The following is a 56,582-nucleotide window of genomic DNA, read 5'->3' as shown; positions in this document are numbered from 1 at the left end:
GCGCGATGGCATCTTCCATCGCAAGGCGCGTGCCGGAGCCGATGGAGAAATGCGCTGTGTGGACCGCATCGCCCAGCAGCACCCGGTTTCCGGAATACCAATTTTCGCACCAGAGCTTGGGGAACTGACGCCAGATCGACCGGTTCGCCACCAGCGGGGCACCGTCGAGCACATCGGCAAAGACCTCCTCGCAGCGGCTGGCGGTCGCGGCCTCGTCCATCTGGTCGAAGCCTTCAGCAAAGAAGGTGTCCTTGTCGCATTCGACGATAAAGGTGCTCATGTCCGGGGTGAACCGGTAATGATGCGCGTTCATCGCGCCCTTGTCGGTAGCGCGGAAGGTCTGGGTAAGCGTGTCAAAGGGACGGCGCGCACCAAACCATGCAAAGCGGTTTTCCATATAGGAGATCGACGTTCCGAATGCCTCTGGATCGGCGTTGCGGATGAGAGAGTTCAACCCGTCCGCCCCGATGACCAGATCGCCCGTTAGGTCATTCAGATCAGTCAGCGGATGATCGAAACGCAGCTCGGCACCAAGGGCTTCTGCCCGGGCCTGAAGGATCTGCAAGAGATGAAGGCGGCCAATGGCCGAGAACCCGATCCCGTCGAGCACCACGGTGCCCTGCAGGTGGTTTAGCGTCATGTTGCGCCAGCGCTCCATTTCCGGGGCGATCAGATCATGGGTTTCCGGGTCATCCGCGTTCAGGAAATCCAACGCCTGATCGGAAAAAACGACGCCGAACCCCCATGTCACATCGCGAGGGTTCGCCTCGGTCACGCGCACCGCGACATCCGGCAAAGCGCGCCGCAAAAGGATCGCCGTATAGAGACCGGCCGGTCCCCCACCAAGAATGTCGATTGTCGAAATTGTCGCCATGCCCCTCCCCCGGGAATCGCGTCCTGCTCCTTCCAATAACAGTAACTATACTTTCTATATTGTGCAATATTTTTCACATTGGGAAAAATAGTGCCAGCCACGTCACAGCGGCTGGCAAGCCGTTAGTATGGGTTCTGCGGCGCTCGGTTCTGCGACAGCGTCTGCTGGCTGCGTTCGACCAAAAGCTGGATCGCATCCGCAAGGTGCACTTCCTGAATATGGCTATCGCCGCGTTCGACCCGGATGCGGTGCGCCTCGATCATCACGTCGGCATGGCGGCAGCCTTCCGGCGGCTCGAACCGGTAGCAGGCAAGTTCTATCAAGAGCCCCATCGGATCCTTGAAATAGATCGAATCCATGAAGCCCCGGTCCTTGATCCCGGAATGCTTGATCCCGCGTTCATCCAACCGCTCGATGACCTGCGAATGCACCGCCTTGCTGACGTTGAAGGCAAGGTGATGAACACAGCCCGGTTCGGTCGGAGTGCGGCGCGGGTCGGGTCGGCGCGATTCATTGGTAAAGATCGTGATCAGCCGCCCATCGCCGGGATCGAAATAGAGATGGCCCTCTTTCGGATTGTCCAGATTGGGCTGATCGAAAACGAAAGGCATGCCCAGCAACCCCTCCCAGAAATCGATGGATGTCTGGCGATCCGCGCCGGTCAGCGTGATGTGATGCACGCCCTGAACCTGTATCTTTCTCATTATTTCCTCCGCTTACTTTTCGAACATGTCCAGCTTTAGCGCCGGTATGGATCCCATCCAGATCGCGTGGTCGCGGTGATCGACCAGTTCGTCCCCGGTTTCGAGATGGGTGAAAACCGTCAGTCCGCGCCGGTTCATCGCCAGCCACGTGACCACGTCGGCAAATGCCTCTGGCCCGAACGCAAGCTGGCAGCTCCACGCCGGGTGCGGCCCAACGGGTTTTTCATGCATTCGGCCCATTTCGACGGGCAGTTGGTCGCGGGCCGCCTCGCAAACCTCGCGGGCAATATCGATGGTGCCGGCGTCATAATAGACATGGGCGTGAAAGCCGTGGATGTTCTTGTTCATTTCCCCCTCCTAATGTCTGACCGGGCGCGGGATGACCCTTTGGTCGAATATGGCCTTGCCGTCGCGCCAGGAAAACGCGGCAGGTGGCACAAACCCTGTGCGCCTATACGCGATGATGCAGGACCCGCCCGATGGTGTTCAGCAGAATCTGAGCGGCGAGGATGCTGGTCCCGCCGGTCGGATCGTAATCGGGGGCCACTTCGACAAGATCGATCCCGACCACCGGATTGCGCCGCGCAATCGCATCGATCAGCTCAAGCACCTCGTAATAAAGAAACCCGCCATGGCTGGGCGTTCCGGTGCCCGGCGCGATAGAAGGGTCGAACGCGTCGATATCGAGTGTCAGGTAGATCCTTGCGTCGGCAGGGATACGATCAACCATCGCCGCCACGCCCATCTGGCGCAGGTGGCGAACGGACTGGATATCCGAGCCCATCGCGCGCGCCTCGACATAGCCCTCGCGTGCGGTCGAAGAGACGTTGCGGATGCCGATCTGGGTCAGCCCGGTCACATAGGATTTTTCAATCGCACGCCGCATCGGGTTGCCATGCCCGAACCGAACCCCGTGGCGTTCATCGACGAAATCGAGATGTGCGTCGATCTGGACGATATGGATCGAATCCTGATCGTCAAAAGCATTGATGCAGGGGATATTGATCGAATGATCCCCACCGATCACAACCGGGAGAGCACCGGCGGCAAGCATCTTGCGCACGCCGAATTCGATATTGGCATGGCTTTGTTCGGTATCCGTGTGGATGATATCGGCGTCTCCGATATCGACGATGCTTACCTTGGCCGGGTCGAGATAAGTGATGTCATCCTCGAAATCGTAAGCCCCCGCATGGCCAAAGGCGAAAAGGGTCGAGGCCTCGCGCACGCCGCGCGGCCCCATGCGCGCACCCGAGCGCCATTGCGTTCCGGCATCGAAGGGCGCGCCCATTACCGCCACATCTGCACTGATCGCATCCCAATCGGACACGTAAGGGTATTTCCCGAAGGTACAGATGCCGACGAAAGGCAAGTTCAGCCGCCCGCCCTGATAGCCATGCCCCGCCATTATGCTCTCCCTGTTGCCGCGACCTGATCGTTCCCGGCTTTTCCCCGGATTTCAAGCACCTGCCGCGGATGGGCATGCGGCAAAAAGAAAGGGCCGCCCGAAGGCAGCCCTTCCGATCAATTCAATCCGGTTCAGGACACCCAGCGCAGCTTGGACGGCTGGATCACGAAGGAGATATGGTGGTTCCCGCCTTCGAGATTGTCCTTGGTGTGGTTGTAGAGCGACCGCCAGTAGGGCTGGATGGTCACGCCATCGTCCTGCAGCATCTTTTCGCCCTTCGCCATCAGCTCGCGGCGGGCATCGACATCGGCCGTGGCCAGCGCCTTTTCCAGCACCGCGTCGAATTCGGGGTTGTTATAGCCGAATTCGTTCCATGCCTCGCCCGACTTGTAGGCCAGCGCCCAGATCTGCACGCCCAGCGGACGGGCGTTCCAGTTGGTGCAGCTGAACGGGTACTTGGTCCAGTCGTTCCAGAAGGTCGACCCGGGCAGAACCGTCCGCTTGACGTTGAAACCGGCGTCGCGCAGCTGCGCGGCAACCGCGTCGGTGGTGTCCTTGCGGTAACCGTCGTCGATGGAAACGATGTCCATTTCGAAATCGGCCATACCGGCCTCTTTCAGCAGTTCCAGCGCGGCTTCCGGATCATGCTCGAGCGGCGGAAGTTCGGCATACTCAGGGTGCATCGGACCGACATGGTGGTTTTCAGCCACCTGCCCGCGACCGCCGTAACCCAATTCAAGCAGGACGCTGTTGTCGGTTGCCAGCTGGATCGCCTTGCGCACCTTGAGGTCCGCGTAGGGCTTCATGCCATCGACTTCGGCCATCTGGTTCGGACGGACAACGACGGTGGCGGCGGTCACGATTTCATGCTGCGCCCAGCCGTCGAAGGAACCGATGATGTCGATGTAATCGCCATCCACCGAGTAGAGCATGTCGATCTCGTCTGATTCCGCCGCCGCAACCCATGCCGAGGGATCGGTGCCGTAGTCAATGAACTCGACCCGGTCCATCCACGCGCCGTTACCTTCGTTCCACCAGGTGTGGTCCTCGTTGCGCACCAGCACGCCTTTGACACCCACTTCGAGCGATTCCGGCAGGTAGGGCCCCGTACCGATGGGATTTTCGAGCATCGAGTCGGCGCTGAAGCTGGAGTGCACGATAGAGGCCGGATAGTCGGCCATGCCTGCGATCAGCGTGATATCGGGACGCGGCAGGTGCAGTTTCACTGTATGGTCGTCGACGACTTCAATTGCGTTTTCAAGCGCTTCACCGGTCTCGTCGTCGATCAGAACGGCGAAACGACCGGCCATGGAGTTGCCTTCCAGCCCCTTTTCGCACCAGCCGGCGATGTTGCGTGCAACGTCTTCCGCGGTAAAATCGTCGCCATTGTTCCATTTGACGCCCTGACGGACGTTCAGCGTGTATTCCGTTGCGTCGTCGTTGATTTCCCAGCTGTCCAGCAGAACCGGGGTAAAGGTGCCGTCGTTCTCCCAGGCGACAAGATATTCCAGCCAGCCGTTCGAGAAGTTGGCGATCTGGCTCCAGTCATAGGTGCGCGGATCCTTGAGGGCGCGCACTTCCTGCTGGATGCGGACGGTTCCGCCCATCTGGGCGTGGCTTTCGGCATAGGCTGGCGCGGCCATGCCAAGCATCGAGTAAGCCGTTGCAGTCGTGGCACCGAAGGCGCTGGCCAGAGCCAGGAATTCCCGGCGATTGACCGGATCATTGCCGACCTTGCCCGCCGATTCCGTGATCGACTTTGGCAGCGGTCTGCCGGTTCGCGTAAAAAATGTCATTTTCTTCCTCTCGGTTGGTTCGTTTCTTGTTTGGAGGGTCGTGCCCTCCTTGTTTATAATTCAAATAGTTGTCGGGACCATGTCATGGATGTCAAGCATAGGGTCCGGTCAGTTGGTTCGGTGGCAAAGCCCGGATGGCCAGTCGGGTCCGTGCAATTCCCTGAATTGTCATTCCCTGTTGTGGCTGGACATACAATCCGATCAGACCCTGCAGAGGGGAAAGGGCATGCACGTCAACGACATGTCATGTAACAGATCGGACTCCGACAGGAATTCCTACCCTTGGCTCAACACTTTCATGTCAGGTGTCGCCGATAGCAGCTATGCAGCATCACAACTTCGGGTGGATCATCCCGGTCGTTACCGTGATGCGGATTCGAGCGCCGGAGTGATTGGCACCCGGCGGTAATTTTGAAGTTCAGCGGTCGCTGCCGCCTTTCGGGCAGTCTCGCCTCCGAACCGGGCGTCGGGCTTTCCTACGTTCCAACCGATTTCTGTCACCCAGCCAGTCAGAGACCGGGCTGAAATGCAGGTAAGCCACCCTAACTAAAGCAGGGGCGGGGGCGCAGCCCCCGCCCCCCTGTCGGATCGCGCAGCGATCCGAAATCACTTAGTAAAGAGCAACCGGGTTGATGATCATCTGCACCGTTCCCCGGATCCTCGCCTGTCCGAGCACGAACATGAACTCGTTCACGCCCTCGCGCAGGAGCGGACCCGTATTCATCGTCTCGAGGATGTAGATGCCGTTCTCCTTGAGGAACACGACATGGCCGTAAAACGCCCCATCCCCTTCGGCTGGCGGGATAGGCTCCAGCCCCCATGTATCGGCTCCGACCGCCATTGGGTTCAACGACGCGACATAGCGCGCCCCTTCCACGTTGATCCCCGGCTCGCCCGAGACCCATGCCTCGGGCTCGCTTTCCAGCTTCCCCTCGGTCCAGCCGGTGTGGAACAGGACCACGTCGCCTTCGCGGATCTCCACCCCCTGTGCCTCTGCGGCGGCCTTGATCTCGGCCTCGCCGAAATGCTCACCCGCCTCCATCACGTCCTTGCCCGCATGGCTCGCCATGTCGATGATGACACCGCGCCCGACAAGGGGCGGAATGTCATGGACGCCAAGCTTGGTCAGACCCGTGATGACTGAAATCTCTTTTTCGTCCAGACAGTTGTAATAGTAACCCTTTTCGCCCAGATGCCCGAGCCCGTCGATCTGACTGCCGATCCCGACCCAGGTCTGCAGGATGTCGTCGTTGTAGTTTCCAGGGTAGCCGAATTGCGTCAGCTTTTGCCCGCCTTGCTGGTTGGGCTGCACCACCTGCAGATTAAGCGACCGGGGCGCGAATGCCGGTGTCTCTGCATCGATGACGATGCCAAGCGGCATGGATTTGCCCTGCTTGATCAGCTTTGCGGCTTCGAGTGTCCGCTCGGGGCTGACAAGGTTCGCAGACCCAGCGGTATCCTCCGCCCCCCATTTCGACTCTTCGCAGTCCTGCGCGCTGACCATCCCCGCAGTCAAGCCAACGACGCAAGCGACGCTTGCCAAATACCTTAGTTTCAATGTGTATCCTCCCAGATATGTCACTGGGTGCAGAATGAATTTCCACAACCAGAAAGCGATCCGAGTTTCACACACATTCGTGATCTGGCAAGCTTTTTGACGCGGCCCCCGGAAAGGATCGCAAGAGCCTGCCACTTGCGCTGCATCGCGGCGCGCGGTCAGGTCAGGCCGTGGGCTGCCATTTGTCCGGATGCGCCGCCGCAAAGGCCGGGTGCTCGGCACATGCCCTAGCGACTGCGCTTACCCGTGGCAGATCGTCGATCTCCGCGCCCCAACGGTTGGCGTTATAGACCTGGGGCATCAGGCAGATATCGGCCAGTCCCGGCTGGTTTCCGCAGCAATAGGGGTTTTGCTCAAACCCTTCGAGCAGCTTTTCGAATGCCACCATCCCGGGCCGGATGAACCGTTTCATCCAATCGGCGCGGGCCTCTTCACGGCCGGTGATTTCCACCGCATAGGCGGCGACCTGAAGATTGCAGACGGGGTGGATATCGACAGCAATGGCATGGGCCAGCGCCGTCGCTTTCGCACGTGCAGCAGGCTCCTGCGGCAGAAGACCAAGGCCGCGTGTCTGGTCCAGATAGTCGAGAATCGCCAGTGATTGCGTCATCCGCAGACCATCAATGTCGAGAACCGGCACGAATCCCTGCGGGTTCCGTTCCAGATGTTCGGGCGTCTTATGCTGCTTTGTCGGCAGGTCCACGGGGACCGATTTGTAAGTGATACCCGCGAGGTTCAACGCGATACGCAAACGATAGCTGGCCGACGAGCGCCAGAAGTCGAAGAGAACCACGTCACTCATCGTTGTATTCCCGCGCTTTTTCGAGAATGTCCTTCAGGGTTTCGATGTCACCGACACGGTTGGCTAGCATGAGCACCAGTCGGGCGTTCAGCGCGTGACTGGCCTCTTCGCTCAGTCCCGCGTGTGCATCCATCAGGGCATTGTAGAAATCGTCCTGATAGGGACCGAGATTGTCGCTCATGCCGCCTGCTCCATCATTTTGCCCTGCGCCCGGGCGCAGGCGCGTTCAACGTCATGCCGGTCGGGTTCGCTGAAGACCGCGCAGACGTGACCGTCCGGACGGATCAGGTAGACGCCCTGCTGCCCGTAACGTTTGGTGGCAAACCCATCGCGCGAGTTGAAACAGGCATATTCGCGGATCGTGTTAATGCCGATACGGGCCACGCCCGGCACATCGGGCAGATCGACCTCACCAAAGCCGATCAGGCAGAATTGCGGTGGCACCACGTCGAGCAGCCAGGTGGGACCATCCGCACCGTCGAGCGGCGCATCCAGCAGGGGCTGCCCCGGTTCCAGCGGTGCGACACCCGGGCTTTGCAACCGCATCCCCGCCAGCGAACAGGGCTGCGACAGGCGGCCCGAATTCACCAGCCGTCGTGCGAAGGGCTGGTCATGGGCAAGCTTCAGCACCTCGGCCCGGAACAGGGCCTCGACCGGGGTCTTGGGCGTCATGAAATTCGTCGCGCGGCTTGAGTTGAGGATGTTCTCGGCCGAGCCATGGCTGCGTTCCTCGTGATAGGTCTCGATCAACTCTGCGGGTGCCTCGCTTTTCAGCACCGCCGCCAGTTTCCAGCCGATATTGTCGACATCCTGAATGCCGCCATTGCCACCCCGCGCGCCGAAAGGGCTGACCACATGGGCGCTGTCTCCGACAAAGATCACCCGGTTATGCACGAACCGGTCGAGCTTGATACAGCGGAATTTGTAGACACTTACCCAGTCGAGCCGGAAGGGCTTGTCCCCGACGATGGCCTTGATCCGGGGCAGCACCTTTTCCGGCGCGGATTCCGCCTTGCCATCGGCATCAACATCCAGTTGCAGGTCGATCCGGTAGATATTGTCCGGCTGGGCATGCAGCAGGGCGGACTTGCCTTCGTGAAACGGCGGGTCGAACCAGAACCAGCGTTCCGGCACCGCGTTTTCGCCAAAGGGGCTGTCCTCCATTTCGATATCGGCGATCAGGAACTGTTCCTGAAAGGTCTGGCCGGTGAAATCCAAGCCCATGCGTTCGCGTGTCGCGGAATTGGCCCCGTCGCAGGCGATGTAATAGTCTGCGGCCATTTCATAGGTGCCGTCGGGCGTTTCAACGGTCAATGTCACGTGGTCGCCGTGATCCTCGTGGCCGGTCACCCTGTTCTTGAAACGAAGCTCGATCAACTCGGGGAAGTCGCGGGCGCGTTCGACGAGATACTGCTCGACATAGTATTGCTGGAGATTGATGAAGGCCGGGTACTTGTGGCCATCCTCGGGCAGCAGGTCGAAATTGTAGATCTCCTGATCGCCGTGGAAATTGCGCCCGATCTTCCAGGTCACGCCCTTTTCCAGCATCCGTTCACCGACCCCGAGCCGGTTGAAGATTTCCAACGTGCGCTTGGCCCAGCAGATGGCGCGGCTGCCGACGGACACCACATTGTTGTCGTCCAGAACCACGCTCTTGATGCCGCGCTGGGCAAGGTCGATGGCGAGAGCCAACCCGATGGGGCCTGCCCCGATGATCGCGACCGGATAGCGAGCCGGCGCCGCGCCGGAAAGCTCTGGCGGCTTTACGTAATCGAACGGCTCGTATTTGTATCCGGCCATCGGAACTCCTCCCCTTGATCCCATTGCGGCACACCAACTCCCCGTCGCCGCATGAATAAACGGCACGGCAATCGACCTGCCGGGCCGGGTTTCCGGTCAGCCCTGAAGGGCCTCCCACATTTCGACGTCGCGCTGGGCGGTCCAGATGCGCGGCGTGTCGATATCCAGCGCCTCGTCATAGGCGCGGGCAACGTTGAACGGCAGGCAGTGTTCGTAGATCGCGTAATCTTTGAACTTGGGATCGCATTCGGCGCGCACGGCGTCCCATGCCTCTTTCAGCGTGCCGCCCTTGAGCGCGACACGTGCCGCCGGGCGATAGGTGGAACGCACGAAATCCTCGGTGGAATCGAGCGCCGCATTGACCATCTCGCGACCGACAAGTGCATCGCCGCGCCCGGGCGCGATCGCGTCGAGATCGAAATTGCGGATGTTGTTCAGCGTCTTGGGCCAGTCATGAAAATGCCCGTCGCCGCAGTAGCAGGCCGAGTGGTATTCGACGATATCGCCGGTGAACATGGTGTTGGCATCCGGCACATAGGCGACGATATCGCCCGCGGTATGCGCCCGGCCAAGATGCATCAGATCGACCCGGCGTTTGCCGAGGTAGACGGTCATGCGGTCGTTGAAGGTGGTCGTCGGCCATGTCAGGCCGGGGATGCTTTCATGGCCTTCGAACAGGCGCGGGAAGCGCTGGAATTCGCTATCCCAGTCTTCCTGTCCGCGCTCGACAACCATCGCCCGGGCCTTTTCGCCCATGATCACGGTCTGCGCGTTGAAGGCGGAGCAGCCCAGCACCCGGACCGCGTGGTAATGGGTCATTACCACATGGGTGATCGGCTTGTCGGTGACTTCGCGTACCTTTTCGATCACCTTGTTGGCAAGGCGCGGGGTGGCCTGCGCCTCGACGATCATGACGCTGTCATCACCGATGATCACGCCGGAATTGGGGTCGCCCTCGGCGGTAAAGGCCCAAAGACCCTCGCCCACTTCGGTGAAGGAGATGTTCTTTTCGCTCATGTCGCCCTGAGAAGCGAATGCCTTGGCCATGGTGGTGCCTTTCTTTTCAGTGTCGCGCCCGGGGCAGGTTCGGGAGCCTCCGGCGGGGATATTTTAAGAACCCAAAGAAGGGGTCAGCGTTTATACGGATCGTCGAGCGCCGGAAGGAGTTTGCCGGTGCAGTCGCCGAAGCCGATCGTGTAGCCATCGCCACGGGCGGCGCCGCGCAGGGTCAGCGTGTCATTGTCTTCGAGGAAGCTGCGGGTCTCGCCGCTGTCGAGGGTGACGGGTTCCTTGCCGCCCCAGCTGAGTTCGATGAGCGAGCCGCGTTCAGTCTTGCCGGGGCCGGAGATGGTGCCCGAGCCGAGCAGGTCGCCGACATACATCGGGCTGCCCGCCGTGGTGTGATGCGCGAGCTGCTGGGCCGAGGAGTAGTACATTTCCTTGTAGTTCGTGCGCGCGATGGTGGTTTCGGATTTGCCTTCGGGTGCGAGGGTGACCTCGAGTTCGATGTCATACAGCATCGGACCGCAATCCTTGAGGTGGTCAAGCAGTTCCACTTCACGCTCAGGCGTATCCGTACGGAAGGGTTCGAGCGCCGGTTTGGTTACGATCCAAGGACTGATGGTGGTGGCCGTCGCCTTGGCCTGGAAGGGACCGAGCGGTTGATATTCCCAAGCCTGGATATCTCGAGCCGACCAGTCGTTCAGCAGCACGTAGCCGAAGATATTGTCATCGGCCTCCTGCACGGTAATCGGGCCGGCGCTGTCGGTACCGACAATGGCGCCCATTTCCAGTTCCAGATCGAAGCGGGCGCAGGGCGCGAACCGGGGCTTGTCGTCATCCGGGCCCTTGAGCTGGCCCCACGGGCGGCGGATCTCGGTGCCGCTTACATAGACCGAGGAGGCGCGCCCGTTATAGCCGATAGGAATGTGCAGCCAATTGGGGGGCAGAGCGTTTTCGGCGCCGCGAAACATGGTGCCGATATTGGTGGCATGATGCTTGCCTGCGTAGAAGTCGGTGTATTCCGATACCATGAACGGCATGTGCAGGGTAGCATCCGCCATCGGGACAAGCAGATCTTCGACCGCTTCTCGCTCCTCCGCGCCGTCGGCCAGCAGGTCGGTTAGCCGCGCGCGCAGGGCGGCCCAGACGGCGGGACCTTCGGCCATCAGGTCGTTCCAGAAAGGGACATCGAACAGCGGATAATCGGCCAACGCGATCAGACCGGTTTCCTCGGCCGCCGCCATGTCGAGGATCATGTCGCCAATGGCGACACCGCAGCGGGGTTCATTCTCGCCGATGGAGAAGACGCCGTAGGGCAGGTTGTTCAGAGGAAAGGGATGCGCCGGGTCATTGGCGCTGTCGATCCAGCTTTTCTTGAGGGGCATGGTGGTCCTTTTTGATTTGGGCCGGAGCGGCGGGCGCGATCAGTCCTTGTCGCGGTTGCGTTTCTGCAACCAGCGGATACCGAGAAAAAGCGCAGCGAAGATGACGATCCAGAAGATCAGGTCGAGCAGAGCATTATTCATTTCTTGCCGGGTGTCCCGTCGAATTTCTTTTCGATATCGCTCCAGCAGTCGATGTAATCGTCCTGAAGCGGCGCTTCCTCGGCGGCGAAGCGGGTCAGGTGCTGCGGGAACCGGGTTTCGAACATGAAGGACATGGTCTGATCCAGTTTGTCGGGGCCGAGATTGGCGTTGGACGCCTTTTCAAAAGCCTCCTTGTCGGGCCCGTGCGGCAGCATCATGTTGTGAAGGCTCATGCCGCCGGGGACGAAGCCCTGCGGTTTCGCATCGTACTGGCCATAGATATTGCCCATCAGTTCGGACATAACGTTCTTGTGGTACCAGGGCGGGCGGAAGGTATCCTCCATCACCATCCAGCGTTCGCGGAACAGCACGAAATCGATATTTGCGGTGCCTTCGACCCCACTGGGCGCCGTCAGAACGGTAAAGATCGACGGATCGGGGTGGTCGAAGAGGATCGACCCGATGGGGCAGTAATTGCGCAGGTCGTATTTCACCGGCGCGTAATTGCCGTGCCAAGCCACCACATCCAGCGGCGAATGATCGATCTTGGTCTCGTGGAACTGGCCGCACCATTTGATCGTCACGGTCGAGGGCGTTTCGCGGTCCTCAAACGCGGCGACGGGCGTTTTGAAATCGCGCCGATTCGCCATGCAGTTCGCGCCGATCGGGCCACGGCCGGGCAGGTCGAACTTCTGGCCGTAATTCTCGCAGACGAAACCGCGCGCCGGGCCTTCGAGCACTTCGACACGGTAGAGCAGCCCGCGCGGCAGGATGGCGATTTCCTTGGGCTCAAGGTCGATGATGCCAAGCTCGGTGGCAAAGCGAAGCCGGCCTTCCTGCGGGACCACCAGCAATTCACTGTCGGCGGAATAGAAATAGGCGTCCTCCATCGAGGTATTCACGAGGTAGATATGGCTTGCCATACCGACCTGCGTGTTCACATCGCCCGCCGTGGTCATGGTGCGCATCCCCGTCAGCCATGTCAGGCTTTCCCCGGCATGGGGCACCGCATCCCATCGGTATTGGCCCAGCGAGGTGACGTTTTCGACCACATGCGGCGCCGATTTCCAATAGGGCAAATCGATGCGTTCGTAGCGGTGCGAATGTTTGACCGAGGGGCGGATGCGATAGCACCAGGTACGTTCGTTCTGATGACTGGGCGCGGTGAATGCCGTGCCCGAGAGTTGTTCACCGTATAGACCGTAATTAACCTTTTGCGGGCTGTTCTGGCCCTGCGGCAGGGCGCCGGGCAGTGCTTCGGTTTCGAAATCGTTGCCGAAACCGGGCATGTAGCCTTCGGTCGTGCCAGCGGATTGAGCCGCCTGCACCATGTTATGCGGATTGCTGGGCCGATTCATGTGAACTCCTCCCCTTGTTCTGGGCATGAGGTAATAGTTGATTTTGTAACTAACAACCGGCAAGAAGACCTGATGAGTGAAAAAGATGACTTCGACCTGCAATATTTCCTGCCCTACATGCTGAACCAGGCGGCAGAGGAATCCAGCATCGCCTTTCAGCGCCATTACAAGAATCGCTATGGCATGCTGCGGACCGAATGGCGGGTTCTTTTCCACCTCGGCCGCTATGGCGAGATGACCGCCAAGGAGATCGGTGAACGCGCCCGTATTCACAAGACAAAGGTCAGCCGCGCCGTGCAAAAGCTGGCCGATCGCCGGTTCCTCACCCGAAAAAAGGACGAAAACGACCGCCGCTCGGAGCGGCTTGAGCTGACGCAGGCGGGGTTGGCCGCATATCGCGATCTGCGCAGCGTGGCGCAGGAATACGACGCAAAACTGGTGTCTGGTTTCGATCCTGAAGACGTTGCAACCCTGCGCCGGTTGCTGGCCCGGCTGGCGCGCTAGCGACCGGCAGCACCGAAATAGCATCCGCACCGGATGCAGGGCATATTAAATACAACCTCCGAAAGGAACCGAAAGCAGGGTAAATGGTTCATTATGGCTGGCCAGACTGGCCTTGGGGGCATGACACATGCAGATTTTCACCTGTCCGGAATGCGGACAAAACCTTTACTTCAGAAACACCCAGTGCGCCTGCGGCCAGCAGGTGTTTTTCGATCCTGACCGGCAGGTCATGCTTGCCGATGGTGAGGCCTGTGCCAATCGCGAAAAGATCTCGTGCAACTGGATTGCCGAGAGCAACGGCTATTGCCGGTCCTGCGCAATGACGGAAACCGTTCCGGATACCGACCACGCCGAAAACCTTCGGCTTTGGCTGGAAACTGAAACAGCCAAGCGGTGGATGCTGGCCAACCTTTCCCGCTGGGGCTGGTTCACGCCGTCGGACAAAGGCGCGCGCCCGGTTTTCAAGTTGCTGTCGGAAAACACAGCAAAAGGCGAAGCTGACGTCATCATGGGCCACGGAAACGGGGTCATCACCATCAACGTCTCCGAAGCGAGCGACGCGACCTTGAGCGAAAGACAGGAAAAGCTGGGCGAGCTTTACCGGACCATGCTCGGCCATATGCGGCACGAGATGGCGCATTTCCTGCATCTGCGGCTAAGCGAGGAAGACGGGTTTCCCGACCGTTTCCGCGCGGTGTTCGGTGATGAGCGCGAGGACTACGGCGAAGCGCTCAAACGGCACTACGATCAGCCGAAAGAAGCGGGAGAGCAGTACATCACCAGCTATGCAAGCGCACATCCGCATGAGGACTGGGCCGAGACAACCGCCCATCTTTTGCACCTTGTCGATCTGCTCGACAGCGTCGCGGCAACGCGGCTTTCCCTGCCCGAAGGCCCGCCCGACGGGTATGACGCTTATGCGGACGATGATTTCGAGCGTATTCTGACCTGGGCAATCGACACATCGCTAGCGGTCAACCATATCAACCGGGCGATGGATCTTGCCGATCTTTATCCGTTTGTCCTGAAACCGGCTGTCCGCGACAAGCTTGGCTTCGTTCACAAACACCTGCGGCGGGCGTGAATTGGCAACGGGCAGGCCGGAACCCAGCCTGCCCATTGCCTTATGTCAGAGCGCCTCGATGATCGTGACGTTGGCGATGCCGCCGCCTTCGCACATCGTCTGGAGACCATAGCGTTTACCACGCGCCCGCAGCGCATGAACCAGCGTGGTCATCAGCTTTGCGCCTGATCCGCCCAGCGGATGGCCAAGCGCAATGGCGCCGCCGTTCACGTTCAGCTTGTCGGGATCCGCGCCCGTGTGCTGAAGCCATGCCAGCGGCACCGGCGCAAAGGCTTCGTTGACCTCGTAAAGATCGATGTCTTCGATCTTCATTCCGGCCCGTTTCAACGCCTTGTCCGTGGCAAAGAGCGGTTCCTCCAGCATCACAACCGGATCGCCCGCCGTCACCGTCAGCTCATGTATCCGCGCGAGCGGTGTCAGACCGTGTTCCTTGAGCGCGCGTTCAGACACGACCATGACGGCCGCAGCGCCGTCGCAGATCTGGCTGGCGTTCCCGGCGGTGATCTTGCCGCCCTCGACCAGCGTGCGCAGGCCGCCGATGCTCTGCATCGTGGCATCGGGACGAATCCCCTCGTCCCGCGTGTGCATCTCGCTGCCATCTTCAGTGCGGATCTTGAGCGGCAGTATTTCGTCGTCAAACGCGCCGCTATCGGCCGCCGCCGCCGCGCGCTGGTGGCTTTTGAGCGCAAAAGCGTCCAAATCCTCGCGGCTGTGCTGCCATTTGTCCGCGATCATCTCGGCCCCGGTGAACTGCGAAAAGATGGTCTGCGGATAGTTCCGGTCGATACCCGGGCTCGACGGGCTGCCCGGCTGGGGATGTTTCGACCAGCGTCCGGTAGACCCCATGGCCACGCGGCTCATGGATTCCGCACCGGCAGCGATGACCACATCCTGCACCCCGGACATGACCGCCTGAGCGGCGAAATGGATGGATTGCTGCGACGACCCGCACTGCCGGTCGATGGTTACCGCCGGCACCGAACGCGGCAGGTTCGAGGCGAGAACCGCATTGCGGCCGAAATGCAGCCCCTGTTCGCCTGCCTGACTGACACATCCCATGATCACGTCATCCACCGCATCCGGCGCGACACCTGCGCGGGCAACGACCTCATCCAGCACCGCAGCGGCCAGATCGACCGGATGCCAGCCGCTGACCCGGCCGTCGCGCCGACCGCCCGCCGTGCGCGTGGCGGCGACGATAAATGCTTCTCCCATTGTTTTCTCCTCCCTGTTTATCGGCCCTGCCGGCTTACAGCTGCGCGCTGGGTCTCGACTTGATGTTCTCGTGCCATGCCTGCGTCGCGGTGAAATCTTCCGGAATGCTCAGCTTGATGACCCGCGCAAATTCCACGAAAACAAAGGCGGTGATATCCGCCAGCGTCAGGTGATCGGTCGCAAGAAAGGGGCTTTCGCGCAGCCGGTTCTCGAGCATGTTGAAAAACGACTTGGCCCGCTTCATGCCCCGCTCGGCCAGCTCGGGGATCTGCTCGACATTCTCCTGACCGGTCAGCGCCCTGCCTTTCATCCGGGGGTTGCCATTGCGCAGGGCTTCGGCGATGGGCTGGCCGCCCTGTATCTCGGCAACCGCGTTCCACATCAGCACCTGCCCCTTCTCTTCGGGGTTACGGCCCATCAAAGGCGGCTCGGGGTGCAGCGCTTCGAGATAGGCGGCGATCCCTAGGTTTTCCGTCAGCGCGCTGCCGTTCTCGGTAATGAGCACCGGCACCGTGGCGCGCGGATTGATCTTCAGAAACTCCGGCGAAAGCTGTTCGCCCGTGCCGATCGAAATTTCACGGGTTTCAATCGTCAAACCTTTCTCGGCAATGAACATGCGTGCCCGACGCGGGCTCGGGGCCGTACTACAGTCGTAAAATATCATGAAATCCTCTCCCACGGTCGAACCGGGCAATGCCCGTCTGGACCAGAACTCTCCCAAGCCCTGACCTTAACAGGCATATTGCGCGGCACAATCAGCCCCGGGCCAAGAAAATTTAATTTTCTTGTTAAATTTTCTTCGAAAATTTGGCAGCGGCGTCAGATATGATCCGCGACCGAGCGCGCGATCACCAGTTCCTCGTTGGTCGGAATGACAAGAATCTCGGCAGTCCCGTTACTGATCCTTGTTTCTCTCTGCCGGTTTGCCGTTTGATCGAAAGACAGTCCCAGAAACCCGAGCCCCTCGACAACCCGCTCGCGTATATCGGTTGCGTTTTCGCCGACGCCACCGCTGAACACCAGCGCATCGAGACCGCCCAGCGCGGCGGCCATCGACCCGATCTCGCGCCGCAGCCGCGCCACGTAATAGTCAAGCGCCAGCGAAGCCTCCGGCGCTTCACTCGCTAGAAGTTCGCGCATGTCATTGCCGATCCCGGACAATCCTTTCAGACCGCTGTTGTGATAGAGCAGCTGGGTCAGCTCCGCTGACGACATGCCCTGATCCATCAGGTAAAGCATCACACCGGGATCGAGCTGTCCGGGCCGCGTCCCCATCACCAGACCATCCAGCGCCGAAAACCCCATCGTCGTGGCGATACTTTGCCCGTCCAGCAGACCGCAAAGCGACGCCCCGTTGCCAAGATGAGCAACAACAACCCGGCCTTTGGCTATTTCCGGGTGCGCGCGGCGCAACTCTCCGGCGATGTAGTCATAAGACAGGCCATGAAATCCGTACCGCCGGACGCCCTGCTCGTAATAGTGCAGGGGCAGACCATACGCATCGTTCACGAAAAGCTTCCCGCGATGAAACGCCGTATCGAAACACCCAATCTGAACCGCATGCGGAAAGGCAACCTGCGCAGCCAGAACCGCCGAGAGATTATGCGGCTGATGCAACGGGGCCAGAGGCACCAGTCTTTCCAGCGCCTCCAGCGTAGCGGGATCGAGCCGTGCCGGTTCCCCAAGATCAGGTCCGCCATGCACGATCCGGTGCCCGACCCCGGCCACCCGCCGACCCTCAAGAAGCGGTTCGACCACGGTCAGGATGGCTTGCACCGCCGTTTCGTGATCCGTCGCATCAATTGAAACAGCCTTATTACCTTGCAGCTTCAGCTCTGCCGCGCCGCCGATGTTTTCCACCTGACCGACATGCAGCAATTCGGGATCGCCATCGCCGGTCAGGTAAACCGCGAACTTGATCGAGGAACTTCCCGCGTTCAGTGTCAGGATCGCGCTCATGCGACGCTTCCCCGCGCCGCGTGAAGGGCCGCCACCGCGCAGGAGGCAAGGCGCGATTTGTCGTCATCTGCCCGGCTGGTCAGGATGACCGGGCAGCGGGCCCCCATCACGATCCCGGCCGACTGGGCATGGGCGAGGTAGGTCAGTTCCTTGGCCAGCATGTTGCCGGCCTCCATGTTCGGCGCCATCAGGATCTCGGCCCTACCCGCCACGAGCGACTTGATGCCCTTGGTCATCGCGGCCCCGAGGTTGATCGCGTTGTCCATCGCCAGCGGCCCGTCCACCAGACCGCCGGTGATCTGGCCGCGATCCGCCATTTTCGACAGGATAGCCGCATCCAGCGTCGAAGGGATCGCCGGATTGACCTTTTCCACCGCCGACAACACGCCGACCTTCGGCTCTTCGATACCGATGGAATGGGCAAGATAGATCGCGTTCTGAATGATATCCGCCTTGGCCTGCAGGTCCGGAGAGATGTTTATCGCCGCATCCGTCACCATCAGCAGATGCTCAAGCCCCGGCACATCCATGACAAAGACATGGCTCAACCGGCGCGAGGTGCGCAAACCCGTCTCGCGCTTGACGATGGCGCCAAGGAAGACGTCCGTGTGCAGATGGCCCTTCATCAGGGCAGCCGCCTGCCCTTCGTGCACGAGTGCGACTGCCCGTTCCGCAGCAGCCTTGTGATCGGGCACATCGATGATCTGGTAGCCCGCAAGGCTCATGCCCGCTGCCTCGCCAGCCGCGACGATCTTTTCGGGATCACCGATCAGGATCGGGGTGATCAGCGTGTGCTCCGCCGCCAGCAATGCACCAGCGAGCGCATCGGGCTCTTCCGGCGCGACAACGGCGGTCGGGATCGGATCAAGCGGCGCGGCCAGTTCCAGCAGCCGGTCGAAATGCTTGTGGCTGCGCACCGTCAGCCCCGGCACATCAAGCGCCGTGAAATCCAGCGGTCTCTCGGGCGCGACCACCTGTGCCTCGCCCTCGACGATGGGGCGTCCGTCTTCGGTTTCGACCCAGGTGTCAAAGCTGACCAGCCTGCCTTCGCCCTTGGCAGTCAGACGCACCTTGATCCTGAGCGTATCCCCCGCATGGGCCTGATTGACGAAACGCAGGGTCTGGCTGTGATAGGTCGTGCCCGGCCCGGGGAGGTCGCAGCCAAGGACGGCCGAGATCAGCGATGCCATCCACATGGCCGGTGCGATGGCCTCGGGCTTGCCGTCTCCATCGCCGTCCACCCGGGGCAGGTTCATCGGGTTCATGTTGCCCGAGGAGTTGGCAAAGACGTAAAGATCCTCTGCCTTGAGCACGCGGGTCTGTTCCGCTTCCATGCCGACGCTCAGCGCATCATAGGGGGTGTTCTTCATGGCCCGTTTGGCTGGCTCGTTCATTACTCTGCGTTCCTATTGCGAATTCTGGGCGGTTCGGCGCGAGGGGCGAAAATGGCCATGCACAACCCGTACAGCATCCGTACACAACTTATATGCCGCTCGTATGTCACCCCGTGGGTAGGTCAGAAGCGGAATTAACGGCGGTAGACAAAGCAGCGGCCTTCGACCGCGCCGGTCGGCAGCGGCAATTCTGTCAGGTTCTCGAAATACATCCGGTCGCTCGATACCATAAGACCGCCCTCGGCCAGCAGCGGTTCGACAAGCGGTGAAATCTCGCGCGCGAAGATATCGTTCTTGGCGCGGTTATGCCCGCCGAGATCGGCGTGGATCAGGCTAGCGACCGGGCCGAACCGCTCAAGCGTGGCAGGCAGTGTGTCGTGCACGTCCCCGAGGATCGTGAGGGATTCCGGCGGGGTGGAATCCGGGTGCGAGGCGATTGCGCGTTCGAAGACATAGATGTCGCGGCCTTTGATCCGTTCACGCATGTGGTGATAGGTGCGACCGTTGCCGAGACCGAGTTCGTACACCGGTCCGGACATCAGCGCCGTTTCGGCAATCGCGTAGTCGAGACAGGCGCGCTGGGACACCATCCGGTCGATAAACAGGTCAAGGCGGCTCATTCGGTGGTCACTCCTGTTAGGACGGCCGAAATTCCCGGCCTGCCCGCAAGTCATGCCAAAAACATTAGCGGATGTGTAGGCTTGGCGACACATTCCTCTCATCTGAACATGCAATTGGTGTTTGACTAGCTGGTAAAGCGCAAGCGAAGGTGACCGAGCTTGGAAACTTTGGTTACCCCGCATCTGACAGGACGAACGGACGACAATGCCCCCTCTGCTGAGTATAGAGAATCTGAGTATCGGTTTCGGCCGGGGCGACAATGTGGTCGAAGGCGTGAGTTTCGACGTGCAGAAGGGGGAAACCCTTGCACTGGTTGGCGAATCCGGGTCCGGCAAGACGGTCACCTGCCGCGCCGTACTGCGCATTCTGCCCCGTATCGCCAAGATCCGGTCGGGCAGGATCACCTTTAACGGGCGCGAGGGACCCGTTGTGCTCAGTTCGATCCGGGAACGGCAGATGCGCGAAATCCGCGGCAACGAGATCGCGATGATCTTTCAGGAGCCGATGCGTTCGCTGTCGCCGCTGCACCGGATCGGCAATCAGGTCGGCGAGGTCCTGCGCCTGCACAGGGGTGCGGCGCGGGGCGATGCCAAGACGCAGGTTCTGGAAACCTTTGAGCGGGTCGGCTTTCCCGATCCCGAGCGAGCCTTTCGCGCCTACCCGTTCGAGATGTCAGGCGGTATGCGGCAACGAGCTATGATTGCGATGGCGATGGTGGCCAAGCCGGATCTGCTGATCGCGGACGAACCGACAACGGCGCTCGACGTGACGACGCAGGCGCAGGTGCTGGGCCTGATGAAGGACCTGCAGCGCGAAACCGGCATGGCGATGATACTGGTTACCCATGACCTTGGCGTCGTCGCGAACATGGCCGAGCAGGTCGTGGTGATGCACAAGGGCCGGGTGATGGAATCCGGTGCCGCCGCACCGCTGCTGAGCGACCCCGCGCATCCCTATACAAAGGCGCTCATTCGCGCCGCGCCGTCGCTGCCGGAGGAGTCCGCCGAAAAAGAGCATGTGTCGCGGCAGGATTTCATCCTCGAGATGAAAGAGGTTTCCAAGACGTATCTGGTTCGCGGCCATACTGCCTGGCAAGAGCAGGCACTGGTTCACGCCTGTCGCGGGGTCGATCTGGCGCTGCCGCGCGGGCGGACGCTGGCCATCGTCGGCGAAAGCGGGTCGGGCAAAACCACCGCGGCACGGATTGCCCTGGGCGCGGATGCGCCCGATCCGGGCAGCGAAGTGCTCTTTCGGCCCGAACCGCATGCCGAACCGATCACCGTGCATGACATGACCCGCGAAGAGCGTATCGCGTTTCAGAAACAGGCGCAGATGGTGTTTCAGGACCCGTATTCCTCGCTGTCGCCGAGGATGCGGATCTCGGACGCCCTGACCGAACCGCTGGACATTCACGCGATCGGGTCGAAATCGGAACGCCGCGACCGGGCCGAGGCCATGCTGAAGCAGGTCGGGCTGAACGGCGACATGCTGATGCGGTATCCGCATGCCTTTTCCGGCGGGCAGCGACAGCGGCTTTCCATCGCCCGCGCCCTGATGCTTGATCCGTCGCTGCTGGTCTGCGACGAACCGACCTCGGCGCTGGACGTATCGGTGCAGGAACAGATCCTGACCCTGCTGGAAGACATCCGCGACCGGATGAACCTGAGCTATCTGTTCATTTCACATGACCTGGCCGTCGTGGCACGGATAGCCGATGACGTCGCCGTGATGCGACAGGGTCTTGTGGTCGAACAGGCCCCGCCAGATGTATTATTCCACAATCCGCGCCATCCCTATACAAAGGCGCTGATCGCGGCCCAGCCGACCCCGGATATCAACCACCCGATCGACCTCGATCTGGTCGCAAAGGGTGCCGGGTCTCCGGAAAGCTGGCCCGAAGCCTTTCGTTTCTCATCTGCCGTGATACCGTCGCTGACGGTGATGGAACCCGGCCATAAGGTGCGCTGCCATGTTTAAGCCTCTGAAAATTCTCTTGCTGACGGGCGGGCTTTGCCTTGCCCTGCCTGTGCTGGCCGATCCGGTCCTGCAGGAAAGCCCGTTTCTGTCCGAGCAGGTCAGCGCGGGCAGCATGCCCGCCGTGACCGAACGCGCGCCCGAGACGCCGCTCTTCGTCGATCTCGAAGCGCGCGGCCGCAGTTTCGGTACGCAGGGCGGCACCCTGTCCACCTTCGTCTCGCGCGACAAGGACATCCGCATGATGGTGGTCTACGGCTATGGCCGCCTTGTCGGCTTTGATGCCGATTACAAGCTGGTCCCCGACATCCTCGAGAGTTTCGAGAATGAGGGTGACAAGGTCTTTACCCTGCATCTGCGCCCCGGTCACCGCTGGTCGGACGGCGCGCCCTTCACCTCGGAGGATTTCAGGTACTGGTGGGAAGACGTCGCGAATAACGAAGCGCTCAGCCCGTCCGGGCCGCCGGATTTCCTGCTGGTCGAAGGCAACGCGCCCGAGGTGACATATCCGGACGAGACCACGGTGGTCTTTACCTGGGCGGAGGCGAACCCGAGCTTTCTGCAGTCGCTTGCGCAGGCACGCCCGCCGTTCATCTATCGCCCCGCGCATGTGATGAAGAAGTACCACATCGATTACGCGGATGCCGAGGAGCTGAACGCCGAGGTGCAGGAGGCCCGCGTGAACAGCTGGGCGGCGCTGCATAACAAGCTCGACAACATGTATAATTTCGACAACCCGGACCTGCCTACGTTGCAGCCGTGGATCAATGCCAGCGATGGCAAGAAGATCCGCCACCAGTTCCTGCGCAACCCCTATTACCACCGTTTCGACAGCAAGGGCGTGCAGCTTCCCTATATCGATACGGTCGAGATGGAAGTGGTGAGTGGCGGTCTGATCGCTGCGAAATCCAACGCGGGCGAGGCCGATCTTCAGGCGCGCGGACTGGATTTCCGCGACATTCCGATCCTGCGCAAGGGCGAAGAGAGCGGCAACTACCGCACCTATCTCTGGGCCAATGGCACGGCGAGCCAGATCGCGATTTACCCGAACCTCAATTACAACGATGACGTCTGGCGCGAGGTTCTGCGCGACGTGCGGGTGCGCCGCGCCCTGTCGCTTGGCATCGACCGGGACACGATCAACCGGGCGCTCTATTTCAACCTTGCCAAGCCCGGCGCGATGACGGTGCTGCCCTCAAGCCCGTTCTACAAGGCCGAGAACCGCGAGGCATGGGCAAGCTTTGACACGGAGCAGGCAAATGCGCTGCTGGACGAGGCCGGGCTATCCGAGCGCGGGCCGAACGGTATCCGCCTGCTGCCCGACGGACGCGAAATGGAACTGGTAGTGGAAACCGCCGGGGAACGTCAGGAAGTCGAGAACGCGATGCAGATCGTGACCGACACTTGGGCCGATATCGGCATCAAGCTGGTCCTGCGTCCGCTAGACCGGGACATCCTGCGCAACCGGATCTATGCGGGCACCACGATGGCGGCCGTCTGGTATGGCTGGGATAACGGCATCCCGCAGCCTTATACCTCGCCCGATTATCTTGCCCCGCGTTACCAGGAGTTCTTTGCCTGGCCGAAGTGGGGCCAGTTCTACCAGACCGGCGGCGATGTGGGCGAAGCGCCCGACATGCCTGCCGCCGAAGAGTTGATGGCCCTGTCGCGTGAGTGGGATCACGCAACCACCGACGATGAGCGCAGCTTGGCTTGGGAAAAGATGCTGAAGATCCACGCTGACAACGTATTCGGCATCGGTATCCTTGCCGAGGCACCGCAGCCGGTGGTCGTGTCGAACCGTCTGAAGAATGTCCCGCAAAGCGCGATCTGGGCATGGGACCCGGGCGCACATTTCGGGATCCACCGGATGGACGAGTTCTATTTCGACGGCACCGGGACGAATTAATGCTGGTACTGCGCTATGCGCTCTACAGGTTCGGGACGATGCTGCTTACGCTGCTCGTCGTCTCGGCCCTGATCTTCCTGATCATCAACCTCCCGCCGGGGGATTATCTGTCGAACCAGATCGCCGAGCTGCGTTCGACCGGGCAGACCGCCGGGGTGCAGAAGGCCGAATTCCTGCGCCGCGAATATGCGCTCGACCGTCCGCTTTGGCAGCAATACCTGATCTGGGTGGGTTTCATTCCCGGCCCGCAGGGTTTTTCGGGTCTGATCCAAGGCAATTTCGGCTGGTCCTTTGAATTCGACCGCCCCGTTTCGGAAATCGTCGGCGATACCCTTTGGCTGACGGTTCTGGTGAACCTCGCCGCGGTTCTCTTTGTCTATATGGTGGCCTTACCGCTGGGTATTCTAGCGGCGGCGAAATCAAAGACCTGGGTCGATTATTCCTCGGCCTTTGTGGGCTACCTGGGCCTTGCGACGCCGAACTTTCTGCTCGCGCTGATCCTTTTCTATTACGGCAACCGCTGGTTCGACCTGCCCATCGGCGGTCTGATGGACCCGATCTATGAAGGCGAGCCGATGAGCTGGGACAAGGTGCGCTCGATCTTGCTGCACCTGATTGTGCCGACCTTTGTCATCGGCACGTCGGGGGCGGCGGCGATGATGCAGCGCCTGCGCGCCAACCTGCTGGACGAATTGGGCAAGCCCTATGTGGAAACCGCCATCGCCAAGGGCATGTCGCCACCGCGAATGCTGGTGAAATACCCGCTCCGCATGGCCTTTAACCCGTTTGTCGCCGATATCGGCAACCTGCTGCCCGCGATGGTTTCGGGATCGGTTCTGGTATCGGTCGTGCTGGGCCTTCAGACCATCGGCCCCACACTGCTGATCGCGCTGAAATCGCAGGACCAGTTCCTTGCCGGTTTCGTGCTGATGTTCGTGGCCCTGCTGACCTTACTGGGCACGATGATCTCGGACGTGCTGTTGGTGCTGCTTGACCCGCGTATCCGCTACGAGGGGAAAGCCGGATGACACAGCTTTCCGATGGCCGCTACGTCGACGACGCGCCCTATGATCCGCAACTGAGCATTCAGCAGCTTGAGCGGCGCGATCTCGATGCGCCGAACTGGGTGCTAATCTGGCGCAAGTTCAAGCGGCATCGGCTTGGACTGGTGTCTGGCATCTTTCTGCTGCTCTGCTACCTGATGCTGCCCTTTGCCGGGTTCATCGCGCCCTACAGTGCGAATGAGCGCCACTCGGAACATATATATGCGCCGCCGCAGACGGTGAATTTCTGGCACGAAGGGCAGTTTCTGGGGCCTTACGTCTACCCGATGACCTCAGAGGCCAATCTTGAAACCTTCAAGTGGGAGTTCGTGCCGGATGAGACCCGGCCCCTGCCGCTGCGGTTCTTTTGCGAAGGCTCCGAGTACAAGCTGGCCGGGCTGATCCCGTCGGACACGCATCTGTTCTGCGCGCCCGAAGGTGCGACGATCTTCCTTTGGGGCGCTGACCGGCTGGGCCGGGACGTGTTCAGCCGTATCCTTTACGGCGCACAGCTTTCCCTGACCGTCGGGCTGATTGGTATTACCGTGTCCTTTGTGCTGGGCATCTTCTTTGGCTCTATCGCCGGGTATTTCGGGGGCGGGCTCGACTGGGTGATCAACCGCATGATCGAAATCCTTCGGTCCCTGCCGGAACTTCCCCTCTGGCTGGCGTTGTCAGCGGCGGTGCCGTCGAACTGGGGGCCGGTGGCGGTGTTCTTTATCATTTCGGTGATCCTTGGCATTCTTGACTGGCCGGGGCTGGCGCGCTCCGTGCGGGCCAAGTTTCTGTCTTTGCGCGAAGAGGAATACGTGCGCGCGGCCGAAATGATGGGGGCGTCTTCGGGGCGGGTGATCCGCAAACACCTGCTGCCGAATTTCATGTCACACCTGATCGCCAGCGCCACCCTGTCGATCCCGGCGATGATCCTTGGCGAGACCGCGCTGTCCTATCTGGGCCTTGGCCTGCGCGCGCCTGCGGTAAGCTGGGGCGTGATGCTGAACGACGCGCAGAACCTCGTAAACGTCGAGATCTACTGGTGGACGGCGATCCCGATGATCCCGATCATCGTCGTGGTTCTGGCCTTCAATTTCCTTGGTGACGGGCTGCGCGACTCACTCGATCCATATCACGACTAGATTTTTGCCCCGAAATGCGGCAAGGTTAACGCATAGTAAACAATCATTGACTTCAAAACGGATTGATACCCAAAACCATTGATTTCCACGGTCTGCCAGCACGTATCGCTATGGAAGTAATCGGATCTTGAGGCATGTTTGGTAACTGAGATCACAGACGTGTTCCCAAAAGACGCCGCAGAATGAGCTTATGAATTCCCTGCGGAACCCACATAGTGATCTTAGGTTTTGTTCAGACCATTTTATAAGTGAGACATGTAATGCGTGCCCTGAAACCCCAAACGACCCTTCCCTTTGAAAACAGCCCGATGCCGACCATGTGGAGCGAACGCGTTCGCGGTGCCAAGGAAACCTCGCTTGACAGCGAAACCGCGATTTCGCTGGCCTGTCATCTGGGGCGCTGCTTTACCGACGCAGACAACTGGAACACCTTGATTAAGGAACTGGCCGACCGTCGCTTCAGCCTTTGTTTCGAAGATGGTCGCCTGGTGCTGGTCAACGAAGACACCGGCGTGTCGCTTTGCACCTGCGCCTCGATGGGTCACAGCTTTGCCTCGCTCATGGCGCGGTTCGGCAAGCCGAATGTCGTCGCCGACACCGGCCGCCTTGTCCAGCGCGACTATGCAAGCTGATCGGTAAGACGATCCTAGCGATCGTCGCCGACCCCTTTCATGTCATCCATCTCTCCGTCATCGACGGCGGCCCGCGCAGCACCTGCAATCGCTTCGCGCTGGGCATCGGTCAGGTCTTCGACGTGACCGTCGGCCAGACGGACGGTGACCTCGCGGTTCGCAAATTTGATGCCTTCACGGGCAAAGAGAATACGGATTTCTTCGTAAACCCTTTTGCGGATCAGCCACTGATCGCCCGGCTTGCTCATGAACTTGGTCCGGATGATCATCGCGCTGTCCTGCATTTCGATGACGCCCTGTGATTTCAGCGGTTGCAGGAAGGTTGGACCGATAACCGGATCTTCGAGCAGGTCCTGCCCGAGTTTCTTGATCAGCTTGCGGACCTTTTCCACGTCGGTGTCGTAAGTCACGCGAAGCGGCAGTTTCATGATGACCCAGTCGCGCGAATAGTTGGTCAGCACCCGGATCTCACCGAAGGGGATCGTGTGCAGCGCGCCCTTGTGGTGGCGCAGCTGGAAAGAGCGCACGGATATTTTTTCCACCGTCCCCTTCACCGATTCAATGTCGATATATTCGCCTTTGCGGAAGGCATCGTCGATCAGGAAAAAGGCCCCCGAGAAGATGTCGCGCACGAGGGTCTGCGCGCCGAACCCGACGGCCAGCCCGACAACCCCGGCACCGGCGAAGAGCGGGCTGACGTTGACCCCGATTTCGAGCAGGGCGATCAGAACGATGGTCACGACGATCACCGCAAGGATCGCACCGCGGAACAGCGGCAAGAGTGTTCCAAGACGAGTCGTGGCGCTGTCGCCGCCCTCGTCACCGGCCTCCGCATCGTCCGGCGTGTCGTATGTTTCCTCGGCGATCTTGCTGTCGAGCCAGATGCGCAGGAAGTTATAGACGATGTAGCCGATGAAAATGATGGTGATGACGTCGAGCAGGTTCTTGATGAAAGATTCCTGCAGCACCGCGTTGTCCGGGTCCCAGAGCCGCAGCAATGCGTAAAGCCCGGCCACGAAGGCAAGGATACCTGCCACCCGTCGGGCCAGCGCCTCGTAGGTGGTAATCGTCGGGCCGGTAAAGCTCATCGGGCCAACAGAATCCTCGCTTGCATCCGAGGCCGCGAGTTCGGTGTTCATCCGATCCACCGTGATGCGCCGGTCGAAATAGCGCTCGATCAGGTAGTTGATCGCACCATAGACGATCATCATCGCAAGGAAGACGATATAGGCGCCAATCACCAGCGGCGTGGCCTCGGGACGGTTCATCACGAGGTCAAAGATCAACCGGCACCACCCGAAGATGAGATAGAGGATCAGCACCGGCGCCCAGCCATAGGCGATGACCTTTTTCAGCCATGACACCTGCGACGTCGGTTTACCGACAAGGATCGCATTGGTAATCGCGCGCCGGTTGGCGAGGATCATGGCAAGGTTCAGGACAAAGGCGATAGACGCCAGCACGCCCGACAGCGCCGCGTAGACGTTGTAATCGACGCCAAAGTCATGAATCCAGGTGCTGAGCAGGATGACAAAGACGTTCACCCCAGCCAGGGTGGACGCCCAGTAGTAGAGCTTTTTCGCGTCACTGTCCGAGAAATGGGTCAGGCGGTACTGGCTGAGAAAGGGCGACAGGATCATCCGCCAGATATCTGAGAGCGTGCGCCCGACGAACCACGCGATGAAGATCGCCGTAATGGTGAACTGGATGGTGATATTGTCGGTCATGCCGAAAATCAGCGTGCCGAGCGCATAGGCGACCACCATGCTGAAAATCGTGCCACCAATGCCCATGACAAACCGGAAGGCGAGGAAAGGCATCTTTTCCAGATAGCCCTGCGGGTTTTCCTTTACCCGGCCCGTAACGAATTTCCGCACCATGCGTTTGCCGTATATTTCAGTCGCAGCGATGCGGCCGATAATCAGCATGGCACCGCAGATCAGAAAGATGCGGACGAAAGCCCAGATCGTGCCATCCGGGCTTTTGGCACGGAGCATTTCGCCGACCCTGTCGAGCGAATTCGGAAGCGCCTCTATTCGCTCAGAAAATGTGCTGCGAAACTGCTGGATGTCCGCCTGCGCCTGCATCAGGCCAGAGGCGCGCGCCATGCCGGTTTCGCTTGGTTCTGCGTCCGTGTTACCGGTGCCGCTCTGCCGGTTCACGATATTGCCGGCGGTGTCTATGACGATAACATCCACGCCGTTTTCGCCGGCCAGTCGGATCGCTTCGGCTAGTTCCGCGCTTGTCGCGGATGCAGCGGGCTCGCTACTGGTTCCCGTCTGCTCGGTCTGGGCCGATAATTCGGCAATCCCAAATGCAAGAAAGCAGAGCGAAACAGCCAAAAGTCTGATAAAATTCATTATGAAATCCCACCGACATTCTTGAAATCCCTCAAGAAACCGTACATGAGCGAATTTTTTTACGCAACGCGGTTGAGTTCTAAATCGAAAAACACAACCATAAGTATTTATTTCTTACCTTTCACCGACGGAATCGTGTTTTAAATGTCCCAGAGTTGTTGATAGCAATTGTGAAACGTCGCCTTATCGACATAGAGACGGCATAGAAAGCAGGTGGCCGCGCCACCGAAACTGCAATCAGACCGCGGCCGCATTGAAACCCGCGTTGACCAATTCGGAACGAAGGACGAGGCATGGACTCGATCAAGCGACAGTTCCAATCCGCGCGGGCGTTTGACGCGATCACATCCCCAACCGGGTTTTCGGAGACTCGATGATGCGCGACGATATGCAAGGGGCGTCTCATGCGCCACGCATCATGCTTTACAGCCACGACACTTTCGGGCTGGGGCATCTCCGGCGCTCGCGTGCGCTGGCCCAGGCGATCACCTCTGCCTATCCGATGTCCTCGGCATTGATCCTCACCGGGTCGCCGGTGGCCGGACGTTTCGATTTCCCGGCGCGCGTCGATCATGTCCGCCTGCCGGGCGTCACCAAGCGTCAGGATGGCAGCTATGTCAGCCAGTCCATGAGCATGAACATCGAGGAAACCACCAGCCTTCGGGCCGGTCTGATCCGTTCGACGGCGGAAGAATTCCGGCCGGATGTGCTGATCGTCGACAAGGAGCCGACCGGGTTTCACGGCGAGTTGCTGCCGACGCTGGAGATGTTGCATCGCAACGGCAGCGCCAAGCTGGTGCTGGGGCTGCGCGACGTGCTGGACGAACCCGAAGTGCTGGCCGCCGAATGGGCGCGCAAGCAGGCCATCGAGGCCATTGAACTCTACTATGACGAAACGTGGATCTACGGCACCAAGGCTGTCTATGATCCGCTGGCCGGGCTGGACCTTAGCCATGAGGCGCGGTCGCGGATGCATTGGACAGGATATCTGCGCCGCAGTGACACGTCCGACGAAACGCCACCCGAGCAGCCCTATATCCTGATCACACCCGGCGGTGGCGGCGATGGAGAGGTTCTGGTCGATCTCGTGCTGGCCGCTTATGAAAGTGAGCCCGCCCTGTCGCCGCGTGCCGTGCTGGTTTACGGCCCGTTCCTTTCCGGTGAAACGCTGCAGGCGTTCGAGCGGCGGGTGGCCGCGCTGGAGGGGCGCGTCACCTCGGTCACCTTCGATACTCATATCGAAACGCTGTTCGCCGGGGCGCAGGGCGTTGTCTGCATGGGCGGGTACAACACTTTTTGCGAAGTCCTGTCTTTCGACAAGCGCGCGGTGATCGTGCCGCGCACGGTGCCCCGGCTGGAACAATGGCTGCGGGCAAGCCGGTCGGAAGAGCTCGGCCTGATCCGGATGCTCGACGAATATCGCGACGGGCTGACGGTTGCGTCGATGATCGGCGCGATCCGGGGGCTGCCAGGGCAGAAACTGCCAAGCGAGGTGATGCCAGCCGGGCTGATGGACGGTCTCGATTATGTCACCGACCGGATCGGGGCCCTGCTGCACCAGAGTTCGGACCAGGCCGCGGAATGACAATACCCCTTGCGGTCGTGGTCAAGGGCTGGCCGCGCTTGTCCGAAACATTCATCGCCCAGGAACTGGTCGCGCTGGAAGAAGCGGGTCACAGGCTTGAGCTGTGGTCCCTGCGCCATCCGACCGACACCAAGACCCATCCGCTGCATGAACGGCTGAAGGCGCCGGTGCATTACCTGCCCGAATATCTCGGTGACGAAAAGGCGCGGGTTTTCAAAGCGTTTCGCGCCGCACGCCGCCTGCCCGGATTTCAGCGCGCTTGGCAGCTCTGGCGGGCCGACTTAGCCCGTGACCGCAGCAGCAACCGAGCCCGGCGTTTCGGTCAGGCCTGCGTTCTGGCGAGCGAAATGCCCGAGGGCACCCCGGCGCTTTATGCGCATTTCCTGCACACGCCGTCATCTGTCGCACGGTATGCGGCGGTGATGCGCGGCCTGCCGTGGTCCTTTTCAGCCCATGCGAAGGACATCTGGACCTCGCCGGACTGGGAATTGCGCGAAAAGCTCTCGATCGACCGCGCCGGGGCAGCCTTTGGTGCGACCTGCACCGATTTTGGCGCCGGTCACCTGCGCGATCTGGCCGCCGATCCCGACCGGATCGAATTGATCTACCACGGTCTCGATCTTGCACGCTTTCCCGAGCCGCCCGCCCGGCCCCTGCGCCATGCGGATTCGCGGTTTCACATGCTGTCCGTCGGGCGGCTGGTCGAGAAAAAAGGGTTCGACCGGCTGATCGACGCGCTTGCGCTCTTGCCCGAGGGGCTCGACTGGCACTGGACCCATATCGGCGGCGGTACGCTGAAAGACGCGATGTGGCAGCGCGCCGAGGCCGCCGGGCTGAACGCCCGGATCACATGGCGCGGGGCCTGCGACCAGCCCGACGTGATCGAGGCGATGCGGCAGGCCGATCTTTTCGTGCTGCCCAGCCGTATAGCCGATGACGGCGACCGCGACGGCTTACCGAACGTGCTGATGGAGGCGGCATCGCAAAAGCTGCCGATCCTCTCGACCTCGGTCTCGGCAATCCCCGAATTCATCACCTCGGGCACGCATGGTCTGCTGGTCCGCGACAAGCCCGAAGACCTCGCCGATGCGATGGTGCAGGTCGCGACCGAACCGCGAGCCGCGAAGGCGATGGCCGAGGCCGCCTTTGACCGTCTGCACAATGCTTTCACGATGCAACCGGGTATCGCAAAGCTCTCGGCACGCCTGACGGAACTTTGCGGCGGACCGGCATGAAAGACGCGAGGATCGCCTTTTTCGCGCCGATGAAAGCGCCCGACCATGAGACACCTTCGGGTGACCGGGAAATGGCGCGCAACCTCATGACGGCGTTGCGGGCAACCGGAGCGAAGGTCAATCTGGCCTCGGATATGCGCATCTATGATGGCGCGGGCGATCCGTGGCAGCAATCGGCGCTGATGGAAGCGGCCAAGCCCGAAATTGCGCGGCTTACCGAGGAATTCGCGCAAGATGCGCCGTCGATCTGGGTGAGCTATCACAACTATTACAAATCTCCGGATTTAATCGGTCCTCCCGTCTGCGCGGCGTTGAACATCCCCTATGTGCAGATCGAGACCAGCCGGGCACGCAAACGCCTCTCCGGCCCCTGGGCCGGTTTCGCCCGCGTCGCCGAAGAGGCCTGCGATGCGGCCGACCTTGTGTTTTACATGACGGTCCATGACCATGAGACACTGGAACGCGACCGGCCGGACGGACAAAAGCTCGTCCGACTACCACCGTTTCTGCCGCTGGAAGAGCTGCCCGCGCCCTCCCCGCTCGACAGTCCGGACATATTTGCTGCAGGCATGATGCGGGCGGGTGACAAGCTGGCCTCCTATGAACTTATCGCGGAAACGCTGGACCTGCTGGACGATCAGCCGATGCGTCTGCGTATTGCCGGGGACGGGCCGATGCGCCGCGAGGTGGAAAAGCTGATGGCGCCCTTCGGGGACAAGGTGCGTTTTCTCGGGCGGCTGGATGCGGGGCAAATGGCGCGGGCCTATAGTAACGCATCGCTGTTTTTCTGGCCGGGCGTGAACGAAGCCTATGGGATGGTTTACCTTGAGGCGCAGGCGATGGGCCTGCCCGTGGTGGCGCAGGACAGGCCCGGTGTGCGAGACGTGCTGGCACTGGGCGCTCACCCGGCGCCGGAGGACGGGCCGCAAGCCATGGCTAAAGCGATCCGGAGCCTGCTGAACGACACCGCATTGCGGGCAGAAAGGGGCAGGCAGTCGCGTGCCTATGTTGCGGAAAACCATCTGCTGACGACGGCGCGGGACATTCTGAACGGGGCTCTGTCTCCCCTGATCGCGGGGGCCTCATGATCCGGCTTGCTTTGCTTCGCCATGGTCCCACGGAATGGAACCGCATGGGGCGTATTCAGGGGCGCAGCGACATCGCGCTCGACGATCAGGCGCGGCTGGATCTGGGCGCGCTACGCCTGCCCGGCGCATGGGAAAAGGCGGAACTCTGGTCCAGCCCGCTGGCGCGCGCCCGCGATACGGCGACCTGCCTGACCGGACGCATGCCGCAGATCAGTGACGCATTGATCGAGATGAACTGGGGCCGCTTTGAGGGGCAAAAAGGGGCCGAGCTGATCGAAGACCCCGAGAGCGGATATCGGCATATCGAGGATTGGGGCTGGGATTATTGCCCGCCCGACGGGGAAAGCCCGAGGATGGTCAGCGAACGACTGGATCCATGGCTCGACGGGCTGACCCGGGATGCGGTTGCGGTTTGCCATATCGGGGTGATGCGGGTCTTGCTGGCGCGTGCGCATGGCTGGGATTTCACCGGTCCCGCGCCGTTCCGGATCAAGCGCAACCGGCTCTATATCCTGACGCTGGACGAAAGCCTGAGCGCCGATCCCGAACCGCTTCGCCTGATTTCGCGCGAGGCGGGCGCATGAAGGTGATGATTGCCGTCACGCACCTGCTCGGGTCGGGTCATCTGGCACGGGCGATGGTGCTGGGCGAGGCCTTTCACGCAGCCGGTCACGAGGTGACGGTTGTCTCGGGCGGTGGCGCGATCGAAAGGCTGAAAAGGCCCGGCGTCACATTGCTGCAACTGCCGCCGCTGCGGTCGGACGGGACGAATTTCACCCGGCTGCTGGACGATAAGGGCAGCGAGGCGGGTGAGGCCTATCTTGCCGCACGCCGGAAATCACTGGTTAACGCACTGGCTGATATCGCACCGGATATCCTGATTACCGAGCTTTTCCCCTTTGGCCGCAGGGTGCTTAGGGCCGAGTTTCTCGACCTGCTGGGCGCTGCGCGTGACATGGCACCCCCGCCGGTCGTTCTAAGCTCAATCCGCGACATTCTTGCACCGCCGTCGAAACCTGATCGCGCGGCCAAAACCGATGAGATCATCGACCGGTTCTACGATGGCGTGCTGGTGCATTCCGATCCAAAGACGACTCCGCTCGACGCAAGCTGGCCAGTGAGTGACAGCCTGCGGGCGCGACTGCATTACACGGGTTACGTGGCACCCGCGCCGGCAGACGATCACCCCGAGCAGGTTGGCAACGACGAAGTTCTGGTAAGCGCCGGAGGTGGCGGTGTTGGCGGTTCTTTGTTCGATGCGGCGCTTGTGGCAGCGCGGCTGTTGTCATCTTACCGCTGGCGGCTGCTTGTGGGCGGTGAAGACGTAGCGGAGACCATCGCGCGCTTGCAGCGCAATGCCCCCGACAACGCGGTCATTGAGCCAGCGCGACCGGATTTCCGCCAGATGCTGCGCCATGCGGCGGGGTCGGTCAGCATGTGTGGTTATAACACGGCGCTTGACCTCATGCAGGCGGCGACCCCTTCGGTACTGGTTCCATTTGATGCGGGTAAGGAAACCGAGCAGAGCCTTCGGGCCGAGGCGCTGGCGCGACTGCCCGGATTTGAAGTGCTGAAATCGGCGGATCTGACACCGGAACGCCTTGCCAAGGTCGTGACCGATGTCATGGCCGCACCGAAACGCTCCGGTTCCCACGCGCGTTTTGACGGGGCGGCGCGGTCGGTCGATATTGCCTGTGCCATGGCGGAGGCGCGCAAATGAACTGGAACGCGCTGGAAGCTGAGCTGGGGACATGGCGGGCTGAGGGTCTGACCCTGCCGTTCTGGTGGCGGGACGATGACGCGATCGAACCCACAGCGGCGCTGGACCGGCTTTACGGGATTGCCACGTCACTGGACCTGCCGCTGCACCTTGCGGTGATCCCGGAACCGGCAACCGACGAGCTGGGACAGTGGCTGAACGCGCGCGGTCTGGCCGTGCCGCTGGTGCATGGCTGGGCCCATCGCAACCACGAATCTCCGGAACGGAAGAAAGCGGAATTCGGAATCGCCCGGCCCGTCGAAACCGCGCTGAAGGATGCGCGCGAGGGCTGGTCCCGGCTTGGTGGTTTGCTCCGCCATGCGCCTGCCCCGCTTTTCGTGCCGCCGTGGAACCGGATTTCGCCCGAGGTCGCTGATGGTTTACGCGGCATAGGATACCGGGCGCTGTCGACATTCGGACCGCGCAAGAGCACGAATGAAATCAACACCCATCTCGACCCGATCGACTGGCGCGGGACGCGCTCGGTCGTGGCGCCGGACAAGCTGCTGGATCAGGCCGTTGCCCTGCTGGCAGACCGGCGGGAGGGCCGGGCGGACAATAGCGAGCCCTTTGGCCTGCTGACCCATCACCTTGTGCATGACCCGGCGATCTGGGATTTTACCGAAACCTTTCTGCGCCTGATGGCAGATGGACCTGTCCGGCCGTGGCGCGCAACCGAACTGGAAAGTAACTGATGAGCCGACTGGATTCGATGCTGCGCCGTCTGGCGGCACAACGCGACGGGCTGAACTGGGCGGCGGGGTTGATCTCTGACCTGTCGGGCGACGTGGCCGACCTCGGGCTAGGGAATGGCCGCACCTATGACCACCTGCGCGGGATTCTGCCTGACCGGCGGATCTGGGTGATCGACCGTTCGTTGAACTGCCACCCGTCCTGCGTCCCGCCCAAGGAGGACTTTCTTGAGGGCGAGGCCGGGCCGATGCTGGACCTGCTTGCGGAAAAGGGCGTCAGCATGGCGCTGGCGCATTACGATTTCGGCTTTGGGGTCAAGGATCAGGATGTGGCCGAGGCCGCGCGGCTGAGCCCGGCAATCGCCAAGGTGATGGCGCCCGGTGGCATTCTTGTTTCAGGACAGCCTCTGGTCGGTTTCACCGCCCTGAAAGGGCCAGACACGATTGCCCCGGACCGCTATCTTTTCTACCGCCACGATGGGGAAAACTGAATGCGCATCGACAACGAACAGGCGCACATAAATTCCGCCCGTCAATTTGGCGGGACGGCAAGGGGCTAGACCGTGGAATACAAACGCTACGCGCTTTACTACGCGCCGCCCGAGGATGCGGAATGGGCGCGCTTCTGTACCCGGTGGCTCGGCTGGGACATGACCGAGGGGCAAGTCGTCGCCCCGCCCGAGATGCCGCCCCTGCCGCTGGATCATGCCGAAATCATCCGCGCGCCACGGAAATATGGCCTGCACGCAACGCTGAAGCCACCCTTTCGACTGACCAACGGCACCACGCGAGAAGGTCTAGAAAAAGCCTGCGAAGATTTATGCGCCCACATCGCTCCCTTCGATCTGGATGGCCTGCAACTGGCGCGACTGGGCCGGTTTATTGCCCTGCGCATCCAAGGGTCTGACACGGCAATGCGCGCGCTGGCCGATACGCTGGTCAGGGACCTCGACGGCTTTCGCGCACCGCCCACCGATGAAGAACTGAAGCGCCGCCGGGGCAAGGGACTGACCCCCGCACAGGAGGCCAATCTTGTGCAATGGGGCTACCCTTATGTGATGGAAGAGTTCCGCTTCCACATCACGCTGAGCAGTTCGCTGCCGCGCGACGCGATTGAACCCGTCGAAACGGTGCTGCATGAACGGCTGACCCCGCTCTTGCCGCAGCCTGTACCGATCCGCAATGTTGCGCTGGTCGGTGAGGCCGACGACGGCAAATTTCACATGGTCCGGCGCTTTCGCCTGGGCGGATGAACACTGAAAATGACAGGAGGATACGATGACTGTCACCAATAAAACCGTACTCATCACCGGGGCGAGCCGGGGCATCGGCGAAGCCACGGCGCGCCATCTGGCCGATCTGGGGCATAACGTGGTTCTGGCCGCGCGCAGCGGCGGCGCAATCGAAACCATCGCGCAGGAAATCAACGACGCGGGTGGCAAGGCGCTGGCCGTGGCCTGCGACGTAAGCGATTGGGCCTCGGTTTCCGACCTTGTCGCCAAGACCGAAGACCGGTTCGGCCCGGTGGACGTGCTGGTAAACAATGCCGGAGTGATCGACCCCATCGCGCGGATCGACGAAAGCGACCCCGAAGAATGGGGCAAGGTCGTCGATATCAACGTCAAGGGCGTCTATTACGGGTTCCGCGCGGTGCTGCCGAGCATGCTTGAACGTGGCGAAGGCACGATCATCAACATCAGTTCCGGTGCCGCGACCGGCGCGCTCGAGGGTTGGAGCCATTACTGCGCGACCAAGGCGGCGGTTCTGTCGCTGACCAAATGCGGCGACGTGGAATACCGCGACAAGGGCATTCGCATCATGGGGCTGAGCCCGGGCACCGTGGCGACCGACATGCAGGTAAAAATCAAGGCCTCGGGCGTGAACCCGGTCAGCCAGCTCGATTTCTCTTCGCATATCCCGCCCGAATGGGTGGCCCAGGGACTCGCTTTCCTGATGACCGAAGGTGGCGACGCCTTCCGGGGCACCGATTTCTCGCTGAAAACCGACGAGGGGCGCAGGCTGGCCGGGCTTCCGGCGGCCTGACCCCATGGCGCGGGCCGAAAGCGACAAGTTGCCCCTATCGACCCGCGCCGGCGGGGCTTATATGCCTATCAACTTTTGCCGCACAGGTGCTGCCATGACATTCGACCGCAAGATCAAGATCGCCCCGTCCATCCTCGCCTCGGATTTCGCCAATTTCGGTGCGGAATGCGAAGCCATCGAAGCCGAGGGCGCGGATTGGGTCCATGTGGATGTGATGGACGGGCATTTCGTGCCCAATATCACCTTTGGTCCGGCCACCTGCGCCGCGATCCGCCCGCATATCAAGGGCGTGATGGACGTGCACTTGATGATCGCCCCGGTTGATCCCTATATCGACGCCTTCGCACAGGCGGGGGCCGATGTGATCAGCGCGCATGTAGAGGCCGGTCCGCATATTCACCGCACACTTCAGGCAATTCGCGGTGCGGGGGTCAAAGCCGGTGTCGCGCTGAACCCCGGCACACCGGCAAGCGCCGTGGCTCATCTGCTCGACCTGACCGACCTGATCTGCGTGATGACGGTAAACCCCGGCTTTGGCGGGCAGAAGTTCATCGATATGAGCGCCAAGGTGAAAGAACTGCGCGCGATGATCGGTGACCGCCCCGTGCATATCGAGATCGATGGCGGGGTGGATGTGAACACCGCACCGCTGGTCGCGCAGGCGGGTGCCGATGTACTGGTCGCGGGTTCCGCCGTGTTCAAGGGCGGCTCGGTCAGCAACCCCGGCCCCTATGGCGAAAACATCCGCGCCATCCGCGCCGCTGCCGAGGGCGTCTACGTCTGATCGTGACGGCGGTGTGGGGTGACGCTTTCCCCTGACGGTTCCGGGGCGCTGAGTTTCACCGCCTTTTCCTAGCTTTACGGCAATTCCCGTGTGAGGATGCGATCGTTGCGCCGGTTGGCGTTCGATCCTGTCGAGGTGAGAAAAGAAGGAAGGGAGATCAGATGTTTGCGACCACCCTTTCCCTTCTGCTCGACGTGCTCGGCACCTTTGCCTTTGGCCTCAGCGGGGCGATGGTCGCGATCCGCAGCAGGCTTGATCTGTTTGGGATCCTTGTGCTATCGGCGGCGACCGGCGTGGCGGGCGGGATCATCCGCGACCTGCTCTTGGGCGATGTGCCCCCTGCCGCGCTCCAGACCTACTGGCCGCTTGCGGTGACCGGCGCGGCGGGGCTCTGCGCGTTTTTCTTCGGGCCGCTGATTGACCGGATGAACCGGCCCGTGATGCTGCTTGATGCCATCGGGCTGGGGGTTTTCGCGGTGGCTGGGTGCCAGAAGGCGCTGGCCTTTGGGCTGGAAACGCCCGGCGCGGTTCTGCTTGGCATGATGACGGCGATTGGCGGCGGAATGCTCCGCGACATCATGGCCGCCGAAGTGCCGCGTGTGCTGCGCGAGGATGTCTATGCGCTCGCCGCCCTTGCCGGCGCTTTCGCCTATGTCTGCGGTCTCTGGCTGGGCCTTCCCGATACGGCAGCGGTGGTCAGCGCGGTGTTACTGGCCATCGTGCTACGGGTCGCGAGTGTCCGATACGGCTGGAAGCTGCCGCGCGCACGGGGCACTGATTAGTCCTTTGCGCTAAAGCCTTTGGCCGGGCCTGAACCCGGCTTTTACTCAATCCAACTTGTCCGCGAAGGCTTCGAGCAGCTTGTGCTTGAGGATCTTGCCGGTCGGCGCGGCGGGCAGTTCCGTCGCCACGATGATCCGCTTGGGCCGCTTGTAGCCGGTCAGCCGTTCGGCGGCAAAAGCGCGAAGTTCCTCGACATCCGGCATATCGTCCGGGGCGGCCTGCACGAAAGCCAGCACTTCCTCGTCCCCGCCCTTGCGGCGTCCGATCACCGCGCATTGGATGACCTTGGGGTGGTCGTTTATCGCGGCCTCGACCTCGGGCGGGTAGACGTTGAACCCACCGTGGATGATCAACTCTTTCGAGCGGCCCACGATATGCAGCCGGTTCTGATCGTCGATTTTGCCAAGGTCGCCGGTGCGCAGCCATCCCTCGGGATCGAGCACAGCAGCCGTGGCCTGGGCATTCTTGTAATAGCCCTTCATGATGTTCGGGCCTTTGCAAAGGACTTCGCCAACTCCGTCGCCGCCACCGGGCACGTCTTCGTCGATCTTCAGCGCGGTCCCCGGCAGGGCGGGTCCGCAAGAGGTGTCCGGATCGCCGATTTCGCTATGGGTCACGGTGGCACCGGCGGTGGTCTCGGTCATGCCAAAGCCGTTTTGCAGCGGCAGCCCGTAGAAAGCCTCAGCCTTGCGTTTCCAAGCTGGATCAAGCGGCGCGGCCCCCGAAGAGACATAGCGCAACGTCTTGCCCGGCAGTTTCTCATGCCCCTGTTCGCGGGCGTATTGCATAAGCAACGCATGCATCTGCGGCACGCCGGAAAACAGGGTGATGCCGTTGTTCAGCGCTTCGTAAAGACGGGCGGCGGAAAAGCGGGCCTCGAAATGGATATGGGCGCCTGCGACCGTTGCGGCGGTGATCATCGAGGTCAGGCCGAACACATGGGTCATTGGCAGCACGCCGTAAATCTTGTCGCCCGCGACAATGTTCCGGCTGTTGGCCGAGCTTTGGCCGCCAAACCGCAGGTTGCCGTGGGTCAGCATCACGCCCTTGGGCGCGCCGGTTGTTCCGGTGGTATAAAGCAGCACCGCAACATCGGGCAGATCATCGGGATCGCTGTCATAGGGCGTCGACAGGTGCATCTCGCCAAAGGCACCGCTGATCGGTTCGGCGCCAAGCCGTTCGGCATGGGCCTTGGCATCGGGCGAGACCGCCGAGGCAAACAGCATCGCGGCCGGACGGGCGTGTTCCGTCAGCTTGGTCAGCTCGCCTGCCGTCTGGCGTGCGTTGATCGGCGAGACGATCACCCCCATGCGGGAACAGGCAAAGACACTGGCCATGCCCGCACCGCTGTTTTCCGTCACCAGCATGACACGGTCACCCGCCTGCACACCCTTGGCGCGCAGCAGATCGGTGATCTGGCGGCAGGCCGCATCCAGACCGGCAAAATCCCAATGCGTGCCAACGGAATCCGTGACCGCAAGCGCCGTGGGACGCGCAGCGATCTGCGCGTCAAGGTAATCGTGCCATCTGCCGTTCATTACTTGAATTCCGCTTTCCGCTTTTCGAGGAAAGCCGATATGCCTTCGCTCGCTTCATCCCCGACCTGCGCCCGCGCCATCGCGTCGCGTTCCAGATCAAGCTGGGTGTCTTCGCTGTTGTCATACCCCGAGGCGACCAATCCCCGGATCACGCCCTGCGCCACGCGTGGCCCCTTGGCAAGCTGGTCGACGATCCTGTCGGCGGCGCTGTCTGTCTGACCGGCTTCCACGACTTCGCTTATCACGCCAAGCTCTGCCATGCGTTCGGCGGTAACCGGGCGCGCCAGAAGGCACATCTCCATCGCAAGCTGACGCGGCAGCATCTTGGCCAGCGAAGAGGTCAGCCCGCCGTCGGGCACCAGCCCGGCGCGCACATAAGAGGCGATGAACTGCGTCCCGGCGCTGGCAACGATCATATCGCAGGCCAGCGCGATCGAGGCCCCTGCCCCGGCGGCCCCGCCTTCGACGGCGGCGATCACCGGCACCGGGCAATTGCGGATCGACCGGATCATCGTATGCAGCCCGTCGATCTTTTCGCGCCGCTCAGGTTCCGAGAGCTTGCGCCGTTCGATCAGCACGTTGAGGTCGCCACCGGCGCAGAAATACCCGCCCTCGGAGGTGAGGATCACAGCGCGGATACGCGGATCTTCGGCTTGCTTGGTCGCCTCGACAATGGCCGCATACAGCTCGGGGCTGATCGCGCCCCGGCGCTTGGCGTTCATGTTCACGACAACCAGCCGGTCGCCTTTGTCGTCTATCCGCGCCAGAGTCATTACCTAGCTCTCCTGTCGTACTGTCTTGTAGACGCCGGTGCTGGTGGCAACCAGCACGCCATTGGCATCGCGAAGCTCGCCTTCGATGAACATGGTCTTGCGCCCGCCCCCGGTCACCCGGCCCGTCGCCACAACCTTGCCCGGTCCCGCCGGGGCAAGGTATTGCGTGTTAAAGGACAGGGTCAGCATCTGGGGCAGCTTTTCCCGGTCAAGGCTGAGCGAGCCGGTATAGCCACAAGCGCTGTCGAGGAGCATCGCGATGATCCCCCCGTGCAGCACCTTGTGGCGGTTCGTATGCTGATCACCGACCTCGAGCGTGAGACGCGCGCGACCGTCCGACTGGCCGACATCGACCACCCATCCGATCAGACGTTGCGCTCCGGTTTCGCCGGTGATCAGCCCTTCATCGGTGACTTCAGGCAGCGCTGAGCTCAATGAACCGCTCCAGATGGTAGTCGATGTCACCGAAACGATGGTCGCACATGACGATCCGCTTCGCGATATGGGCAAGCTCGTATTCCTTGGTCATCGCGATACCGCCATGCATCTGGATCGACTCTTCGGCGACCAGACGGCCGACGCGACCGATCAGGTTGCGGGTCGATGCGTTCTGACGCGCCGCATCGGCGGTTTCCAGATGACCGGCAGCATTGATAACCGCGGAACGGGCCTGCTCCATTTCGATCAGCAGGTCGGAATATCGATGTGCCAGCGCCTGGAAGCTGCCAATCGGACGCCCGAACTGCTTGCGCTGGGTCAGGTAATCGCGGGTCAGTTCAACCGCCGTATCCATCGCGCCCAGCGCTTCGGCAGCCAGAGCCACATCCGCAACCGCGATCACGTCGCTCAGCGCGGCAAAGCCTTTGCCCGCCTCGCCCAGACGGGCGCTTGCCGGAATCTTCACCTCGTCCAGCGTGACCTCGGCCGCACGACCGCCCGCAAAGAGAGGGTAGCCGCGCATGGTCAGACCGGCGGTTTCCGCAGGCACGAGGAACAGCGAGATGCCATCCTTGTCCGCCGCATCGCCGCTTTCACGGGCCGACACGATAAGCTGGCCCGCCGCCTCGGCGTTAACAACGACCGATTTGCGCCCGTTCAGCACGATTTCGTCGCCGTTCGCCTTTGCCGTGCTTTCGACATAGGTCAGGTCATAGCGCGAAACAGGCTCCCCATGGGCGAGCGCGAGGTGCAGAGAGCCCCCGATCACCTCTTCGACCAGTTCCTTCTGGCTGTCGTCGCCCAGCCGCGCGATCAGGCCGCCTCCAAGCACGGCGGTATCGAGGAAAGGTTCGACCACGCCCGCGCGGCCCAGTTCCTCGAACACGGTCGAGACGTCGAAACCAAAGCCGCCGAAACCGCCCTGCTCTTCGGTGAACAGCGCACCGATTACGCCCAGCTCGGCCAGTTCGGCCCAGATTTCGGCGCTCATGCCTTCTTCGCTGTCGATGATCTTGTTGCGGGTTTCCGTATCGTATTTGTCAGACAGATAGCGACGCAGGGTGTCCTGCAGCATCTGCCGTTCTTCAGTCAGGTCGAAATTCAAGGAATTATCCTCCCATCTTCACTTTGGCGATGATCCCGCGCTGGATCTCGTTCGAGCCGCCAAAGATCGACAGCTTGCGGTTGTTGAAATAGGCAGCCGAAACGGGTGCCGCGTAATCCGGTCCGATCGGGTCGTTGTCGCCCTCGACAGTCTCCGAGGGGAAAGGCATCGCGTAGGGGCCGACCGCACGTCGCGCGAGATCATTGATCTCCTGGCGGATGATCGTGCCTTTGACCTTGAGCATCGAAGATTCCACGCCCGGCGCCTGACCGGCAGCGGCCTTGGAGATGATGCGCATGTTCGAGGTCGACATCGCCATCAGGTCGATCTCAACATTTGCAAGACGCGCCGCGAACTGCGGGTTCTCGATCAGCGGCTTGCCATTGGCGCGCTCGGCCCGGGCGATGCGCTTGACCGATTCCAGACCCGCCTGGCTATAGCCGACGCCCGCGATATTGGTGCGCTCGTGGGTCAGCAGGTACTTGGCATAGGTCCAGCCCTTGTTTTCCTCGCCTACAAGGTTTTCGACCGGTACTTTGACGTCGTCAAAGAACACCTCGTTCACCTCATGCACCCCGTCGAGCAGGATGATCGGGCGCACTTCGATACCGGGGGTGTCCATGTCGATGAGGAGGAAGGAAATGCCTTCCTGCTGCTTGACGTCCGGGTCGGTGCGCACAAGGCAGAAGATCTTGTTCGCGTACTGGCCCAGCGTGGTCCATGTTTTCTGGCCATTGACGATATAGTGGTCGCCATCGCGCACGGCGCGGGTTTTCAGCGACGCGAGGTCCGACCCGGCACCCGGCTCGGAATAGCCCTGACACCACCAGTCTTCGCCATTCAGGATACGCGGCAGGTAATAATCCTGCTGCTCTTTCGAGCCGAACGCCTGAAGCACCGGTGCCAGCATCGACAGGCCAAAAGGCACGATGCGCGGCGCATTGGCGCGGGCGGTTTCTTCCTCGAAGATGTGCTTTTGAACCGCGTTCCATTCGGCGCCGCCGAATTTCTTGGGCCAGTTCGGTGCCAGCCAGCCCTTTTCGTTCAGGATCGCATGCCAGCGCTCCATGTCCTCCTTGCCCAGATGATCGCGCGCGGCGACCTTGTCGGACAGTTCCTTGGGCAGCTTTTCATCGAGAAAGGCGCGTACTTCGTCGCGAAAGGCGATCTCTTCTTCTGTATAGTTTAGGTCCATCGTCTTGCTCCAATCATGTTGGGTCGTTCAGCTTGCGGCCTTGTTCATGTCGTCGAATGTGCGGCCTTCGGCGACCAGCTTTTCCAGCAGCGCCGCAGGTTTCCAGAAATAGTCGTCCTCTTCGGCATAGGATTTGATATCGTCCAGCAGGCCCGGCAGGCCCACGATATCGGCCCATTTCATCGGGCCGCCATAATAGCGCGGGAAGCCATAGCCAAAGAGGAAGACCATATCGATGTCGAGCGGACGCCGGGCGATTCCTTCTTCCAGCACCTTAGCGCCCTCATTGACCATCGCCGCCATGTAGCGACGCACGATTTCCTCGTCGGAAAACTCGCGCGGGGTGATGCCCAGTTCTTTGCGCTCAGCCTCGATCAGCTCCATCACCTCGGGGTTCGGCACACCGGCGCGCTTTCCAGCTTCGTAGATGTAATAGCCCTTGCCGGTCTTCTGGCCGAAATTGCCCTCTTCGCAAAGCTTGTCCGCATATGTCGGCACCCGTTCACGGGCGTCGCGCGTCGGCGCGAGCCGCTTGCGCGTGGCCCAGCCGATATCAAGACCCGCAAGGTCAGCGACCGCGTAAGGCCCCATGGCGAAACCGAAATCGGTCAGCGCCTTGTCGATCTGGTAGGGGCTGGCCCCGTCGAGCACCATATGCTCGGCGGCGGTGCGATAGGTCTTCAGGATCCGGTTGCCGATGAACCCGTCACAGACACCGGCACGGACCGAGATCTTGCCGAGCTTTTTACCCAGCGCAAAACCGGTCGCGACCACTTCGGGCGCGGTTTTGTCGGCAACCACGACCTCAAGCAGCTTCATCACATGCGCGGGCGAGAAGAAATGCAGACCGATCACATCCTCTGGGCGCGAGGTGCAGGCGGCGATTTCGTCCACATCGAGATACGACGTGTTCGACGCCAGAACCGCGCCTTTCTTGCAGACCTTGTCGAGCTTGGTGAAAACGTCTTTCTTGACGCCCATTTCTTCGAACACGGCCTCGACCACCAGATCGACATCCGAAAGCGCCTCGTAATCGGTGGCAGGAGTCAGCGCCTTTTGCGTCAGGTGTTCGAACTTGGCCTGATCGATCTTGCCGCGTTTCAACGCGCCTTGCAGGTTGCCTTCGATACGGCCCCTTGCTGCCTCGGCCGCTTCGGCACTCATCTCGATCAGAACGACATCAAGGCCGGCCAGCAGAGCCGCCGTGGCGATGCCCGCGCCCATCGTGCCGCCACCGATGACGCCGATGGCGGAAACGTCGCGCGGCTCGACGCCCTTTAGTTCCGGCAGCTTGCTGACCGCACGTTCGGAAAAGAACGCGTGGATCATGCCCTGACGCTGATCCGTCTGCATCAGTTCCATGAACAGCGCGCGTTCCTTGGCGATGCCTTCGGCGAACGGCAATTCACAGGCGGCCTGCACGGCGCGCACGCCGTAGGCCGGGGAAAGCTGACCGCGGCTTTTCTTGAGCGCGGTTTCATAAGCGGCATCGAAATCAATCGCTTCGGGGGCGGCAAGCTCGCTCACCGCGCGGCGGGACGCGCCGCTTTCCAGCAGTTCCCTGGCGTAGGCAAGGCCGATCTCGCGCGGTTCGCCCTCTTCGATCTTGTCGATCACACCCAGTTCCAGCGCCTCTTTCGCGCCGAACTGGCGTCCCGAGGTGACGATGTCGAGCGCTGCCGGCACGCCGGTCAGGCGCGGCAATCGCTGCGTGCCGGTGGCGCCGGGAATCAGGCCCAGATGCACTTCGGGCAGACCCATGCGCGCCTTGGGCACCGCCACACGATAATGCGTCGATAGCGCAATTTCCAAGCCGCCGCCCAGCGCCGTGCCGTGCATCGCCGAGACGACGATCAGCGGGCAGGCTTCGATGCGGTTGCAGACATCGGGCAGATAGGGCTCTTTCGGCGTCTTGCCGAATTCCTTGATATCGGCGCCTGCGAACCACGTGGTGCCATCGCCATAGATCAGGACGGCGCGCACGCCTTCGTCGGCTTCGGCCCGCTCGATTCCTTCGACAAGACCGACGCGTACATCGTATCCAAGGGCGTTGACCGGCGGGTTCTGCGCCTTGAGCACGGCGATATCGCCAACCCGTTCATAGGCAATTGCATCGGACATCCGAATCTCCTTCTTCGTCGCATGGGAAAGGGCTGTCAGAGCTTATCTGACCGCTTCTCCTCCCACCGCGATTCTTAACCTCCACGCGGCGCGCCTCGCAAATCCTCCGGTGCCCGCAATGCGGGAACCTAACGTCACAGCCCGGGTTTGCAAGAACAGGCTCTGCGAGACATTCCGATCTGCGAAATTCTATTCCACATCTGAAAAGGCTCGGCAACACGTTGCGGCAAGAAAGATGCGTGAAAATGGCAAATCGGGTCACTTTAAAAGTCCAACACCGATGTCGGGGTCAGCGCGTACAGGTCCAGATGCGCCGCGTGGAGTGACTCTCAAGCGGTTTCAAACCCGCTGAAATCAGGATGTTTTTGCATTCCTCCATCCCCTCATCGCCATAAACGCCGGGGTGGAATTCGATGACTACGGCGCGAAAGGCCGAGAGATCCGCATCGCGCAACAGCGACAACTCGCCGCCCTCGATATCCAGCAGCAGAACGGTGGGCCGGAACCCGGCAACGACTTCGGCGAACCCGTCTGTTGGCACTTTGATCGTCTGAACCGGCGCTTTCCCCCGTTTCAGCAGGGAGGAACTTCGGAAATCTCTAGCGATATTGAAATCTATCAGCGCCGGACGCGGTCCCGGACCGCAAAGCACGGCATTTTTCACCAAGATAATCTCTTCAAGGCGGTTGACGCGGTGCAGTTCGCGAATATGCGGCAGCAGGTCCGGGTTCGCCTCATAGCTCAGCACCGCCTGCGGCTGACAATTAAGCGCGACAGCACCACTGACGATACCAAGCCCGCTACCAAGTTCCAGAACCCGGTCCTGTGGCGTCGTCACATGCATCGCCCCCCGGATCTCATGGCCCTCATAGCCCTCTTTGTCGATCCAGCGGGCATCCTCGTCAGATATCAGTGGCGAGCCGGGCACGCGCAGCCCGTGGCAGGTGGCGACGATATGATCCGTTGCCTCCGCGAAACCGTCTTTGCTGTTTTCCCCTGCGGGCGACATGGCCATATCCTGCGTCAACTGACCGGTTTCTTGTCGATCCGGCACAGTTTGGCAACAGGCTGGTCGCCCGCGCGTCAGTCTAGCGCCGCAAGGAGATCCATAACCGTGACCTGATCGAAGCAGAGATGCCGCTCCATGAGCCGCGACGCCTCTTCAGTGTCGTGGTTCAGAATCAGCGTCGCAATCCTGCGGTGCTCGGATGCGGAGTGAGAGATCGCGCCGGGATAGCGGTAAGCGACACGGTAATAGGCCATCAGCTTACGCGCGTTCGCCTTAATCATTTCAAGCAGGAAGGGATTGCCAGCCGCCTCGGCAACCGCCTGATGGAAACGGATGTTCAAGTGGTAATAGGTGTCTGCGTCCGCATTCGGTTTTTCGGCGGCATGTTCTTCACAGGCCTGCACCGCCGCCTCGATCGCAGCGGCATCAGCCACTCCCAACCGTCGCGCGGCCAGCCCTGCGGCCTGCCCTTCAAGTCTTGAGTGAACTTCGACGATGGCCAGAAACTCTTCCAGCGTCGGCTTGAAGAGCACCGCGCCCTTTCGGGGCAGGCGCCGGATCAGCCCTGCCGCTTCGAGATGAATGAAACACTCGCGCACGGGCGTCCGGGACACCCCATACGTTTCCATCAACGGCGCTTCTTCAATAATGTCACCGGGATTTAATGTGCCCCGGTCAATCGAAAATAGAACCGCATTCAATACCTGGTCGGTCTGTCCTGCCATACGATGCCCCCGCTTCGCGACAACCCGTCTATAGCTGACGCGAATTAGATGCAATTCCTCTTATCACCGGTCAAGCATTGCATGAAAAGCAAGGCGGCTATTTGTTCACGTTGGTTGTTATATCAACTCGACCCGCCTAATTTGCATGCCAAGGGAGGTTAATGAACGGATACGGATATCGAGCAATGGCTTATACATCGACACATGGTGCAGACGTTTCTGCAGTCCCCGGCGCGTTTTCGCGCTTTTTCAACGCCGTACTCAACGGCATGACCAGCATCGCCGAGAACCATCCCAAGATGCGCCAGGCTGCCGCTCTCCAGGCGATGAGCGACGAAGAACTGGCCAAGCGTGGTCTCAAGCGCGACGACATCGTCAAAAAAGTTTTCGCAAACAGCTTTCACATCTGATCCGGACGTTCCGCCCCGCGTGAGCCGCGCTAACCGAGCATAGGGCTCGTCGCGGCAAGCGGGAGGATTTCCGTCGATCTTTCAAACAAACAGGAATTTGAGCATGGCTTACACAACACTCCACGCCCCAGAAACCGCACACGGCACTTTCTTCAACCTCAAGAGTGCGATTTCTTCAATTTTCGACACGTTCGGCAAGGTTCGCCAGTTCGAGGCACTTTCGGCCCTGTCCGACGCCGAACTCGAAGAGCGCGGGCTCAAGCGTTCCGACATCGCGCGGACGATCTTCCTCGATAACGGTCTAAGCTGATTTCAGCGGCGCGAAACAGCGCCTGCACCCTCTGAACAAAGCCCTTCAATCCGCCCGCCCCACGGGCGGATGAAGTCGTTAACGAATATCACGGATACTTTATTCAGATCGAAATGAGTTGACAAAGCAACTCAATCACCTCTTTAAGGTGCAAAAGTTATACCTGCCCGGAATCTTTTGACCTAGCGAGGGGAATGTTGCATGCGAACTCAGGTGGCGATCATCGGCGGCGGCCCGTCCGGTCTCTTGCTGGCACAGCTTCTCTACAAGGAAGGCGTCGATACCATTGTGCTCGAACGCCGCACGAAAGAGCATGTGCTCAGCCGCATCCGCGCGGGTGTTCTTGAGCAGGGCCTCGTGGACATGATGCGTGCCGCAGGCACCGCCGAACGCCTTGACCGCGAAGGGTTCAAGCACGACGGCACAGTGCTTTCCTTCAACGACGAAATCGTTCGGATCGACCTTGCCAAGCACGCCGGGCGCCCGGTCACCGTGTACGGTCAGACCGAAGTTACCGCGGATCTCTATGCCGCGCGCGAGTCTTGGGGCGGTGAGACCCTTTTCGAAGTCGATGACGTGGAACTCAAGGGGCTCGACAGCGATGCCCCCTATGTAACCTTCCGTCACGACGGGCAGGACAAGCGGATCGATTGCGATTTCATCGCCGGATGCGACGGGTTTCACGGGGTCAGCCGCAATTCCATACCCGAAAACGTCCGGACCGAATACGAAAAGGTCTACCCCTTCGGCTGGCTGGGCATTCTGTCGGAAACGCCGCCCGCCAATCACGAGTTGATCTATGCCAATTCCTCGCGCGGTTTCGCGCTCTGCTCGATGCGCAACGCCCATCTGAGCCGCTACTACGTGCAGTGCGACCTGAGCGATAAGGTCGAGAACTGGTCCGACGAGGCATTCTGGGACGAATTGCGCCGCCGCATCCCGCAGGAAGTGGCCGAAACCATGGTGACGGGACCATCTATCGAGAAATCCATCGCGCCGCTGCGGTCATTCGTATCGGAACCGATGCGCTGGGGCCGCCTGTTCCTTTGCGGGGACGCCGCCCATATCGTTCCGCCGACAGGGGCCAAGGGGCTCAACTCTGCCGCGTCCGACGTCTATTACCTGCACCAGGGGCTGGCCCGTTATTATAACGATAAGGATAACGAAGGCATCGAAACCTATTCGGAGAAGGCGCTGGCGCGGGTCTGGAAGGTCGAACGTTTCAGCTGGTGGATGACATCGCTGCTCCATCGTTTTCCGGATCAGAACCCCTTTGATCTGAAAATGCAGCAAGCCGAAATCGCCTTCCTTCAGGAAAACGAAGCAGCGCAACACGCGCTTGCCAACAACTACGTCGGCTTGCCATATTGAAAGTTCATTGACCGACGCGGATAGGGAACCACCTTTAAATCCGTTGTATTAGCAAGCGTCGGCACAGAAATCTGCCCGGCCAGCCAATTTGAACGGAAACTGCTTTTGACAAAAACGAAAAAAAAAGCGCGCGCTTCCGGCCTGCCCGTTCCGACGCGGGTTACCGATGAAGGCGTGCGCGTCATCGACATCAACGTCTATGCGCCTTATTTCCTCGCCTCGATCAACAGCTCCCTTTCCCGGGGGGCCTCGGCGCTCTACCAAAGTGAATTCGGTGTTGGCGTCACCGAATGGCGTGTTCTGTCCTGGATCGCGACCGAACCGGGCTGCGGCGCAGCGCGTATCTGCGATGGTATCGCCATCGACAAGGGCGCAGTCAGCCGGGCGATCACGCGGCTTGAGACGATGGGTCTGTTAAGCGCGACCCCGGCCGCGAACGACCCAAGACGCAAGTACCTGACCCTGACCGAGGCAGGTTTCGATCTTCATGCGCGGATGATGGCAGTGGCGCTGGAACGCGAGATCGAGCTTCTCGACGGCGTCGATCCCAAGGATTACGAAGCCTTTCTCAGGGTGATGCGCAAGCTGCGCGCAAACGTCAAACATCTCTGAGTTTTCCTCCCCCGCGTGACGAAAACGCCCACAAGCGATTTACTTCACAGACTTTTGCCGATTACCATGTATCGCTGGACCTGTGCTTTGGTTAAACTGAGGCGCATGGTTTGAATTTATTCTACAGGTTTTCAGCGATGTACCCGGTGATCCGCCCCCTTGCCATTCTTCTGGTCCTGCTCTGGTCAAGTGCTGCGACGGCGGCGTCCGACCGGGTTGCGCTTGTCATCGGGATGGGCGCCTATCGCAGCATAGATCCGCTGGAAAACACGCTTAACGATTCCGCTGACATGGCCGAAACCCTGTCGAACATCGGCTTCGATGTGACGCTGGCGCAGGATGCGACTTCGGAGCAGCTTTACCAGCTGCTCGACGATTTCGCCTTTCAATCGGAAACCGCCGATCTGGCGCTGATCTACTATGCCGGTCACGGGATCGAGGTTCAGGGCGAGAATTTCCTTATTCCCATCGACGCCAAGGTGACCTCGAACCGCGATGTGCAGCGGCAGTCGGTGTCGCTCAAACAATTGCTGGGCGCGGTGGAACGGGCCCGCAAGATGCGGATCGTGATCCTTGACAGTTGCCGCGACAATCCGCTGGGCGACCTGATCCAGCTTGACCAGTCCGGAAATATCCAGCGATCCGGGCAGCAGTCGCGGGGCTCCGGCGGTCTGGCGGCGGCCGACCCGGACCGTGGTACGCTGGTGGCCTTTGCCGCCAAGGACGGACAGGTAGCGCTGGACGGGTCGGGCAGTAACAGCCCCTATGCGCGCGCGCTGATGGAAAAGATGGTCGAACCCGGGCTGGAAATCAGCCTGATGTTCCGGCAGGTACGAGATCGCGTGCTTGAACAGACCGGCAACCTGCAAGAGCCGCATACCTACGGCTCGCTGACCGGTGTTCCCTTTTACCTCGCCGGGCCTGACGAGGGCGAAAACCAGATCGCCAGCTCCGACGCGGTCGATGCCTGGGCAGCGATCAAGCCGGATCAGGAAGAACAGCTGCTGGCGCTGGCCGATCTGGGCGATACCCGCTCGATGCTGGGCCTTGCCTATATGCGGCTGAACCCGAACGAGGGGCGTTTCGATCCGGCCGAAGCGGTAAAGTTCCTTGAGCGCGCGGCGAAATCGGGCTCACCCGAAGCACAGTTCGAGCTGGCAAAGCTTTACGAGCGCGGCACCGGCGTGCCCCGCGACGAGAAACGGGCGCTGGAACTTTACCGTCTGGCGGCGGAACAGGATTTCGCCGATGCGATCAACGATCTTGGTTTCCTGCATTACCAGGGCGGGCTGGGCCTGCCCGCCGATCCCCAGCGCGCGCTGAGCTACTTCGAGCGCGCCGCCGACCTGCGCCATCCGCAGGCGCAGTTCAATTTTGCCGCGCTGATCGACGATGGCCTGATCGCCAGCAAGGGGCCGGAAGACGCGGCGAAATACCTCTACGCCGCGCTGCGCTCGGGCAGTTCTGATGTGCTCAACCTGCTGAGCGAACGGCCCAACATGTTCACCCCGGAAACCCGCCGCGCCCTGCAGCGCGAGTTGAAATCATACGATTTCTATACCGGTGCGATTGACGGTGATTTTGGCCCCGGCACCCAGCGCAGCATCCGGCTTGCCTATGGGCTGAGCGAATGAGTTTTATCGGGAACTCCTGGAAAAGACTCCTTTATGGCGCCGCTTTCAGCGACGCTATGCCTCCGGCGGGGATATTTTAAGACCCAAAGAAGCAGGGAAGTTCAGAGCAGACCTTCGGCGAGCCATTCGTCAAGCTGGCGGCGGCTGATTTCGAAATGCATGCTGTCTTCGCGCCGGAAGCCCGCGCCCCAGACCCACCCTTCGGCATGGAAGAAATCGGCGAGAATGGTCAGGCCGAGTTGCGTCTTGCCATCGGTGAAATTGTCGAGCTGACCGTCGATGTTGAGATCGACGGCGAGGCCGTAGCTATGCGTGGAGAGACGGTTGGTGGTGCCCCGGATGCGCCGGACGCAGAGCGAACCCGAGGTATTGATGCGGGCATAGAGATCGGGGTCGGCCCGTTCCACGTTGGCAAAGACGCGGCGCAGCGAGTCGACAGCCGGTTGCAGCATGTTGACCCGGATCGGGCCGACCTCGGTCAGGACAAGCTTGCGGCGCAGATTCTCGTTCGTCATCGGCTCGCAGGTGTCGCTGAGCACGTCGCGCGGACGGCCCAGTGTCGCCTCGAGATAGTCGGAACCGGCGACTTCGAGACCGCGATTGACCTCGGTCCGGTTGGCGATCAGTACGACCTGTGCATAGGCGTCGATGATGTCATTGGGACCGGTGCCGCGTAGCAGCGCGTCTTCGGCATCCGCGTCGGAGGTGAACCCGCCGCCGCTGTTACCGGCAGGCAGGCGGGCCACTTCGTTTTCGAGGGTCTCCATCCGGCCCTGGAGATCTTCGACCTGCTGGCGCAGCACCTCGATCTCGATGCGGGCGCCGGAGTCAACGGCAGAACCCTGAAAGTCTTCTTCGGAGAGGAACCAGGTCAGCCCGACCCAGAGAACGGGCGCGAGGATGACCGCCACCGCGACGATAATTGCGGGGAGCAGGCGCATGGTCTGCCATCTCCTTTCTGCCTTAATACAGGCGCAATTTTATGGCACCCGAATTGAAGTTTTTTTAACGAAAGTGACCGAGATCACTGATGCAATAGACGTTGTCGTACCATGATCCACGGTATAGTGTCTTTACGTAACCCATATGGATAAAAGGGGAAAGCGAACGATGGTCCGTTTAAGCAACCTTATCGCCTGTTCTCTGACCGCCGCGATCGCGCTGACCGCGCCGGCCGCTACATTTGCACAATCTGCTGATGAAATGACAGCCGAGCAGATTGCAGAAGCTTTCAAGAAGCAGAAGACCCGCGGTCTTGTCATCGTTCCGTCGGGACAGCAGGCCGAGACCAGCGAGGCGACCAGCGTCGCCCCTGCGACGCCCGCCGCCTATTCCGAAGTCGACCGCGCGGATCAGGTCAATGTGCAGATTTCCTTTGGTTTTGACAGCGCCACCCTGGCCGACGACCAGAAGGCCAAGCTGACCACCCTTTGCGAAGTGATGAAGAACGTCGATGTTTCGGTATTCCAGATCATCGGTCACACCGACAGTTCCGGCAGCGCCGAGTATAACGAACGCCTGTCGCTCTTGCGCGCGAAAGAGGTGAAGCGCCATCTCGAAAGCGACTGCGGCATCGCGGCCGAGCGTCTGGAAGCGGTTGGCATGGGTGAATCCGCGCCCTTCGACGCCAATGATCCGGCAGCGGACGTGAACCGTCGCGTCGAATTCCAGGCGCTGGGCTAACCGCCTGACCAACCCGGAACGGCCAGCACCGGCGGAGCAGTACTCATGATCGAATCCCGCCCCGGCGATGCTTTTCAGCCCGGCGAGCTTTTGAACAATACCTACCGGATCGAAGCTTTGCTGGGCCGGGGCGGCACATCGGATGTCTACAAGGCCCGGAGCGAGATTTCGGGCCGGCTGATGGCGCTCAAGGTGCTGAAGTCGGAGTTTTCCGGCAATGACGATTACCTCGTTCTGCTAACGCGCGAAGAGGAAATCCGCGATATCCGTCATGATGCGGTGGTGCGTTACTCCGAATGCAATCGCACGCAGGACGGCCATGTCTACCTGATGATGGATTACGTCGAAGGCCCCGGGCTTGATCGCAAGCTCAGACAGGGTCCGATGTCGGCCGAGGATCTGCTGGTGGTCTGCCGCCGGGTCGCAGGCGGGCTGAGCGCGGCCCATGCGCGCCATATCGTGCATCGCGATCTGTCGCCCGACAACATCATCCTGAAGGACGGCGATCCGGCCAAGGCCGTGATCATCGATTTCGGCATCGCCAAGGATACCAATCCCGGCGCCGAAACCATCGTGGGTAATGAGTTCGCGGGCAAATACGCTTATGCCGCGCCGGAACAGCTTAACGGCCAGACCGATGCAAGGTCAGATATCTATTCGCTCGGCGCGCTGCTGCTGGCGAATTTCCGTGGCGCGCCGCCGGACATTGGGCGCAACCCGATGGAAGTGGTGCAGAGAAAGAGCGAGCGGCTCGATACCAGCGGCGTGCCCGAACCGCTCAAGACGCTGATCGATCGAATGACCGATCCGAACCCGGATGCCCGCCTGTCGAGCGCGGCGGCCGTGGTGGCCTTTCTCGACAACCCCGAGACCAGCGATCTCGACGAACTTGAAGCGACAGTGATTTCACCGCCGCCGCGCGACCGTAAAACCGCTGCGACTGACGGGCCGGAGAGAAGCGCCGGACCGGGCGCCGCTACGGCGGCTCCGCTGGACCCGGATGGCGTGGCAAACAGCCAGACCTCCGACAAACCTCAGGCTTCCCAAGCCTCGGCTGCGCCCGCTCCGAAGCATGATCGCAAATCGCGTGGCGGTCTGATCGCGGCGATGCTGGTGCTGCTGGTCGCAATGGGCGGCGCGGGCGGTTATTTCGCGGGGGCTTTCGACAGCCTGCTCGGGCCACAATTCCCGGTCGCCGAGCCCTATACGCTGCTCGTGGCAAAGTCGGAGGACGAACCGCCGAACGCCGTTGGCAATGTCCCGTCCGAGGAGATGCGCGCCCGGCTGAGCGCCCTTATCGGCGAGGCGGATGGCGATGCAGACCTGACCTTGTCCTCGGGCGACATCGCCGACAGTTGGGGCGAAGATGTGATGGCCACGCTCGACCAGATTCAGGCGCTTGACGACTGGCGCCTGTCGATCAGCGGCAACCGCGCGCAGGTCACCGGCTCCACCACGGATGAGGCTTTGCAACAGCGTCTGATGGCGGCGATGGAAAACGATCTGCCCGGCGCGCTTGAAGGCCGCGCGCGGATCACCTTTGAACAGACTTTCCTGAGCGAAGATGAAATCACGCCAGTGCTTGAGAATTTCACGGATTGCGGGCCCCTGACCCTTGCGGGTTCTTCGCCGGTCGGCTTTGGCCCGGATGCGCCGATCACTGTCTCGGGGCGCGTCAGCGAGACCGCGACGCGCGTGCAACTCTTTGACGCCCTGCGCGCCATCGCCGGGGAACGCAACGTGGTGATCGATGTCGAGGTTCTGAACCCGACACTTTGCCTGATCGAAAGCCACCTGCCGGATGCGCCTCCAAGCGATATCGACGTCGCCTTCCGTGTCGGTGACCGGGACGAACCCAACCCCTCCGGGCGGTTCTTTGTTGGCGAGAACCCGGTGATCGACGTGGTCCTGCCCGCCGATGTGACCGACGGTTTCCTGACCGTGTCGATCCTCGATGTGTCGGGCAGCGTCTTTCACCTTTTGCCAAACCTCAACCGCGAGGATAACGCCGTTGCCGACCTGCGCGACGGGCAATCGGGCGAGGTGTCGGTGCGCGTGGCCTACGACCTAGAAGAAGCGGCGCAAAACGGGCGCATCGCCTTCCGTGTCGATGACAGCACGCTCGGCAAAAGCAAGGTGATCGTGCTTCACTCGACGAAACCGCTGTTTAACGGGCTGCGGCCGACATCGGAATCCGCCTCTGGCTACGCCGAGGCGCTGCGTGAATTCGCCCATGACAATGAACAGACCATCCTGTCGCTCGACAGCAAGATCCTGACAACAGCCCAGCCCTGATCAGATCACGTCCACGACGATTACCGAGATGTTGTCGGCCCCGCCGCCGGTCAGCGCGATCTGCACCAGTTCATCGGACACGGTTTCCAGCGGAAAGCGTTTCAGGGTGCGTTCGAGGATGCTGAAGGTGGCGTATTTCGTAAGCCCGTCGGAACACAGAAGGAAACGGTCACCCGAGCGGGTTTCGCCGCGCACCTTGTCGAGTTCCAGATCGTCCCCCACGCCCACGGCCCGGGTGATGGCATTGGATTGCGGGTGCTGTTCCGCCTCGTCCCATGTCATCCGGCCCGAAGTGACGAATTCCGCTACCGCCGAGTGATCGGTCGTCAGCATCTCGATATGACCGTCGCGCAGGCGATAGATCCGGCTGTCGCCCGCCCAGAGCCCGACGAAATGCCCGTTCGCCATGATCAGCGCCGCGACGGTCGCCCCGATCACCCCGCGCCCGCGATCCTCGGCCTCTTGCACGATGATGCGATGGGCCTGCTGGATCGCGTCGCGCAGCGCATGCATCCGGTCGCCAGGCTCAAGCCCCTGTGGAATGGTGGCAATGGAATCCGCGATCAGGCGGCTGGCGAAATCGCCCGCCTCATGGCCGCCCATCCCGTCGGAGACAACCCAGATATCATGGCCGGGCAGCGCCAGAACGGAATCCTCGTTGACCTTGCGCTTGAGCCCGACATGGGTCTTGGCGTTGTAGCGGAACGCGTTGAAATCATTCATGCGGGACGGGCC

Annotated in this window: 54 protein-coding genes (2 of these 54 cut by a window edge); 25 read left to right on the top strand and 29 right to left on the bottom strand. The window is 61.1% G+C overall.

Going from position 1 to position 56,582, the window contains the following annotated elements:
• The 12 genes from ACU0FH_RS04885 to hmgA form a co-directional block, all read right to left on the bottom strand.
• Positions 1-874, bottom strand: the 5' end (the start) of a protein-coding gene (locus tag ACU0FH_RS04885) for a benzoate-CoA ligase family protein (RefSeq protein WP_446193612.1). Its footprint begins 1,850 nt before the window's first position; 874 of the gene's 2,724 nt are visible here — the first part of the coding sequence; its start codon is at positions 872-874; its stop codon lies off the left edge, out of view.
• 122 nt (positions 875-996) lie between these two features.
• A complete protein-coding gene (locus ACU0FH_RS04880; protein WP_446193611.1) occupies positions 997-1,578 on the bottom strand; it encodes a VOC family protein in 582 nt (193 codons plus the stop codon).
• A 12-nt stretch (positions 1,579-1,590) separates the two neighbouring features.
• Positions 1,591-1,926 carry a DOPA 4,5-dioxygenase family protein gene (locus ACU0FH_RS04875; protein ID WP_446193610.1) on the bottom strand — a complete coding sequence of 112 codons (336 nt, stop codon included), beginning with the start codon at positions 1,924-1,926 and terminating at the stop codon, positions 1,591-1,593.
• 103 nt (positions 1,927-2,029) lie between these two features.
• Positions 2,030-2,986: an agmatinase gene (gene speB, locus ACU0FH_RS04870; RefSeq protein WP_446193609.1), complete on the bottom strand. Its 957-nt coding sequence runs from the start codon at positions 2,984-2,986 to the stop codon at positions 2,030-2,032.
• Between the two features lie 131 nt (positions 2,987-3,117).
• Positions 3,118-4,782, bottom strand: a complete 1,665-nt coding sequence (locus ACU0FH_RS04865; RefSeq protein ID WP_446193608.1) for an ABC transporter substrate-binding protein — start codon at positions 4,780-4,782, stop codon at positions 3,118-3,120.
• Between the two features lie 610 nt (positions 4,783-5,392).
• Entirely contained in the window at positions 5,393-6,340 is a 948-nt protein-coding gene (locus ACU0FH_RS04860) for a cyclase family protein (protein WP_446193607.1), read from the bottom strand.
• Positions 6,341-6,503: 163 nt separating this feature from the next.
• On the bottom strand, positions 6,504-7,142 hold the full coding sequence (gene maiA, locus ACU0FH_RS04855; protein ID WP_446193606.1) for a maleylacetoacetate isomerase: 639 nt from the start codon (positions 7,140-7,142) through the stop codon (positions 6,504-6,506).
• A complete protein-coding gene (locus ACU0FH_RS04850) occupies positions 7,135-7,323 on the bottom strand; it encodes a DUF2783 domain-containing protein (protein WP_446193605.1) in 189 nt (62 codons plus the stop codon). Before ACU0FH_RS04850 ends, maiA begins: the two co-directional genes overlap by 8 nt.
• Positions 7,320-8,942, bottom strand: coding sequence for an FAD-dependent oxidoreductase (locus tag ACU0FH_RS04845; RefSeq protein WP_446193604.1), 1,623 nt, complete (start codon positions 8,940-8,942; stop codon positions 7,320-7,322). The genes ACU0FH_RS04850 and ACU0FH_RS04845 overlap by 4 nt, the downstream gene beginning before the upstream one ends.
• A gap of 96 nt (positions 8,943-9,038) precedes the next feature.
• Entirely contained in the window at positions 9,039-9,989 is a 951-nt protein-coding gene (locus ACU0FH_RS04840; protein ID WP_446193603.1) for an MBL fold metallo-hydrolase, read from the bottom strand.
• Positions 9,990-10,072: 83 nt separating this feature from the next.
• Positions 10,073-11,329, bottom strand: coding sequence for a fumarylacetoacetase (gene fahA / locus ACU0FH_RS04835; RefSeq protein WP_446193602.1), 1,257 nt, complete (start codon positions 11,327-11,329; stop codon positions 10,073-10,075).
• Between the two features lie 137 nt (positions 11,330-11,466).
• Entirely contained in the window at positions 11,467-12,828 is a 1,362-nt protein-coding gene (hmgA, locus tag ACU0FH_RS04830) for a homogentisate 1,2-dioxygenase (RefSeq protein ID WP_446193601.1), read from the bottom strand.
• Positions 12,829-12,900: 72 nt separating this feature from the next.
• On the opposite strand from hmgA, the gene ACU0FH_RS04825 reads away from it, so the two are divergent.
• Positions 12,901-13,332: a MarR family winged helix-turn-helix transcriptional regulator gene (locus ACU0FH_RS04825; RefSeq protein ID WP_446193600.1), complete on the top strand. Its 432-nt coding sequence runs from the start codon at positions 12,901-12,903 to the stop codon at positions 13,330-13,332.
• Positions 13,333-13,459: 127 nt separating this feature from the next.
• A complete protein-coding gene (locus ACU0FH_RS04820) occupies positions 13,460-14,416 on the top strand; it encodes a zinc-binding metallopeptidase family protein (protein WP_446193599.1) in 957 nt (318 codons plus the stop codon).
• 45 nt (positions 14,417-14,461) lie between these two features.
• Here ACU0FH_RS04820 and ACU0FH_RS04815 read toward each other — a convergent pair whose 3' ends face one another.
• The 5 genes from ACU0FH_RS04815 to ACU0FH_RS04795 form a co-directional block, all read right to left on the bottom strand.
• The gene (locus ACU0FH_RS04815) at positions 14,462-15,631 is read right to left on the bottom strand and encodes an acetyl-CoA C-acetyltransferase (RefSeq protein WP_446193598.1); all 1,170 of its coding nucleotides are present in this window, start codon (positions 15,629-15,631) and stop codon (positions 14,462-14,464) included.
• Positions 15,632-15,665: 34 nt separating this feature from the next.
• Entirely contained in the window at positions 15,666-16,295 is a 630-nt protein-coding gene (locus ACU0FH_RS04810) for a glutathione S-transferase family protein (protein WP_238371646.1), read from the bottom strand.
• Positions 16,296-16,450: 155 nt separating this feature from the next.
• Positions 16,451-17,590, bottom strand: a complete 1,140-nt coding sequence (locus tag ACU0FH_RS04805) for an acetate/propionate family kinase (protein WP_446193597.1) — start codon at positions 17,588-17,590, stop codon at positions 16,451-16,453.
• Positions 17,587-18,984, bottom strand: coding sequence for a bifunctional enoyl-CoA hydratase/phosphate acetyltransferase (locus tag ACU0FH_RS04800; protein ID WP_446193596.1), 1,398 nt, complete (start codon positions 18,982-18,984; stop codon positions 17,587-17,589). Before ACU0FH_RS04800 ends, ACU0FH_RS04805 begins: the two co-directional genes overlap by 4 nt.
• Before the next feature lie 134 nt (positions 18,985-19,118).
• A complete protein-coding gene (locus ACU0FH_RS04795) occupies positions 19,119-19,604 on the bottom strand; it encodes a class I SAM-dependent methyltransferase (RefSeq protein ID WP_446193595.1) in 486 nt (161 codons plus the stop codon).
• A 205-nt stretch (positions 19,605-19,809) separates the two neighbouring features.
• On the opposite strand from ACU0FH_RS04795, the gene ACU0FH_RS04790 reads away from it, so the two are divergent.
• The 5 genes from ACU0FH_RS04790 (at position 19,810) to ACU0FH_RS04770 (ending at position 26,299) form a co-directional block, all read left to right on the top strand.
• Positions 19,810-21,582 carry an ABC transporter ATP-binding protein gene (locus ACU0FH_RS04790; protein ID WP_446193594.1) on the top strand — a complete coding sequence of 591 codons (1,773 nt, stop codon included), beginning with the start codon at positions 19,810-19,812 and terminating at the stop codon, positions 21,580-21,582.
• Positions 21,575-23,488, top strand: coding sequence for an ABC transporter substrate-binding protein (locus ACU0FH_RS04785; RefSeq protein WP_446193593.1), 1,914 nt, complete (start codon positions 21,575-21,577; stop codon positions 23,486-23,488). Before ACU0FH_RS04790 ends, ACU0FH_RS04785 begins: the two co-directional genes overlap by 8 nt.
• The gene (locus ACU0FH_RS04780) at positions 23,488-24,516 is read left to right on the top strand and encodes an ABC transporter permease (RefSeq protein WP_446193592.1); all 1,029 of its coding nucleotides are present in this window, start codon (positions 23,488-23,490) and stop codon (positions 24,514-24,516) included. Before ACU0FH_RS04785 ends, ACU0FH_RS04780 begins: the two co-directional genes overlap by 1 nt.
• Positions 24,513-25,667 (top strand): ABC transporter permease, encoded by a 1,155-nt coding sequence (locus tag ACU0FH_RS04775; protein WP_446193591.1) that lies wholly within the window; start codon positions 24,513-24,515, stop codon positions 25,665-25,667. Before ACU0FH_RS04780 ends, ACU0FH_RS04775 begins: the two co-directional genes overlap by 4 nt.
• A gap of 260 nt (positions 25,668-25,927) precedes the next feature.
• Positions 25,928-26,299, top strand: a complete 372-nt coding sequence (locus ACU0FH_RS04770) for a hypothetical protein (RefSeq protein ID WP_446193590.1) — start codon at positions 25,928-25,930, stop codon at positions 26,297-26,299.
• A gap of 14 nt (positions 26,300-26,313) precedes the next feature.
• On the opposite strand, the gene ACU0FH_RS04765 is transcribed toward ACU0FH_RS04770, so the two are convergent.
• Entirely contained in the window at positions 26,314-28,659 is a 2,346-nt protein-coding gene (locus ACU0FH_RS04765) for a mechanosensitive ion channel domain-containing protein (RefSeq protein WP_446193589.1), read from the bottom strand.
• 373 nt (positions 28,660-29,032) lie between these two features.
• Here ACU0FH_RS04765 and ACU0FH_RS04760 point away from each other — a divergent pair, with 373 nt between their 5' ends.
• The 11 genes from ACU0FH_RS04760 (at position 29,033) to ACU0FH_RS04710 (ending at position 38,627) form a co-directional block, all read left to right on the top strand.
• Positions 29,033-30,244, top strand: coding sequence for a glycosyltransferase family protein (locus ACU0FH_RS04760; RefSeq protein WP_446193588.1), 1,212 nt, complete (start codon positions 29,033-29,035; stop codon positions 30,242-30,244).
• Positions 30,241-31,479, top strand: a complete 1,239-nt coding sequence (locus ACU0FH_RS04755) for a glycosyltransferase family 4 protein (protein WP_446193587.1) — start codon at positions 30,241-30,243, stop codon at positions 31,477-31,479. Before ACU0FH_RS04760 ends, ACU0FH_RS04755 begins: the two co-directional genes overlap by 4 nt.
• On the top strand, positions 31,476-32,567 hold the full coding sequence (locus tag ACU0FH_RS04750) for a glycosyltransferase family 4 protein (protein ID WP_446193586.1): 1,092 nt from the start codon (positions 31,476-31,478) through the stop codon (positions 32,565-32,567). The genes ACU0FH_RS04755 and ACU0FH_RS04750 overlap by 4 nt, the downstream gene beginning before the upstream one ends.
• A complete protein-coding gene (locus ACU0FH_RS04745; protein WP_446193585.1) occupies positions 32,564-33,151 on the top strand; it encodes a histidine phosphatase family protein in 588 nt (195 codons plus the stop codon). The genes ACU0FH_RS04750 and ACU0FH_RS04745 overlap by 4 nt, the downstream gene beginning before the upstream one ends.
• Positions 33,148-34,287: a glycosyltransferase family protein gene (locus ACU0FH_RS04740; RefSeq protein ID WP_446193584.1), complete on the top strand. Its 1,140-nt coding sequence runs from the start codon at positions 33,148-33,150 to the stop codon at positions 34,285-34,287. The genes ACU0FH_RS04745 and ACU0FH_RS04740 overlap by 4 nt, the downstream gene beginning before the upstream one ends.
• Positions 34,284-35,021 (top strand): polysaccharide deacetylase family protein, encoded by a 738-nt coding sequence (locus tag ACU0FH_RS04735; protein ID WP_446193583.1) that lies wholly within the window; start codon positions 34,284-34,286, stop codon positions 35,019-35,021. The genes ACU0FH_RS04740 and ACU0FH_RS04735 overlap by 4 nt, the downstream gene beginning before the upstream one ends.
• Positions 35,021-35,509 carry a class I SAM-dependent methyltransferase gene (locus ACU0FH_RS04730; protein WP_446193582.1) on the top strand — a complete coding sequence of 163 codons (489 nt, stop codon included), beginning with the start codon at positions 35,021-35,023 and terminating at the stop codon, positions 35,507-35,509. Before ACU0FH_RS04735 ends, ACU0FH_RS04730 begins: the two co-directional genes overlap by 1 nt.
• Before the next feature lie 72 nt (positions 35,510-35,581).
• Positions 35,582-36,271, top strand: a complete 690-nt coding sequence (locus ACU0FH_RS04725) for a DUF1045 domain-containing protein (RefSeq protein ID WP_446193581.1) — start codon at positions 35,582-35,584, stop codon at positions 36,269-36,271.
• Between the two features lie 25 nt (positions 36,272-36,296).
• Positions 36,297-37,061 carry an SDR family oxidoreductase gene (locus ACU0FH_RS04720; protein ID WP_446193580.1) on the top strand — a complete coding sequence of 255 codons (765 nt, stop codon included), beginning with the start codon at positions 36,297-36,299 and terminating at the stop codon, positions 37,059-37,061.
• 94 nt (positions 37,062-37,155) lie between these two features.
• Entirely contained in the window at positions 37,156-37,845 is a 690-nt protein-coding gene (rpe, locus tag ACU0FH_RS04715; RefSeq protein WP_088633072.1) for a ribulose-phosphate 3-epimerase, read from the top strand.
• Between the two features lie 161 nt (positions 37,846-38,006).
• Complete coding sequence (locus ACU0FH_RS04710; protein WP_446193579.1) at positions 38,007-38,627, top strand: trimeric intracellular cation channel family protein; 621 nt, start codon at positions 38,007-38,009, stop codon at positions 38,625-38,627.
• Positions 38,628-38,672: 45 nt separating this feature from the next.
• On the opposite strand, the gene ACU0FH_RS04705 is transcribed toward ACU0FH_RS04710, so the two are convergent.
• The 8 genes from ACU0FH_RS04705 to ACU0FH_RS04670 form a co-directional block, all read right to left on the bottom strand.
• Positions 38,673-40,166, bottom strand: a complete 1,494-nt coding sequence (locus ACU0FH_RS04705; RefSeq protein WP_446193578.1) for a class I adenylate-forming enzyme family protein — start codon at positions 40,164-40,166, stop codon at positions 38,673-38,675.
• Positions 40,166-40,939, bottom strand: coding sequence for an oxepin-CoA hydrolase, alternative type (locus ACU0FH_RS04700; protein ID WP_446193577.1), 774 nt, complete (start codon positions 40,937-40,939; stop codon positions 40,166-40,168). Before ACU0FH_RS04700 ends, ACU0FH_RS04705 begins: the two co-directional genes overlap by 1 nt.
• Positions 40,940-40,942: 3 nt before the next feature.
• The gene (locus ACU0FH_RS04695; protein ID WP_446193576.1) at positions 40,943-41,374 is read right to left on the bottom strand and encodes a PaaI family thioesterase; all 432 of its coding nucleotides are present in this window, start codon (positions 41,372-41,374) and stop codon (positions 40,943-40,945) included.
• The gene (locus tag ACU0FH_RS04690) at positions 41,355-42,482 is read right to left on the bottom strand and encodes an acyl-CoA dehydrogenase family protein (RefSeq protein ID WP_446193575.1); all 1,128 of its coding nucleotides are present in this window, start codon (positions 42,480-42,482) and stop codon (positions 41,355-41,357) included. The genes ACU0FH_RS04695 and ACU0FH_RS04690 overlap by 20 nt, the downstream gene beginning before the upstream one ends.
• A 4-nt stretch (positions 42,483-42,486) precedes the next feature.
• Complete coding sequence (locus ACU0FH_RS04685) at positions 42,487-43,677, bottom strand: acyl-CoA dehydrogenase family protein (protein ID WP_238371671.1); 1,191 nt, start codon at positions 43,675-43,677, stop codon at positions 42,487-42,489.
• A gap of 27 nt (positions 43,678-43,704) precedes the next feature.
• Positions 43,705-45,798, bottom strand: coding sequence for a 3-hydroxyacyl-CoA dehydrogenase NAD-binding domain-containing protein (locus tag ACU0FH_RS04680; protein ID WP_446193574.1), 2,094 nt, complete (start codon positions 45,796-45,798; stop codon positions 43,705-43,707).
• A gap of 289 nt (positions 45,799-46,087) precedes the next feature.
• Entirely contained in the window at positions 46,088-46,825 is a 738-nt protein-coding gene (locus ACU0FH_RS04675) for an FkbM family methyltransferase (RefSeq protein ID WP_446193573.1), read from the bottom strand.
• A 56-nt stretch (positions 46,826-46,881) separates the two neighbouring features.
• Positions 46,882-47,532 (bottom strand): GntR family transcriptional regulator, encoded by a 651-nt coding sequence (locus tag ACU0FH_RS04670; RefSeq protein WP_446193572.1) that lies wholly within the window; start codon positions 47,530-47,532, stop codon positions 46,882-46,884.
• A gap of 185 nt (positions 47,533-47,717) precedes the next feature.
• On the opposite strand from ACU0FH_RS04670, the gene ACU0FH_RS04665 reads away from it, so the two are divergent.
• The 5 genes from ACU0FH_RS04665 (at position 47,718) to ACU0FH_RS04645 (ending at position 51,869) form a co-directional block, all read left to right on the top strand.
• Entirely contained in the window at positions 47,718-47,942 is a 225-nt protein-coding gene (locus tag ACU0FH_RS04665) for a DUF1127 domain-containing protein (RefSeq protein ID WP_446193571.1), read from the top strand.
• A gap of 103 nt (positions 47,943-48,045) precedes the next feature.
• The gene (locus ACU0FH_RS04660; RefSeq protein WP_446193570.1) at positions 48,046-48,252 is read left to right on the top strand and encodes a hypothetical protein; all 207 of its coding nucleotides are present in this window, start codon (positions 48,046-48,048) and stop codon (positions 48,250-48,252) included.
• 201 nt (positions 48,253-48,453) lie between these two features.
• Positions 48,454-49,623 carry a 4-hydroxybenzoate 3-monooxygenase gene (gene pobA, locus ACU0FH_RS04655; protein ID WP_446193569.1) on the top strand — a complete coding sequence of 390 codons (1,170 nt, stop codon included), beginning with the start codon at positions 48,454-48,456 and terminating at the stop codon, positions 49,621-49,623.
• A 105-nt stretch (positions 49,624-49,728) separates the two neighbouring features.
• Positions 49,729-50,235, top strand: coding sequence for a MarR family winged helix-turn-helix transcriptional regulator (locus ACU0FH_RS04650; RefSeq protein WP_446193568.1), 507 nt, complete (start codon positions 49,729-49,731; stop codon positions 50,233-50,235).
• 110 nt (positions 50,236-50,345) lie between these two features.
• Positions 50,346-51,869: a caspase family protein gene (locus tag ACU0FH_RS04645; protein WP_446193567.1), complete on the top strand. Its 1,524-nt coding sequence runs from the start codon at positions 50,346-50,348 to the stop codon at positions 51,867-51,869.
• A 101-nt stretch (positions 51,870-51,970) separates the two neighbouring features.
• Here the strand turns inward: ACU0FH_RS04645 and ACU0FH_RS04640 are convergent, their stop codons facing one another.
• Complete coding sequence (locus ACU0FH_RS04640) at positions 51,971-52,810, bottom strand: M15 family metallopeptidase (protein ID WP_446193566.1); 840 nt, start codon at positions 52,808-52,810, stop codon at positions 51,971-51,973.
• A gap of 169 nt (positions 52,811-52,979) precedes the next feature.
• On the opposite strand from ACU0FH_RS04640, the gene ACU0FH_RS04635 reads away from it, so the two are divergent.
• Both ACU0FH_RS04635 and ACU0FH_RS04630 read left to right on the top strand, forming a co-directional pair.
• Positions 52,980-53,552 carry an OmpA family protein gene (locus ACU0FH_RS04635; protein WP_446193565.1) on the top strand — a complete coding sequence of 191 codons (573 nt, stop codon included), beginning with the start codon at positions 52,980-52,982 and terminating at the stop codon, positions 53,550-53,552.
• Positions 53,553-53,597: 45 nt separating this feature from the next.
• Positions 53,598-55,847, top strand: coding sequence for a serine/threonine-protein kinase (locus ACU0FH_RS04630; RefSeq protein WP_446193564.1), 2,250 nt, complete (start codon positions 53,598-53,600; stop codon positions 55,845-55,847).
• Here ACU0FH_RS04630 and ACU0FH_RS04625 read toward each other — a convergent pair whose 3' ends face one another.
• Together ACU0FH_RS04625 and tagF are read right to left on the bottom strand one after the other, a co-directional pair.
• Positions 55,848-56,570 (bottom strand): PP2C family protein-serine/threonine phosphatase, encoded by a 723-nt coding sequence (locus tag ACU0FH_RS04625; RefSeq protein WP_446193563.1) that lies wholly within the window; start codon positions 56,568-56,570, stop codon positions 55,848-55,850.
• A protein-coding gene (gene tagF / locus ACU0FH_RS04620; RefSeq protein WP_446193562.1) for a type VI secretion system-associated protein TagF crosses the window boundary here: on the bottom strand, positions 56,567-56,582 show its final stretch. 662 nt of this gene lie beyond the right edge of the window; only the last 16 of its 678 coding nucleotides appear in the window; its start codon lies beyond the right edge, outside the window — the gene reads right to left on this strand; it ends in the stop codon at positions 56,567-56,569. Before tagF ends, ACU0FH_RS04625 begins: the two co-directional genes overlap by 4 nt.

The organism is Heliomarina sp. (genome assembly GCF_052826185.1).
This window is presented reverse-complemented; position numbering and strand designations above follow the sequence as displayed.

What these genes read in the sequence shown, in the direction of transcription:
- ACU0FH_RS04795 (WP_446193595.1), bottom strand. Translation starts at nt 19,604, where the DNA reads ATGAGCCGCCTTGACCTGTTTATCGACCGGATGGTGTCCCAGCGCGCC.
- pobA (WP_446193569.1), top strand. Translation starts at nt 48,454, where the DNA reads ATGCGAACTCAGGTGGCGATCATCGGCGGCGGCCCGTCCGGTCTCTTG.
- ACU0FH_RS04765 (WP_446193589.1), bottom strand. Translation starts at nt 28,659, where the DNA reads ATGAATTTTATCAGACTTTTGGCTGTTTCGCTCTGCTTTCTTGCATTT.
- ACU0FH_RS04845 (WP_446193604.1), bottom strand. Translation starts at nt 8,942, where the DNA reads ATGGCCGGATACAAATACGAGCCGTTCGATTACGTAAAGCCGCCAGAG.
- ACU0FH_RS04840 (WP_446193603.1), bottom strand. Translation starts at nt 9,989, where the DNA reads ATGGCCAAGGCATTCGCTTCTCAGGGCGACATGAGCGAAAAGAACATC.
- ACU0FH_RS04630 (WP_446193564.1), top strand. Translation starts at nt 53,598, where the DNA reads ATGATCGAATCCCGCCCCGGCGATGCTTTTCAGCCCGGCGAGCTTTTG.
- ACU0FH_RS04780 (WP_446193592.1), top strand. Translation starts at nt 23,488, where the DNA reads ATGCTGGTACTGCGCTATGCGCTCTACAGGTTCGGGACGATGCTGCTT.
- ACU0FH_RS04760 (WP_446193588.1), top strand. Translation starts at nt 29,033, where the DNA reads ATGATGCGCGACGATATGCAAGGGGCGTCTCATGCGCCACGCATCATG.
- ACU0FH_RS04720 (WP_446193580.1), top strand. Translation starts at nt 36,297, where the DNA reads ATGACTGTCACCAATAAAACCGTACTCATCACCGGGGCGAGCCGGGGC.
- ACU0FH_RS04875 (WP_446193610.1), bottom strand. Translation starts at nt 1,926, where the DNA reads ATGAACAAGAACATCCACGGCTTTCACGCCCATGTCTATTATGACGCC.
- ACU0FH_RS04865 (WP_446193608.1), bottom strand. Translation starts at nt 4,782, where the DNA reads ATGACATTTTTTACGCGAACCGGCAGACCGCTGCCAAAGTCGATCACG.
- ACU0FH_RS04670 (WP_446193572.1), bottom strand. Translation starts at nt 47,532, where the DNA reads ATGGCAGGACAGACCGACCAGGTATTGAATGCGGTTCTATTTTCGATT.
- ACU0FH_RS04785 (WP_446193593.1), top strand. Translation starts at nt 21,575, where the DNA reads ATGTTTAAGCCTCTGAAAATTCTCTTGCTGACGGGCGGGCTTTGCCTT.
- ACU0FH_RS04820 (WP_446193599.1), top strand. Translation starts at nt 13,460, where the DNA reads ATGCAGATTTTCACCTGTCCGGAATGCGGACAAAACCTTTACTTCAGA.
- ACU0FH_RS04740 (WP_446193584.1), top strand. Translation starts at nt 33,148, where the DNA reads ATGAAGGTGATGATTGCCGTCACGCACCTGCTCGGGTCGGGTCATCTG.
- ACU0FH_RS04750 (WP_446193586.1), top strand. Translation starts at nt 31,476, where the DNA reads ATGAAAGACGCGAGGATCGCCTTTTTCGCGCCGATGAAAGCGCCCGAC.
- ACU0FH_RS04815 (WP_446193598.1), bottom strand. Translation starts at nt 15,631, where the DNA reads ATGGGAGAAGCATTTATCGTCGCCGCCACGCGCACGGCGGGCGGTCGG.
- maiA (WP_446193606.1), bottom strand. Translation starts at nt 7,142, where the DNA reads ATGAGTGACGTGGTTCTCTTCGACTTCTGGCGCTCGTCGGCCAGCTAT.
- ACU0FH_RS04730 (WP_446193582.1), top strand. Translation starts at nt 35,021, where the DNA reads ATGAGCCGACTGGATTCGATGCTGCGCCGTCTGGCGGCACAACGCGAC.
- ACU0FH_RS04685 (WP_238371671.1), bottom strand. Translation starts at nt 43,677, where the DNA reads ATGGACCTAAACTATACAGAAGAAGAGATCGCCTTTCGCGACGAAGTA.
- ACU0FH_RS04775 (WP_446193591.1), top strand. Translation starts at nt 24,513, where the DNA reads ATGACACAGCTTTCCGATGGCCGCTACGTCGACGACGCGCCCTATGAT.
- ACU0FH_RS04825 (WP_446193600.1), top strand. Translation starts at nt 12,901, where the DNA reads ATGAGTGAAAAAGATGACTTCGACCTGCAATATTTCCTGCCCTACATG.
- ACU0FH_RS04805 (WP_446193597.1), bottom strand. Translation starts at nt 17,590, where the DNA reads ATGAGCGCGATCCTGACACTGAACGCGGGAAGTTCCTCGATCAAGTTC.
- ACU0FH_RS04810 (WP_238371646.1), bottom strand. Translation starts at nt 16,295, where the DNA reads ATGATATTTTACGACTGTAGTACGGCCCCGAGCCCGCGTCGGGCACGC.
- ACU0FH_RS04850 (WP_446193605.1), bottom strand. Translation starts at nt 7,323, where the DNA reads ATGAGCGACAATCTCGGTCCCTATCAGGACGATTTCTACAATGCCCTG.
- ACU0FH_RS04755 (WP_446193587.1), top strand. Translation starts at nt 30,241, where the DNA reads ATGACAATACCCCTTGCGGTCGTGGTCAAGGGCTGGCCGCGCTTGTCC.
- ACU0FH_RS04745 (WP_446193585.1), top strand. Translation starts at nt 32,564, where the DNA reads ATGATCCGGCTTGCTTTGCTTCGCCATGGTCCCACGGAATGGAACCGC.
- ACU0FH_RS04635 (WP_446193565.1), top strand. Translation starts at nt 52,980, where the DNA reads ATGGTCCGTTTAAGCAACCTTATCGCCTGTTCTCTGACCGCCGCGATC.
- fahA (WP_446193602.1), bottom strand. Translation starts at nt 11,329, where the DNA reads ATGCCCCTCAAGAAAAGCTGGATCGACAGCGCCAATGACCCGGCGCAT.
- ACU0FH_RS04665 (WP_446193571.1), top strand. Translation starts at nt 47,718, where the DNA reads ATGGCTTATACATCGACACATGGTGCAGACGTTTCTGCAGTCCCCGGC.
- ACU0FH_RS04680 (WP_446193574.1), bottom strand. Translation starts at nt 45,798, where the DNA reads ATGTCCGATGCAATTGCCTATGAACGGGTTGGCGATATCGCCGTGCTC.
- ACU0FH_RS04710 (WP_446193579.1), top strand. Translation starts at nt 38,007, where the DNA reads ATGTTTGCGACCACCCTTTCCCTTCTGCTCGACGTGCTCGGCACCTTT.
- ACU0FH_RS04640 (WP_446193566.1), bottom strand. Translation starts at nt 52,810, where the DNA reads ATGCGCCTGCTCCCCGCAATTATCGTCGCGGTGGCGGTCATCCTCGCG.
- ACU0FH_RS04790 (WP_446193594.1), top strand. Translation starts at nt 19,810, where the DNA reads ATGCCCCCTCTGCTGAGTATAGAGAATCTGAGTATCGGTTTCGGCCGG.
- ACU0FH_RS04880 (WP_446193611.1), bottom strand. Translation starts at nt 1,578, where the DNA reads ATGAGAAAGATACAGGTTCAGGGCGTGCATCACATCACGCTGACCGGC.
- ACU0FH_RS04700 (WP_446193577.1), bottom strand. Translation starts at nt 40,939, where the DNA reads ATGACTCTGGCGCGGATAGACGACAAAGGCGACCGGCTGGTTGTCGTG.
- ACU0FH_RS04705 (WP_446193578.1), bottom strand. Translation starts at nt 40,166, where the DNA reads ATGAACGGCAGATGGCACGATTACCTTGACGCGCAGATCGCTGCGCGT.
- ACU0FH_RS04735 (WP_446193583.1), top strand. Translation starts at nt 34,284, where the DNA reads ATGAACTGGAACGCGCTGGAAGCTGAGCTGGGGACATGGCGGGCTGAG.
- ACU0FH_RS04800 (WP_446193596.1), bottom strand. Translation starts at nt 18,984, where the DNA reads ATGAACGAGCCAGCCAAACGGGCCATGAAGAACACCCCCTATGATGCG.
- hmgA (WP_446193601.1), bottom strand. Translation starts at nt 12,828, where the DNA reads ATGAATCGGCCCAGCAATCCGCATAACATGGTGCAGGCGGCTCAATCC.
- ACU0FH_RS04625 (WP_446193563.1), bottom strand. Translation starts at nt 56,570, where the DNA reads ATGAATGATTTCAACGCGTTCCGCTACAACGCCAAGACCCATGTCGGG.
- ACU0FH_RS04660 (WP_446193570.1), top strand. Translation starts at nt 48,046, where the DNA reads ATGGCTTACACAACACTCCACGCCCCAGAAACCGCACACGGCACTTTC.
- ACU0FH_RS04770 (WP_446193590.1), top strand. Translation starts at nt 25,928, where the DNA reads ATGCGTGCCCTGAAACCCCAAACGACCCTTCCCTTTGAAAACAGCCCG.
- rpe (WP_088633072.1), top strand. Translation starts at nt 37,156, where the DNA reads ATGACATTCGACCGCAAGATCAAGATCGCCCCGTCCATCCTCGCCTCG.
- speB (WP_446193609.1), bottom strand. Translation starts at nt 2,986, where the DNA reads ATGGCGGGGCATGGCTATCAGGGCGGGCGGCTGAACTTGCCTTTCGTC.